The 53,867-nt window shown below is 70.6% G+C and carries 56 protein-coding genes and 1 tRNA gene (2 of these 57 only partly in view); 28 read left to right on the forward strand and 29 right to left on the reverse strand.

The window, feature by feature from the left end:
* The 3 genes from GN153_RS02745 to GN153_RS02755 form a co-directional block, all read right to left on the reverse strand.
* Positions 1–751: the 5' portion of a metal-dependent hydrolase gene (locus GN153_RS02745; RefSeq protein ID WP_159899530.1), read on the reverse strand. It extends 155 nt beyond the left edge of the window; only the first 751 of its 906 coding nucleotides appear in the window; its start codon is at positions 749–751; its stop codon lies off the left edge, out of view.
* A gap of 66 nt (positions 752–817) precedes the next feature.
* Positions 818–1,135, reverse strand: coding sequence for a DUF7116 family protein (locus GN153_RS02750; RefSeq protein ID WP_159899532.1), 318 nt, complete (start codon positions 1,133–1,135; stop codon positions 818–820).
* Positions 1,136–1,207: 72 nt separating this feature from the next.
* Complete coding sequence (locus GN153_RS02755) at positions 1,208–1,447, reverse strand: DUF5816 domain-containing protein (protein WP_159899534.1); 240 nt, start codon at positions 1,445–1,447, stop codon at positions 1,208–1,210.
* 67 nt (positions 1,448–1,514) lie between these two features.
* Here GN153_RS02755 and GN153_RS02760 point away from each other — a divergent pair, with 67 nt between their 5' ends.
* Positions 1,515–1,919 carry a universal stress protein gene (locus GN153_RS02760; protein WP_159899536.1) on the forward strand — a complete coding sequence of 135 codons (405 nt, stop codon included), beginning with the start codon at positions 1,515–1,517 and terminating at the stop codon, positions 1,917–1,919.
* Here the strand turns inward: GN153_RS02760 and GN153_RS02765 are convergent.
* Positions 1,916–2,971 (reverse strand): mechanosensitive ion channel family protein, encoded by a 1,056-nt coding sequence (locus GN153_RS02765; RefSeq protein ID WP_159899538.1) that lies wholly within the window; start codon positions 2,969–2,971, stop codon positions 1,916–1,918. The genes GN153_RS02760 and GN153_RS02765 overlap by 4 nt on opposite strands.
* Before the next feature lie 83 nt (positions 2,972–3,054).
* On the opposite strand from GN153_RS02765, the gene GN153_RS02770 reads away from it, so the two are divergent.
* The 6 genes from GN153_RS02770 to GN153_RS02795 all read left to right on the forward strand — a co-directional run bounded on the left by GN153_RS02770 (position 3,055) and on the right by GN153_RS02795 (position 8,569).
* On the forward strand, positions 3,055–4,542 hold the full coding sequence (locus tag GN153_RS02770) for an RtcB family protein (protein WP_159899540.1): 1,488 nt from the start codon (positions 3,055–3,057) through the stop codon (positions 4,540–4,542).
* A 155-nt stretch (positions 4,543–4,697) separates the two neighbouring features.
* On the forward strand, positions 4,698–5,549 hold the full coding sequence (locus GN153_RS02775) for a translation initiation factor eIF-2B (protein ID WP_159899542.1): 852 nt from the start codon (positions 4,698–4,700) through the stop codon (positions 5,547–5,549).
* Positions 5,550–5,592: 43 nt separating this feature from the next.
* The gene (locus GN153_RS02780) at positions 5,593–6,717 is read left to right on the forward strand and encodes a DUF373 family protein (protein WP_159899544.1); all 1,125 of its coding nucleotides are present in this window, start codon (positions 5,593–5,595) and stop codon (positions 6,715–6,717) included.
* A 32-nt stretch (positions 6,718–6,749) separates the two neighbouring features.
* Positions 6,750–7,178 (forward strand): DUF371 domain-containing protein, encoded by a 429-nt coding sequence (locus GN153_RS02785; RefSeq protein ID WP_159899546.1) that lies wholly within the window; start codon positions 6,750–6,752, stop codon positions 7,176–7,178.
* Between the two features lie 57 nt (positions 7,179–7,235).
* On the forward strand, positions 7,236–8,333 hold the full coding sequence (locus tag GN153_RS02790; RefSeq protein ID WP_159899548.1) for a squalene/phytoene synthase family protein: 1,098 nt from the start codon (positions 7,236–7,238) through the stop codon (positions 8,331–8,333).
* A 38-nt stretch (positions 8,334–8,371) separates the two neighbouring features.
* Positions 8,372–8,569 (forward strand): DUF5800 family protein, encoded by a 198-nt coding sequence (locus GN153_RS02795; protein ID WP_159899550.1) that lies wholly within the window; start codon positions 8,372–8,374, stop codon positions 8,567–8,569.
* 254 nt (positions 8,570–8,823) lie between these two features.
* Here the strand turns inward: GN153_RS02795 and GN153_RS02800 are convergent, their stop codons facing one another.
* Positions 8,824–9,333, reverse strand: a complete 510-nt coding sequence (locus tag GN153_RS02800; protein ID WP_159899551.1) for an Lrp/AsnC family transcriptional regulator — start codon at positions 9,331–9,333, stop codon at positions 8,824–8,826.
* A gap of 336 nt (positions 9,334–9,669) precedes the next feature.
* On the opposite strand from GN153_RS02800, the gene GN153_RS02805 reads away from it, so the two are divergent.
* On the forward strand, positions 9,670–10,092 hold the full coding sequence (locus GN153_RS02805; RefSeq protein WP_159899553.1) for an NAD-binding protein: 423 nt from the start codon (positions 9,670–9,672) through the stop codon (positions 10,090–10,092).
* Positions 10,089–12,266: an amino acid permease gene (locus GN153_RS02810; RefSeq protein WP_159899555.1), complete on the forward strand. Its 2,178-nt coding sequence runs from the start codon at positions 10,089–10,091 to the stop codon at positions 12,264–12,266. The genes GN153_RS02805 and GN153_RS02810 overlap by 4 nt, the downstream gene beginning before the upstream one ends.
* Before the next feature lie 23 nt (positions 12,267–12,289).
* Here the strand turns inward: GN153_RS02810 and GN153_RS02815 are convergent, their stop codons facing one another.
* The 4 genes from GN153_RS02815 to GN153_RS02830 form a co-directional block, all read right to left on the reverse strand.
* Complete coding sequence (locus tag GN153_RS02815) at positions 12,290–13,228, reverse strand: alpha/beta fold hydrolase (RefSeq protein ID WP_159899557.1); 939 nt, start codon at positions 13,226–13,228, stop codon at positions 12,290–12,292.
* A gap of 59 nt (positions 13,229–13,287) precedes the next feature.
* Complete coding sequence (gene meaB, locus GN153_RS02820) at positions 13,288–14,379, reverse strand: methylmalonyl Co-A mutase-associated GTPase MeaB (RefSeq protein ID WP_159899559.1); 1,092 nt, start codon at positions 14,377–14,379, stop codon at positions 13,288–13,290.
* The gene (locus GN153_RS02825) at positions 14,376–14,789 is read right to left on the reverse strand and encodes a cobalamin B12-binding domain-containing protein (protein WP_159899561.1); all 414 of its coding nucleotides are present in this window, start codon (positions 14,787–14,789) and stop codon (positions 14,376–14,378) included. The genes meaB and GN153_RS02825 overlap by 4 nt, the downstream gene beginning before the upstream one ends.
* Positions 14,790–14,875: 86 nt before the next feature.
* Positions 14,876–15,610 (reverse strand): methyltransferase domain-containing protein, encoded by a 735-nt coding sequence (locus GN153_RS02830; RefSeq protein ID WP_159899563.1) that lies wholly within the window; start codon positions 15,608–15,610, stop codon positions 14,876–14,878.
* 87 nt (positions 15,611–15,697) lie between these two features.
* Between GN153_RS02830 and GN153_RS02835 the strand changes: the two genes are divergently transcribed.
* Positions 15,698–16,330: a DUF420 domain-containing protein gene (locus GN153_RS02835; RefSeq protein WP_159899565.1), complete on the forward strand. Its 633-nt coding sequence runs from the start codon at positions 15,698–15,700 to the stop codon at positions 16,328–16,330.
* 107 nt (positions 16,331–16,437) lie between these two features.
* Here the strand turns inward: GN153_RS02835 and GN153_RS02840 are convergent, their stop codons facing one another.
* From GN153_RS02840 to btuC, 8 genes are all read right to left on the reverse strand, one after another.
* Positions 16,438–16,854, reverse strand: a complete 417-nt coding sequence (locus tag GN153_RS02840) for a universal stress protein (protein ID WP_159899567.1) — start codon at positions 16,852–16,854, stop codon at positions 16,438–16,440.
* A 71-nt stretch (positions 16,855–16,925) separates the two neighbouring features.
* On the reverse strand, positions 16,926–17,687 hold the full coding sequence (locus GN153_RS02845; RefSeq protein ID WP_159899569.1) for an ABC transporter permease: 762 nt from the start codon (positions 17,685–17,687) through the stop codon (positions 16,926–16,928).
* Complete coding sequence (locus tag GN153_RS02850) at positions 17,684–18,664, reverse strand: ABC transporter ATP-binding protein (protein ID WP_159899571.1); 981 nt, start codon at positions 18,662–18,664, stop codon at positions 17,684–17,686. Before GN153_RS02850 ends, GN153_RS02845 begins: the two co-directional genes overlap by 4 nt.
* A gap of 239 nt (positions 18,665–18,903) precedes the next feature.
* Positions 18,904–19,134 carry a SelT/SelW/SelH family protein gene (locus tag GN153_RS02855; RefSeq protein WP_159899573.1) on the reverse strand — a complete coding sequence of 77 codons (231 nt, stop codon included), beginning with the start codon at positions 19,132–19,134 and terminating at the stop codon, positions 18,904–18,906.
* A 54-nt stretch (positions 19,135–19,188) separates the two neighbouring features.
* Positions 19,189–19,884, reverse strand: a complete 696-nt coding sequence (locus GN153_RS02860; RefSeq protein ID WP_159899575.1) for a DUF7546 family protein — start codon at positions 19,882–19,884, stop codon at positions 19,189–19,191.
* Positions 19,881–21,281: a heme o synthase gene (locus GN153_RS02865; RefSeq protein WP_159899577.1), complete on the reverse strand. Its 1,401-nt coding sequence runs from the start codon at positions 21,279–21,281 to the stop codon at positions 19,881–19,883. Before GN153_RS02865 ends, GN153_RS02860 begins: the two co-directional genes overlap by 4 nt.
* A 2-nt stretch (positions 21,282–21,283) precedes the next feature.
* Complete coding sequence (locus GN153_RS02870) at positions 21,284–22,495, reverse strand: ATP-binding cassette domain-containing protein (RefSeq protein ID WP_159899580.1); 1,212 nt, start codon at positions 22,493–22,495, stop codon at positions 21,284–21,286.
* Positions 22,492–23,592 (reverse strand): vitamin B12 ABC transporter permease BtuC, encoded by a 1,101-nt coding sequence (gene btuC, locus GN153_RS02875; RefSeq protein WP_159899582.1) that lies wholly within the window; start codon positions 23,590–23,592, stop codon positions 22,492–22,494. Before btuC ends, GN153_RS02870 begins: the two co-directional genes overlap by 4 nt.
* 60 nt (positions 23,593–23,652) lie before the next feature.
* On the opposite strand from btuC, the gene GN153_RS02880 reads away from it, so the two are divergent.
* From GN153_RS02880 to GN153_RS02900, 5 genes are all read left to right on the forward strand, one after another.
* Positions 23,653–24,873: a PGF-CTERM-anchored ABC transporter substrate-binding protein gene (locus tag GN153_RS02880; protein WP_159899584.1), complete on the forward strand. Its 1,221-nt coding sequence runs from the start codon at positions 23,653–23,655 to the stop codon at positions 24,871–24,873.
* A 177-nt stretch (positions 24,874–25,050) separates the two neighbouring features.
* A complete protein-coding gene (coxB, locus tag GN153_RS02885) occupies positions 25,051–25,803 on the forward strand; it encodes a cytochrome c oxidase subunit II (RefSeq protein WP_159899586.1) in 753 nt (250 codons plus the stop codon).
* 170 nt (positions 25,804–25,973) lie between these two features.
* Entirely contained in the window at positions 25,974–26,363 is a 390-nt protein-coding gene (gene sdhC, locus GN153_RS02890; protein WP_159899588.1) for a succinate dehydrogenase, cytochrome b556 subunit, read from the forward strand.
* The gene (locus GN153_RS02895; protein WP_159899590.1) at positions 26,363–26,728 is read left to right on the forward strand and encodes a succinate dehydrogenase hydrophobic membrane anchor subunit; all 366 of its coding nucleotides are present in this window, start codon (positions 26,363–26,365) and stop codon (positions 26,726–26,728) included. The genes sdhC and GN153_RS02895 overlap by 1 nt, the downstream gene beginning before the upstream one ends.
* A 2-nt stretch (positions 26,729–26,730) precedes the next feature.
* A complete protein-coding gene (locus tag GN153_RS02900; protein ID WP_159899592.1) occupies positions 26,731–27,615 on the forward strand; it encodes a succinate dehydrogenase/fumarate reductase iron-sulfur subunit in 885 nt (294 codons plus the stop codon).
* Positions 27,616–27,862: 247 nt separating this feature from the next.
* On the opposite strand, the gene GN153_RS02905 is transcribed toward GN153_RS02900, so the two are convergent.
* Both GN153_RS02905 and GN153_RS02910 read right to left on the reverse strand, forming a co-directional pair.
* Complete coding sequence (locus GN153_RS02905; RefSeq protein ID WP_159899594.1) at positions 27,863–30,040, reverse strand: heavy metal translocating P-type ATPase; 2,178 nt, start codon at positions 30,038–30,040, stop codon at positions 27,863–27,865.
* Between the two features lie 90 nt (positions 30,041–30,130).
* The gene (locus tag GN153_RS02910) at positions 30,131–30,559 is read right to left on the reverse strand and encodes a universal stress protein (RefSeq protein WP_159899596.1); all 429 of its coding nucleotides are present in this window, start codon (positions 30,557–30,559) and stop codon (positions 30,131–30,133) included.
* 76 nt (positions 30,560–30,635) lie between these two features.
* Here GN153_RS02910 and GN153_RS02915 point away from each other — a divergent pair, with 76 nt between their 5' ends.
* Positions 30,636–30,857: a glycosyltransferase gene (locus GN153_RS02915; protein ID WP_159899598.1), complete on the forward strand. Its 222-nt coding sequence runs from the start codon at positions 30,636–30,638 to the stop codon at positions 30,855–30,857.
* Positions 30,858–30,996: 139 nt separating this feature from the next.
* On the opposite strand, the gene GN153_RS02920 is transcribed toward GN153_RS02915, so the two are convergent.
* Both GN153_RS02920 and GN153_RS02925 read right to left on the reverse strand, forming a co-directional pair.
* Positions 30,997–32,922, reverse strand: coding sequence for a glycosyl hydrolase family 28-related protein (locus GN153_RS02920; RefSeq protein WP_159899600.1), 1,926 nt, complete (start codon positions 32,920–32,922; stop codon positions 30,997–30,999).
* 259 nt (positions 32,923–33,181) lie between these two features.
* On the reverse strand, positions 33,182–34,546 hold the full coding sequence (locus GN153_RS02925) for a M20/M25/M40 family metallo-hydrolase (RefSeq protein WP_159899602.1): 1,365 nt from the start codon (positions 34,544–34,546) through the stop codon (positions 33,182–33,184).
* 292 nt (positions 34,547–34,838) lie between these two features.
* Between GN153_RS02925 and GN153_RS02930 the strand changes: the two genes are divergently transcribed.
* Positions 34,839–36,689 carry an FAD-binding protein gene (locus GN153_RS02930; protein ID WP_159899604.1) on the forward strand — a complete coding sequence of 617 codons (1,851 nt, stop codon included), beginning with the start codon at positions 34,839–34,841 and terminating at the stop codon, positions 36,687–36,689.
* A 305-nt stretch (positions 36,690–36,994) separates the two neighbouring features.
* On the opposite strand, the gene GN153_RS02935 is transcribed toward GN153_RS02930, so the two are convergent.
* Positions 36,995–37,079 (reverse strand) — tRNA-Leu (locus tag GN153_RS02935).
* A 157-nt stretch (positions 37,080–37,236) separates the two neighbouring features.
* Between GN153_RS02935 and GN153_RS02940 the strand changes: the two genes are divergently transcribed.
* Both GN153_RS02940 and GN153_RS02945 read left to right on the forward strand, forming a co-directional pair.
* Positions 37,237–37,731, forward strand: a complete 495-nt coding sequence (locus tag GN153_RS02940; RefSeq protein WP_159899606.1) for a helix-turn-helix domain-containing protein — start codon at positions 37,237–37,239, stop codon at positions 37,729–37,731.
* A 41-nt stretch (positions 37,732–37,772) separates the two neighbouring features.
* On the forward strand, positions 37,773–38,321 hold the full coding sequence (locus tag GN153_RS02945; protein ID WP_159899608.1) for an HAD family hydrolase: 549 nt from the start codon (positions 37,773–37,775) through the stop codon (positions 38,319–38,321).
* 60 nt (positions 38,322–38,381) lie between these two features.
* On the opposite strand, the gene GN153_RS02950 is transcribed toward GN153_RS02945, so the two are convergent.
* The gene (locus tag GN153_RS02950; protein WP_159899782.1) at positions 38,382–38,597 is read right to left on the reverse strand and encodes a DUF5822 domain-containing protein; all 216 of its coding nucleotides are present in this window, start codon (positions 38,595–38,597) and stop codon (positions 38,382–38,384) included.
* Between the two features lie 173 nt (positions 38,598–38,770).
* On the opposite strand from GN153_RS02950, the gene panB reads away from it, so the two are divergent.
* The 7 genes from panB (at position 38,771) to GN153_RS02985 (ending at position 46,684) form a co-directional block, all read left to right on the forward strand.
* A complete protein-coding gene (gene panB / locus GN153_RS02955; protein WP_159899610.1) occupies positions 38,771–39,580 on the forward strand; it encodes a 3-methyl-2-oxobutanoate hydroxymethyltransferase in 810 nt (269 codons plus the stop codon).
* A 44-nt stretch (positions 39,581–39,624) separates the two neighbouring features.
* Positions 39,625–40,635: an alcohol dehydrogenase catalytic domain-containing protein gene (locus tag GN153_RS02960; protein WP_159899612.1), complete on the forward strand. Its 1,011-nt coding sequence runs from the start codon at positions 39,625–39,627 to the stop codon at positions 40,633–40,635.
* Positions 40,636–40,856: 221 nt separating this feature from the next.
* Positions 40,857–41,087: a DUF7127 family protein gene (locus GN153_RS02965; protein ID WP_159899614.1), complete on the forward strand. Its 231-nt coding sequence runs from the start codon at positions 40,857–40,859 to the stop codon at positions 41,085–41,087.
* Positions 41,084–43,348: a CDC48 family AAA ATPase gene (locus GN153_RS02970; RefSeq protein ID WP_159899616.1), complete on the forward strand. Its 2,265-nt coding sequence runs from the start codon at positions 41,084–41,086 to the stop codon at positions 43,346–43,348. The genes GN153_RS02965 and GN153_RS02970 overlap by 4 nt, the downstream gene beginning before the upstream one ends.
* Before the next feature lie 207 nt (positions 43,349–43,555).
* The gene (locus GN153_RS02975) at positions 43,556–44,950 is read left to right on the forward strand and encodes a glycosyltransferase family 4 protein (protein ID WP_159899618.1); all 1,395 of its coding nucleotides are present in this window, start codon (positions 43,556–43,558) and stop codon (positions 44,948–44,950) included.
* Complete coding sequence (locus tag GN153_RS02980) at positions 44,937–45,644, forward strand: class I SAM-dependent methyltransferase (RefSeq protein WP_159899620.1); 708 nt, start codon at positions 44,937–44,939, stop codon at positions 45,642–45,644. The genes GN153_RS02975 and GN153_RS02980 overlap by 14 nt, the downstream gene beginning before the upstream one ends.
* Positions 45,641–46,684, forward strand: a complete 1,044-nt coding sequence (locus tag GN153_RS02985) for a prenyltransferase (RefSeq protein WP_159899622.1) — start codon at positions 45,641–45,643, stop codon at positions 46,682–46,684. The genes GN153_RS02980 and GN153_RS02985 overlap by 4 nt, the downstream gene beginning before the upstream one ends.
* Positions 46,685–46,711: 27 nt before the next feature.
* On the opposite strand, the gene GN153_RS02990 is transcribed toward GN153_RS02985, so the two are convergent.
* On the reverse strand, positions 46,712–47,734 hold the full coding sequence (locus tag GN153_RS02990; RefSeq protein ID WP_159899624.1) for an MBL fold metallo-hydrolase: 1,023 nt from the start codon (positions 47,732–47,734) through the stop codon (positions 46,712–46,714).
* Positions 47,735–47,834: 100 nt separating this feature from the next.
* Positions 47,835–48,908 carry a hypothetical protein gene (locus tag GN153_RS02995; protein WP_159899626.1) on the reverse strand — a complete coding sequence of 358 codons (1,074 nt, stop codon included), beginning with the start codon at positions 48,906–48,908 and terminating at the stop codon, positions 47,835–47,837.
* Between the two features lie 152 nt (positions 48,909–49,060).
* Here GN153_RS02995 and GN153_RS03000 point away from each other — a divergent pair, with 152 nt between their 5' ends.
* Together GN153_RS03000 and GN153_RS03005 are read left to right on the forward strand one after the other, a co-directional pair.
* Complete coding sequence (locus GN153_RS03000) at positions 49,061–49,618, forward strand: DUF420 domain-containing protein (protein ID WP_159899628.1); 558 nt, start codon at positions 49,061–49,063, stop codon at positions 49,616–49,618.
* A gap of 78 nt (positions 49,619–49,696) precedes the next feature.
* Entirely contained in the window at positions 49,697–50,911 is a 1,215-nt protein-coding gene (locus GN153_RS03005) for a hypothetical protein (protein WP_159899630.1), read from the forward strand.
* 23 nt (positions 50,912–50,934) lie between these two features.
* Here GN153_RS03005 and purF read toward each other — a convergent pair whose 3' ends face one another.
* The 4 genes from purF to GN153_RS03025 form a co-directional block, all read right to left on the reverse strand.
* Positions 50,935–52,371 carry an amidophosphoribosyltransferase gene (gene purF / locus GN153_RS03010; RefSeq protein WP_159899632.1) on the reverse strand — a complete coding sequence of 479 codons (1,437 nt, stop codon included), beginning with the start codon at positions 52,369–52,371 and terminating at the stop codon, positions 50,935–50,937.
* Entirely contained in the window at positions 52,371–52,538 is a 168-nt protein-coding gene (locus GN153_RS03015) for a 50S ribosomal protein L37e (protein ID WP_159899634.1), read from the reverse strand. The genes purF and GN153_RS03015 overlap by 1 nt, the downstream gene beginning before the upstream one ends.
* On the reverse strand, positions 52,535–52,729 hold the full coding sequence (locus GN153_RS03020) for an LSM domain-containing protein (RefSeq protein ID WP_159899636.1): 195 nt from the start codon (positions 52,727–52,729) through the stop codon (positions 52,535–52,537). Before GN153_RS03020 ends, GN153_RS03015 begins: the two co-directional genes overlap by 4 nt.
* A 99-nt stretch (positions 52,730–52,828) precedes the next feature.
* On the reverse strand, positions 52,829–53,867 hold the 3' portion of the coding sequence (locus tag GN153_RS03025) for a M20/M25/M40 family metallo-hydrolase (protein ID WP_159899638.1). 14 nt of this gene lie beyond the right edge of the window; only the last 1,039 of its 1,053 coding nucleotides appear in the window; the start codon falls outside the window, past its right edge — the gene reads right to left on this strand; its stop codon occupies positions 52,829–52,831.

Genomic DNA, 53,867 nt, shown 5'->3' on the forward strand with positions numbered 1-53,867 from the left:
CGACGGTCGGAGCCGGCACCGCGAGCACGGCCACCGCGTAGGCGACACCCAGCGCCGCCCGGGGTCTCACGACCGACCGGACCCCGCGCCCGCGCAGCCGGAGAAAGACCACCAGCGCCAGCCAGATGACCGCCAGCTCGACGAAGAAGGCGGCCAGCAGGTGGACCGTCGGGTCCGGCGACAGGGCCACCCGCTCGGTCAACAGTTGCCACCCCAGCGGGTACAGCAGGTCGGGCGGCCCGCCAGCCAGCAGGTCACCGAAGGGATGGGAGAGAAAGCCGACCGCGGCGAGCCCGGCGACCGCCCGCGGCCCGAAGCCGAGTCGCTCGGCGACCAGCGCCACGCCCAGGCCGGCGGCGAGAAACACCCCGAGCATCGCCGCGGTGAGCGGCCCGCCGGTCAGCCAGACCGTGCCGACGAGCCCCCCGGCCCCCGCGAGGGCGCCGGCGAGCGCCAGCCGACGGGCGCGAGCGCGCCAGGCGCCGAGCCCGGCGGCCGCGACCGCCCCGACGACCAGCGAGTGAGTCACCGAGCGGTGGAGGGTGTCGGTGGCCGCCCAGAACGACTCCGCGGCACCCGCCGCACTCGCCGCGTCGGCCGCGCCGAGCACCGCAAAGAGCATGTCGACGTCGGGGGCGGTCGCGAACGCGCCCGCCAGCACGCCCGCCAGCAGCGCCCGCTCGCGGGGCAGGCGGCCGGCGGCGAGGCTGGCGACGACCGCAAAGGCCACCAGTCCGTGCCCGACGAACATGCGTACCGTTTGCCTGCCTGATATATAAAGCCGCGTTTCGGCGGCTGGCGGGTGCCGCGATCGCGCTCAGCGACCGCCCGGCGCGTCGGAGGGGCACTGCCGGACGACGTAGCCGTCACCGTCGACGCCGATCAGGGCCCACTCGTAGTCCGGCGCGGCCGCTTCCAGCCGCCGCTCGACCGCCGCGAGGTTCTCGACCCACGTGACGAAACACCGGAGGTCGCCGGAGTCGGGCGGTGCCTCCGGCTCGGGCATCGGTGTCACGTGCACGATCCGCCACTTGCGCTCGGCGCGGAACGTGCGTCCGTCCCCGGAGGTCACGTACCCGAGGTCGGAGAAGACGGTCCTGGCCCGCTGGTGGAGTGTCCCGGTGACGGTGGACATCTGTGATTCGTTACCACGGCACGCGACATAAGGTTATTCCATTGACACTGACACGACGGTCCGCGGCGGCCATCACTCGTGGGCGGCGTCCCACTCCTCGGCTTTCGTGCGGTTCGAGCACTCGTTGCACTGGACCCGCCCCATCGGGTCGACGGCGTTGTCCAGCGTGTGGCAGTTCCCGCAGTAGAAGCCCCAGCGGTTCTCGCGGTCGGCGTCGCTGTAGACGACATAAAACGGCGCCTTCGAGCCGCGGCGTGCCGGCTGCTCGTCGCGGTACAGCGTCGCTCCGTCGGGGCCGACGATCGTCTCCATACCCCCCCTTGCCCGGCCACGGCCAAAGACGTGTCCCCTATGTACCGGTACCCCCTACGCCCCGGCAATGCAGCAGGTCGTCGTCCCCGTCCGGTACCCTCTCAGCGACCGCTCCAGGGCCACGCTGGAGGAGGCTATCGGGATCGCCGAGGAGCGCGAGGCAGCCCTGACCGTCCTCCACGTCAACCTCTACCAGGACAACGGGCGCGTCACCCGCCGCCAGCTCCGCGAGGCCGTCGAGCGCGCCTTCGGAACGATCCCGAACGCGCGCTACGTCGTTCGGCGGGGGCTGCTCGTCGAGGAGACGATCCTCGAGGAGGTCGCCGCCGGCGACGCCGACGTGGTGGTCGTCGGGAAGCGACAGGCGAGCCGGTGGCGGCGGATGATGCGCCGGCTCACCGACGACCCCGACATCGAGGGGTATCTCAAAAACGAGCTCGACGCCGAGGTCGTCACCGCGAGTTCGGACTAACCCTCGTCGCCGGGTTCCTCCGGCACCGAGGGCGGCACCCTGCTCCCCGCGGTCCGTCGGCCGTCCCCGTCGACCGCCGGCCGGTCCACCCCGCCAGTGGCCACGTTGAGCTGGCCGCTGGTCTCGTCGAACATCAGGTGGGTGTGGGGGTAGGCGATCTCGATGTCGGCGTCGGACTCCTCGAGCGCGGTCCAGACCTCTTCCTGGACCCGTGACCTGGTGGTCAGCAGCTTGTACGGCTCCTTGGCCCAGTAGCGGAGACGGAGGTTGACACCGTTGTCGGCGTAGGCCTCGATGTAGCAGGTGGGCGCGGCGGGGTAGCGGGCGGCCCCCACCCGGATCCGCGGGCCGCCCTCGATGACGACGTCGACCTTCCGGGCGGCGCGCTCGATGAGTTCCCGGGCCGCCGGGATGTCGCTCTCGTAGGTCACAAGCACGTCCAGCGCCAGCCTGGTCCGGGTGTCCTCCGCGGAGTAGTTGGTGACGTCGCGCTCGCGGATGGTCCCGTTCGGGATCACGAGGAAGGTGTTGTCGAGCGTGAGCATCTTGGTGTACCGGAGGGTGATGTCGTCGATGAACCCCCTGGTCCCGTCGTCGAGCTCGACCATGTCGCCGATCTCGTAGGGCTGGTCGGCAAGCAGGAAGACGCCACTGATGACGCTGCCGACGATCGGCGCGAGGATGACACCCACGACCGCCGAGAACACCGTCACCGACAGCGCGATGCTTCCGAGGTCGAAGCCGTTGATCCGGAGGATGGTGAAGAACCCGAGCAGGTAGACCACCAGCCGGAGCCCCCGAAGCGCCGTCCGCGTCAGGCTGGGACGCTCGAACCGGCGGGCGATCCGCCGGCCGAACAGCCTGACCACCAGCCGGCCTGCAACCCACGACAGGACGACCACCAGAACCGAGGCGACGAGTGGCAACACCCACTCCGGGATCCACTCCGGGAACCAGGAGGGCTGAGCCAGCCCCTGCAGCGGGAGCAGGAGTTCCGTCACCGGCGCAGCCGCCGGAGAGAGGGCGTCTCCTGTGGCGCCGGCCTGTGGCATGCATCACAGACTTTCCGGCCGGGAAATAAGGGTTGTCCCCGCCGGTCGAACGTTATTTGACCGTCGCTCGTCCACGTTCGGGTATGACCACCTTCGACGCCGGCCCCGTCACGCTCGAGCGCGTCCGGGAGTTCGTCTGGGAGATCCCACAGGAAGGGGAGATGCGCGTGCCCGCTCGCGTGTTCGCCAGCGAGGCACTGCTCGAGGAGATCAAGGAGGACAGGACGCTCCAGCAACTCCGCAACGCGACTCACCTCCCCGGTATCCGGAAGTACGCAGTCTGCATGCCCGACGGTCACCAGGGCTACGGCTTCCCCGTCGGCGGCGTCGCGGGCATCGACGCCGAGGACGGCTGTATCAGTCCCGGCGCGATCGGCTACGACATCAACTGCGGCGTCCGGATGGTGCGGACGGACCTCGATTACGACGACGTCCGGGGCCGCGAGGAGGAGCTGGTCGACCGGCTGTTCGAGGCGGTACCCACCGGGCTCGGCGGCGGCGGCGTCTACGAGGGGAGCATGGCCGACGTCGAAGCCATCCTCGAACGCGGCATGGACTGGGCGCTGGAGGAGGGCTACGCCGTCGAGGCGGACCTGGCCCACTGCGAGGACGAAGGGTACCGGCCAGAGGCCGACGCGGGCGCGGTCTCGCAGAAGGCCAGGGACCGCGGCAAGAACCAGGTCGGTTCGCTGGGATCGGGCAACCACTTCCTGGAGGTCCAGCGGGTCACCGACGTCTTCCTGGAGGACGTCGCCGCGGAGTTCGGCCTCCGGGAGGACCAGGTGGTCGTCCTCATCCACTGCGGGTCCCGCGGGCTCGGACACCAGGTCTGCACCGACTACCTCCGGGACATCGAGCAAACCCACCAGGGGCTGTTGAACCAGCTGCCGGACAAGGAACTGGCCGCGGCGCCGGCGGGCTCGCAGCTGGCCGACGAGTACTACCGGGCGATGTGTGCCGCGATCAACTTCGCGTGGGTCAACCGCCAGCTGATCACCCACCAGACCCGGCAGGTCTTCGCGGACGTGTTCGACGCGGAATGGGAGGAGCTGGGGATGGAGCTGCTGTACGACGTGGCCCACAACATCGCGAAGCGGGAGGTCCACGACGTGGCGGTCGGCCCGGCGGGTGAGGACACCGGCCGCGAGGAGCGGGAGCTGTTCGTCCACCGGAAGGGAGCGACGCGGTCGTTCCCGGCCGGCCGGCCAGAACTCCCGGCGGCCTACCGCGACGTGGGCCAGCCGGTGATCATCCCCGGCAGCATGGGGGCGGGCAGCTACGTCCTCCGCGGGGGCGAGGAGTCGCTCGCGGAGACCTTCGGCTCGACGGCCCACGGTGCCGGCCGGCTGATGAGCCGCACGCAGGCCAAAGACGAGTTCTGGGGCGAGGACGTCCAGCGGGACCTGCAGGACCGCCAGCAGGTCTACGTCAGAGCCCAGAGCGGCGCGACCGTCGCCGAGGAAGCCCCCGGCGTCTACAAGGACGTCGACGAGGTGATCCGCGTCTCCGACGCCCTGGGGATCGGCGACCGCGTCGCCCGCACGTTCCCGGTCTGTAACATCAAGGGATAGGGCGGCGTCGGACCGCCGGATTCGGATCCGACGGCCCGCCGGACCGCCGGGTCCGGATCCGACGGCCCGCCGGACCGCCGGGTCCGGGTTCGGCAGGCCGTCGGTCCGCCCTCGCCGGGAAAACCCATTTAGTCGGGCCGCCCGAGAGGTCGGGTATGATAGACGAGACCGCCGACGAGATCGCCGACATGCAGACCCACTCCTCGTCGGTCGTGGCGGTCAAAGCGGCGCGTGCGCTGGGGGAGCTGGCCGACCGGGAGTTCCCGGCCGTCGAGGAGTACCTGCGCGCGCTGGAGCGCAACAGCAACGCCCTCCGGCGGGCGAACCCCTCACACGCCTCGCTGCACAACACCCAGGGCCGGATCGTCGACCGGGTCACCGGCGCCTCGCCCGACAGCGTCGCGGAGGCACAGCGCCTCACCGAGGAGGCCATCGCCGAGGTCGTCGAGACCGTCGAGGCGGGGAAACGCCGGGCCGCGGAGCGGGGGGCGGAACTGGTCGCCGGCGACGACACGCTGCTGGTCCACGACTACTCGACGACGGTGCTCTCGGCGGTCACCCGGGCCGTCGAGGAGGGTGGCTCGTTCACGGTCTACGTTACGGAGGCCCGGCCGCGGTATCTCGGCCGGAAGATGGCCCGGCGGCTCGCCGAGTTCGAGGCCGTCGACACCCACCTGCTGGTCGACAGCGCCAGCGGCCACTACCTCCCGGAGTGTGACCGCGTGGTCGTGGGGATGGACTGCATCGTCGACGGGACGCTGTACAACCGCGTGGGGACCTACCCGCTGGCCGCGACGGCCGCCGACGCGGGCGTCCCGGTGGCGGTCATCGGCTCGGCGGCCAAGCTCGTCGACGAGGGCTTCGCCTTCGAGAACGAGTTCCGGCCGGCCAGCGAGGTGATGCGCGAGCCCGCCGACGGGTTCGCGGTCGAGAACCCCGCCTACGACGCGACCCCGACCCGGCTGGTCGACACCGTCGTCACCGACGAGGGACGTTTCGAGCCGTGAACCGTCGCAGGGGTTTTTACTCCGCCGTGGCCTCCCCCCGAGTGTGAGCACGCTGGTCGTCTGTCTCTACCGCGGTGGCTCCCTCCCGACCACCCTGCCCGTCGTCGGCGAGGGCGCGGTCGAGGAGCTGGTGACCGAGGCGGGCATCGAGGACCCCGAAGACAGCCGCGTGAACTGCCTGCTCGAGGGGCTACGGGTGGCCCGCGAGACCGGTGAGGGGACCGTGCTGGCGGTCGTCTCCGCGGAGGACTCCGTCAGCGGGACGCGGACGTTCGCCGCCCAGATAGACGACCTCGTCGCCGAGCACGACCCCGACTCGGCGGTGGTGGTCGTGGACAGCGCCGAGGACGAGCGGCTCGTCCCGATCGTCGAGAGCCGGGTCCGCGTGGACGCCGTCGACCGCGTCGTCGTGCGGCAGGCACACGACATCGAGTCGACCTACTACCTGCTCAAGCAGTTTCTCGCCGACGAGCAACTCCGGAAGACCGTGCTGGTCCCCGTCGGCCTCGCGCTGCTCGCCTTTCCGGCGTTGCTGTTCGTCGCCGAGTCCCCCGCCGTCGCCGTCGGGACCATCGCCGCCGCCGTCGGCTTTTATCTGCTGTACAAGGGGCTGGGCGTCGACGGCTACCTCGCCGCCCTTCCCGGTCAGATCCGCGGGGCGCTGTACTCCGGACAGGTCGCGCTGGTCACCTACGTCGTCGCCGCCGGCCTCGCACTCGTCGGCGTGTTCGTCGGCGTCCTGGCGGCGTCAGGGATCGGGAACTCCCCCGCCGACCTGATCGTCGGAATGCGCTTCGTCTACGACGCCATCCCCTGGCTGACCGCGGCGGCACTGGCCGCGAGCGCCGGCCGCCTGCTCGACGAGTTCATCCGCGACGACGACCTCGGGGGCGCGTACGTGAACCTCCCCTTCGTCGCGGTGGCCGTCGGGCTCGCGGTCCGGGGCTTCTCGGCGTACTTCCTCGAACGGTCGGGCGTGTTCGACCCCGTCAGCGTGCCGAGTGCGGACCTCGGGCCCCTCTCAGTCGAGGGGTTCTCGCTCTCGCCGGGGGCCCACCTCGCCCTGTTCATCCTCGCGAGCATCCTCATCAGCCTCGTCGGCGTCCGGGTCGCCGCCTACGTCAGCGGCTCGGACATCGAGGTGGAGTTCGACGAGCCCAGTTCGTAACCCCTGTGTCCCGCCGCACCGGAGGTGCCGGCATGGACCACACCCAGACCGTCAGCGCCCGCGGCCACGAGCACGTCAAGGCAACCCACGGGAGCACGTTCGAGGTGACGACCGACGACTACCTCACCCCGGCCGGTGACTGCATCCTCGCGGTCGGGGCCGACCGCGCGCCCGCCGACTTCGACGACGCCTTCGTCGCCGCCTGCCGCGACCCCGACGCGACGGTCACGGCCACCATCGAGGCGGGCGGGCACCGTGACCGGGTCGTCGGGCGCGGTCACCCCGACCTGAGCTTCGACAGCGACCGCTCGGCGGTGTGTCGCACCAGCGACTACGTCGACGACCGGACGGTGATGGTCGGGGCCGGACGTGCCGCCGCCGGCCTGGACCGGGAGCTCGTCGCCGCGCTGGCCGACGGCGCGTCGTGTACGTTCGCGCTTTCGGTGTCGGTTGCAGTGTAGTGTCCGGTTTGAAGCCGGGCGCAGAACGCTCAAATATCTCGGACCCTTCCCTACCGTGTGTCCCGTTTTCACGAGGACGGTCGGTCGGTCGACCCGGCGAACGGGCGCCGAACGGACGGCGCCGCGGCCGGCGGAGCGGAGGCCGTCGAGTGGTGTTACGACGCCGTCGGTACGGTCTCGCGCACCTTCGCGCTCACCGTCGAGGAACTCGAGGAGCCGATGGCCCGCGAGGTGTGTGTCGGCTACCTCGTCTGTCGCGTCGCCGACACCGTTGAGGACGACCCGCGGGTCCCGCCCGCCGAGAAGGCGGCCCTCCTGCGGACCTACGACCGCGTGCTCGCCCCCGACAGCGACACCGACGGCGCCGACTTTCGCCGCCGCGTCGACCCGTGGCTCCCGCCCGACCCCGGACCGGACTGGACAGTCGTCGCGGACGCGCCGCGCGTCCTGACGGCACTGGACGGGCTCGGCCCGGCCGCCCGCGAGCGCATCGTCCCGCCCGTCCGGGAGATGGTGGACGGGATGGCGACCTTCGTCGAGCGGTACGCCGACGAGCCGGGACTGCGGGTCCAGACCGCGGCGGAGCTCGAGGAGTACTGCCAGTACGCCGCCGGGACCGTCGGGACGCTCGTCACCTCGCTGGTCGCCGCCGAGGCCGACGCCCCGACCACCGAGCGCCTGCGCGAGACGGCTCGCTCCTTCGGCCTCCTGCTCCAGCTGGTCAACGTCGCCAAGGACGCCGGCGGGGACTACACCGAGGAGGGGAACGTCTACCTGCCGGCGGTCTGGCTCGAGGAGGCCGGCGTCACCCCCGCGGACCTGGGCGACCCGGCTGCGGCCGACCGGGTCGCACCCGTCATCGAGCGCGCGACCGCCCACGCGGAGACGTACCTCGACGACGCCCAGGCCTGGCTGGAGGCGATGCCCGAAGACCGCGGGAACCGCCTCTCCGCGTGGGCGACCCCCTACCTGCTGGCTGTCGGTACCATCCGGGAGCTCGCTCGCCGGCCGGCCGACGCTGTCCGGGAGGGTGACGTGAAAGTCGGGCGGGCGGAGGTCGCCGCGGTGGTCTCCGCCTTCGAGCGGGGTGCGACGGCCGCCGACCTCGGCGACCTGCGTGCCCGGGTCCGGGAGCGTCCCCTCCAGGAGTACTGACCTATACGCTTTTGCTCCTGCCCGGTCTAGCGGCGGGCATGACTGTTCTCTCCTTCGACGAGCACGGCGTCGACGTGGTCTACGAGGGCACGGAATTCCGCCTGGAGAAGAAACTGGTCGAGGACGCCATCGGCAAGTCCTACCCCGACGTGACCGACCACGAGGTTCTGCAGATCGTCGAACCCGACCCCGCGCTCTCGGGCGAACCACAGCGGGTCGCCGACATCCTCGCCTGACCTGCCCCTCGCCGACACTCCGAGCGCTCCCGCACCGCCGGATTCCACCCCCAGCTACAGGCCCCTGTCTCCCAGCCGTACACCGCTATCCGCTATATCGAATGCCGGGCCCGTCGACGGACACCGGGACGAACGGTACTGGCGAGTCGGGGACTGCACGCGGGTACGACACGCTGGCCACGGGGCGGGGTCGGGCCGGCGACTCGTGGCCGGCCGACCGACGCTGTCGAGATGCTGTAGGGACCTGACCGCCGCTACGCCGGGCCCCCGTCCTCGTTCTCCTGGCCGTCGGCTCCCTCCTCCTGGTCGAGAAAGCCGTGGTAGGGACAGACGTACTCGTCGCGGATGAGCTGTTCGTCGACGATATCCAGCCCGAGCGCGTCCAGGTCCTGGCTGATCCGGTTGAGGTCGTCGTGGTCTCTCCCGATGGCGTTGACGTAGACGTTGCGCTCGCCGGTCATGATCTCGCGGACGGCCGTGACGCCGCGGATCTCCCGTGCCCGGTCCGCGAGCGTGTCGCGCTCCGGGATGGGGGCCGTACAGATGATCTTCGTGTACAGCGGGTAGCCCGCCAGGTCGTAGTCGATGTCGATGTGGTAGCCGCGGACGATACCGCTTTCCTCCAGCTTGTTGAGCCGGGTCCGGACGGTGCTCGGCGAGAGGTCGAGCTTCTCCGCGATGTCGCTGGAGGAGGTCCCCCGGGCGTCCTGCTGGAGGTAGTAGAGGATGTGCCGGTCGATCGAATCGAGCTCGCCGTCTTTCATCCGTTGCTCCCCCGAACACTGTGGACCGACATCAGTCTTGTTCCGCCGGCATCGCCGGGAACCGACGGTGGCAACCCGACGGGATGACTGCCCCCGCGGCCGGCCAGACTGTGGTCGGGACCGGTGCCTGCCCTGGACGTGACGACCCGACGGAGCTACTGCTGCTATGACGGAACAGGATATATAGAGACAATATTTGACGATACGTCACTAGAATCCGCTAGTTTAAGTCCTTCCGTCATCTAGCGGCCAGTGTACGACGCCAGAGGACACGCGGCCGGCACGGACCCACACACGGCAACCGGCGGACGCGCGGCCGGCACGGACCCACAGCCAATGAACGATGACACACCCACGGCGGACGACCCACCCGACGGAGCGCACGGGAGCGCCCGCTACGTCCTGGGCGGTGGCCCGCTCGGGACGGCCGTCGCCCGACGCCTGCGGGCGGCCGGTCGGGAGGTCCCGGTCGTCGACGTCTCGGCCGACGCGGACGGCGCGTCCGGGTTCCAGGGGAGCCCGGTGGACGCCCGGCTGCTGGACGAAGCCGGCGTGGCGGACGCATCGACGGTCGTCGTCGCGACCCAGTCCGACCGGCGAAACCTCCTCATCGCACAGCTCGTCAGCGCTCGCTTCGACGTCCCCGACGTCGTCGTCCTGGTGAACGCCCCCGACAGACTCGACGCCTTCGCCGACGCCGGGCACGACCCGGTCTGTGCGACGTCCGTCCTGTCCGACGCACTCGCAACCAGCGTATGAAGGAACTGGAACGCGACCTGGGCCTGCCTTCCGTCCTCGCGATCAGCATCGGCGCGATGATCGGCAGCGGCATCTTCATCCTGCCGGCACTCGCACTCGACATCGCCGGTCCCGCCGTGATCGTGGCGTACGCCCTCGCGGGGCTGCTGGTGGTCCCCGCCGCACTCTCGAAGTCGGAGATGGCCACCGCCATGCCCGAGGCCGGTGGGACCTACATCTACATCGAGCGCGGCATGGGGCCGCTGCTCGGGACGGTCGCCGGCGTCGGGACGTGGTTCTCGCTGTCGTTCAAGGGAGCGCTCGCGCTCGTGGGCGGCGTCCCGTACCTGCTGTTGTACCTCGACCTCCCGCTGAAGCCGGTCGCGCTGGCGCTGGCGGCGGTGCTCATCCTGGTGAACGTCGTCGGCGCCAAACAGACCGGGCGGCTCCAGCTGGTCATCGTCGTGGTCATGCTGGCGGCGCTTGGCTGGTTTGCCGCCGCCAGCGCGCCCGGCGTCCAGTCGGCGAACTACGCGGACTTCTTCGCGGACGGTCTGGGCGGGCTGCTCGCCGCGACCGGGCTGGTCTTCGTCTCGTACGCCGGCGTCACCAAGGTCGCCAGCGTCGCCGAGGAGGTCGAGGACCCGGGCCGGAACATCCCGTTGGGCATCCTTGGCTCGCTGGCCTTCACGACGCTGCTGTACGTGGCCATCGTGGCGGTGCTGGTCGGGGTGACCGACCCCGGCAGCGTCGCCGGCTCGCTGACGCCGATGGCGGTCGCCGCCGAGGCGACACTCGGCCAGGCCGGGGTGGTCGCCGTCGTCCTCGCAGCCATCCTCGCGCTCGTCTCGACGGCCAACGCCGGTATCCTCTCCTCCTCCCGGTACCCCTTCGCGATGAGCCGGGACGAGCTCGCGCCGCCGTCGCTGTCGACGGTCAGCGAGCGCTTCGGCACCCCGGTCACCTCGATCACCCTCACCGGGGCGGTCCTGCTCGCGCTCATCGCCTTCGTGGACATCCTCGAGATCGCGAAACTCGCGAGCGCCTTCCAGATCCTGGTGTTCGCGATGATCAACCTCGCGGTCGTCGCCTTCCGCGAGGGGAGCGCGGCGTACGAACCGGAGTTCACGTCGCCGCTGTACCCCTGGATGCAGATTTTCGGTGCCGTCACCGGGGTGCTCCTGCTGACCCAGATGGGGACGGTCGCGCTCGCCGGGGCCGTCGTCATCGCGCTCGGGAGCCTCCTCTGGTATCTCGCCTACGTCCGGCCGCGGGTCAGCCGGGAGGGAGCGGCGACGGACGCGATCCGGCGCCAGGTGGGCCGGGACGCCCTCACGGACGTCGAAACCACGATGGCCGAGGACACCCGCGAGGTGCTCGTCGCGCTCACCAAAGGCGGGGACGAGGCCCGCGAGCGCTCGCTGGTCGCGCTGGCCGCGGACCTGGTCCGACCCGACGACGGCCGCGTCGTCGCGGTCCGGTTCGAGGAGATCCCCGACCAGGTGCCGCTCACCGAGCGCGCGACCGTCCAGTCGGACTCCGACATCTCCTTCGAGACACGGACCGAGGAGCTCTCCGCGGAGCTCGGCGTCGACATCGAGGCCGACGAGGTCGTCAGCCACGACACGAAACACGCGATCGTCAACTTCGCCGACGACCGCGGCGTGGACACGGTCGTCGCCGAACACGAACCCCTCCGGCTCCGGTCGCGACTGGTGGGCGACCCGATCGACTGGGTGGTCCGGCACGCGCCGTGTGACGTGCTGCTGGTAGACAACCTCGGTTACGACCGCCCGGAGCAGGTGGCCCTCTCCGGGCGGAGCGGCCCGTACCCGCCGCTGGCGGTCGACGTCGCAAGCGCCGTCGCCGGGGCGAACGGCGGGGAGATCTCGCTGTGGTATCCGTCCGACCGCGAGGGAACCGACGAGTACAGACAGACGATCGAGGACTACCAGTCCGAACTCTCGGAGTTGCTCTCCGTCCCGGTCCGTGCCGAGTCGGTCAGGACCGACGGCGGCCAGCCCTCCCGACCCGACCTGCTGGTCCGCCCCGGTGCCGACGACAGGCTCCGCGACGCGCTGTTCGACGACCGCCCGACCTTCCCGAGCCCGGGGTGTACGACGGTCACCGCCTACCCCCACGAATCGGGCCGGCCGCCGCTCGCGCGCCGGCTGCTCGAACGGCTCACGTTCTGAGTCGCGCTGGGCCAGGAGTGTCGCTACGCCTCGAACCCGGCCCCGACGTCTCCGCGGGCCACGTCCACGAACTCCCCGGGGTGCTCGACGTGGGGGAGCAGGAGGGCGTCGTCGAAGACGACCAGACGGGCCCCGGCCCGCTCGGCGAGCCGTTCCCCCTCTGAGAGGGGGGTAATGTCGGCGTCCCGGCCCCAGACCAGCGTCGTCTCGGCGTCCAGCTCGGCCAGCGTCTCTCCGAGGTCCGCTTCGGGGTCGAGAAAGCCCGAGATGAACGACGCGGGGGCAAAGCGGGCGCCGGGCTGGTGGCCCGTGGCCCACTCGTAGTCGACCACCTCGTCGGTGAGATTGTCCATGTCGTAGTAGCCGTGGTCCTCGTGGAAGTGGCGCAGCGAGGGCTTGCTGACGATGAGGTTGTAGACTGCCTCGCCCAGCACCGGCGACCGGACCAGCGAGCGCAGCCAGGTCCGCCGGCCACCCATCGAGGTGTCGGTCGGGCAGACGAGCACGAGCCGTTCGACGTCTGCCTCGCGGGCCGCGGTGGCGACGTAGCTGCCGGTCAGCGAGGAGCCGACCACCACGGGTTCGTCGGCCAGGTCCGCGACGGCGTCAGCGACGAAGGTCTCGTACAGCGACGCCGAGTACAGAAGCGGCGGACGGTCCGAGCCGCCGAAGCCGGGCAGGTCCGGCGCGATGACGTGGTACCCCTCGGCCAGGTCGCCGAAGACGCGGTAAAATTCGTGGCTCGACGCGGCTGCGTTGATCCCGTGAAAGAGTAGCAGGTCCGGGTCCTCGGGGTCGCCGGCCTCCGTGTAGGCGACGTCGAAGCCGCGCCAGCGGTAGGTCCCGTGCTCGCCCTCCAGGAACGGGTCGAGCTCCCCGGCGCGGGACGCAAGCAGCCTGTTCGCGGCCGCGGTCGCGCCCGCGGCCCCGACCGCACCGGCGACGAGGTTTCTGAGTTTCATGCGCGCCCGTTGGTGCGCGTGGTGTTTATACCAAGCGGCTGCGGGGGGGCGGTCGGGTCTCAGTCCTCGGGGGTCGGCTCCCGCTCGGGCCTTGCGGCGTCCCCCCGGTCGTCCCCCTCGACGCAGTCGGCGATGGGTGCGAGCAGTTCGTCGGCGACGGTGTAGGGGTCGGTCTCGCCCGCGACGATCTCCTCGACGTAGCCGTCGAGGCCGCCGCGGCGCTCGATCTCGGCGGCGAGCAGGTCGTTGAGGTCCTCGCGAAGCAGCGTCCGGACCTCCTCGGCGTACCGCGTTCTGGTCTGCTCGTCGCCCTCGCCCGACTCCGCCAGGTGGGTGCGGTGCTCGGACAGGGCCGCCAGCAACTCCTCGACGCCCTCGCCGCGGTTGGCGACGGTCTCGACGATCGGCGGCGTCCAGCCGTCCTCGTCGTCCTCGCCATCCCCGGGGCCGAGCCCCTCGACGGTCTCGGCGGTCGCGCCGTGGTGGCCGACGTCGCTGGGGACGCCGCCCTGCTGGTACTCGACCAGCTCCCGGAGCTCCTGAACGGTGCGGTCGGCGCCGTCAAGATCGGCCTTGTTGACCACGAACAGGTCCGCGATCTCGAGGATCCCGGCCTTGAGCATCTGGACGTCGTCGCCCGACCCCGGCGGGACGAGCACCGCCACGGAGTCGGCGGTCCGGACGATGTCGATCTCGTTTTGGCCGGCGCCGACGGTCTCGATGATGACCTTGTCCTTGCCGAAGGCGTCGAGCGCGGTGACGGCGTCGGAGGTGGCCGCCGAGAGCCCGCCCAGCGACCCCCGGGCGGACATCGACCGGAAGAACACGTCCATGTCGCCGACGTTCGACCCCATCCGGATCCGGTCGCCGAGCACCGCACCACCCGAGTACGGCGAGGAGGGGTCGATGGCGATCACGCCGACCGTGAGCCCGCGCTCGCGGTAGGCGGCGGCCATCTTGTCCACGAGGGTGGACTTGCCCGCGCCCGGCGAGCCGGTGATCCCGATGACGTCCGCCCGGCCGGCGTGGGCGTGCAGCGCCGAGACGAGCTCCCGGTACCCCTCCGCGCGGTTCTCGATGGTGGTGATAGCCCGCGCGAGCGCGCGATGCTCGCCGGCGAGGACGCCCTCGACCAGCTCCTCGGTGTTCATCGGTCGGGCGCGTGCTCGCGGACGTACTCGACCATCTCGCCCATCGACGCGCCGGGGCCGAACACCTCGTCGACGCCCTGGGCTTTCAGCTCCGTCTCGTCCTCGTCGGGGATGATCCCGCCGACGATGATCAGTGTGTCCTCGAAGGCACCGTACTCCTCCAGCCCCTCGACGATCTGGGGGACCAGCGTGTCGTGGGCTCCCGAGAGGATGGAGATGCCGAGAACGTTGACGTCCTCCTGGACTGCGGCCTGGACGATCTCCTCGGGCGAGCGGTGCAGCCCGGAGTAGATGACCTCGAAGCCGGCGTCACGGAACGCCCGGGTGATGACGTGAGCCCCGCGGTCGTGTCCGTCCAGTCCCACCTTCGCCACCAGACAGCGGATCGTCTGTTGCTCCTCGACGCTCATACCACCCCTTACACGCCGAACCCGCTTTCACGCTTACGGTGAGACGCCGTCGCATACCTCCCGGCCCGCCGCGCCGCGTCGACGGCTCACGATAGCGTCCCGACGACCCACAGCCACCGCTGCTCGACGGTCCCCGAAAGCGGTTCCAGCAACTCGCGCGCCCGCTCCACACGTTCATCCGGCGGGAGTCTCGGGTAGAGGCGGGCGGCCATCGCCGGGATGGCGTGAAAGCGCCTGACGTCCGCGGCGGTCGTCGCAAAGCGCCAGGTCCCGGTCGCGACGTCGAACTCCCCTTCGAGCGCCGCCCGAACCTCGTCGGCACCCGTCGGGGACCGCGAGTCGCGCTCCAGGCTGGCGAAGACTCCCTCGCCGTCCGCGGTGACCCAGCCGAGCGGCGCCGTGGCGCCGACGACCCCCTCCGACCCCAGGACGCGGGCGGCCTCCCGGGCCGCGACGGCGGGGTCGGGGACCAGAAAGAGCGAGGCGGTGAAGGCGACGGCGTCGGCGGCCCCGTCGACGAGCGGGAGCCGGTCGACGTCTGCCTGGACCGGGTGGCCGTCACCGCGGCCGACGGCCCGGAGCATCTCCCGGCTGACGTCGACGGCCACGACCCGCTCCGTCCGCTCGCCGGCCGCGAAGACGCGGCTGCTCGCGCCCGTCCCGGCACCGGCGTCGACGACCGTCCGCAGACGCGCGTCGGCGCGGGCCCGCAGTTCCGCGTCGAGCAGGCGCGCGAGGGTCTCGAACCGCCCGGTCCGGCGCTCGTAGGCCTCGTAGGCCGAGACGCTGTCGTCGAAGTTCGCCCGGACGACCTCCTTCATGCCTCCGACTGTGGCGGCCGGCTGATAGTGATTTCCCTCCGAACTCGACACCGCAAGGGAGTTTTGCCTCCGCGCCTACCTCCGGGTATGGCAGTCGCCGACCGCATGCAATCGACGCTCCGGGCGCGGCCGGGCGCCGTCACGGCCGTGCTCTCGGTCATCGGATACGTCCTCGTCGGGAGCGCGCTCAACGGCGTCCTCCCGCTGTTTCCCGAGCTCTCCCGGGACACCGTCCTCCTCTTCAGCCACCTCATCGCCGGGATCAACACGCTGGCACTCGCCTCGATCCTCGCCGGCGTCTACTTCATCCGCAATCGCGAGTACCGCAAGCACCGCGCCGCCATGCTCACCGCTTTCGGGCTCATCGTCCTCTTCCTGTTTTTCTACCTCTGGAAGACCGGCGGCGGCTTCGAGAAGTCTATCGTCGCCCCCGAGGCAGTGACGCTGGTCTATCTGGTGATGCTGGGGATCCACATCCTGCTCTCGGTCGTCGCCGTCCCCGTGGTGCTCTATGCCGTGATCCTCGGGCTGACACGCTCCGTCGAGGAGCTGAAGGAGACCCGCCACGCGCAGGTCGGCCGGGTCGCGGCGGCCGCCTGGGCAGTCAGCCTCTTTCTGGGCGTCGTCACCTATCTCCTCCTGAACCACGTCTACTCCTGGGAGGTCCGGGAGGCCACGGCGCTGCTGGTGCTCGTCGCCGCGCCCCGGCTGCGGCGGTAACGGCCCGGCAGTCGGCTCCGGCGGCAGCCGCTCGGCAGGGTTGGGACTACGCCGCCGCTCGTGTGGAACATCCGTCGCGACACGACGCCGTCTGAAACAGATCCGGGTCAGCGAACGACGATGACCGTAACCGGAGAACGCCGGACGACGTTCTCGGCGACGTTCCCGAGCAACACGCGGGAGACGCCCTCCCGGCCGTGACTTCCGACGACGATCTCCGACACGTCGTGTTCCTCCGCGAACGAAACGATCTCCCTGGAGGGCTTGCCGACGACGGTCTCGACCCGGAACTCCACGTCCTCCGTCTCCAGCACCGCTTTGAGGTCCTCGGACAGCTCGGTCGTCTTCTCGTGTTGCATCTCTTTGAGCCGCTCCTGGATCATATCCAGCCCCGCCTCGATCATCCCGTCGGCCGCTTCGATGACCCGCAACAGAACGATCTCCTCCCCGTCAGCGGCTTTGATCGCACGCTTTACCGCTTTCTGTGCCGGGTGGGACCCGTCGTAGGCCACGAGGATCGACATACGACTACTCGACGCCGGGCGAAAATAAACCCCGCCTCTTGCCGGATCGCCGTCCGACTTCGGGGCCCCGTTCAGTCGGTGGTCGGCAGCGCGCGCGCCCCGACCGCCAGCGCCAGCACGGCCAGCACGGCGAGCACCGCCAGCATCGTCGCGGGGTCGCCGACGCCCGTCCCGTCGCCGGTGTAGGTGACCGCGCGCACCCCCCGCGAGAAGTAGGTCAGCGGCGACAGCTCCGTGGGCAGCCACGCGGGCAGGAGACTCCGCGGAACGAACGTCTCGGAGAGAAAGAGCAGCGGGAGCGCGACGGTGTTGCTCGCCGCGATCACGCCGTCCTGGGAGTCGGCGAGCGCGCCCAGCAGTGCCCCCACCCCACAGAACAGCGCGACGCCGAGGACGACGAAGGGCACGAGCAGGGCAAGTGTCGGCGAGAGGGGAAGCGAGACGCCCGTGAGGCCGACAAGCAGCCCCAGAAGCAGGAGGCCGGCCGCGCCGATGACGGCGACGTTGACGAGCGTGCCGGCGAGCAGCCACTCGACCCGCGAGAGCGGCGTCGTCGCCAGCTTCTCGAAGCGGTTGCCCTCGCGGTGGCGGGCTACCTCGCTGCCCACCCGCGAGAGCGGCGTGAACAGCACCACCACGGCCAGATACCCCGGCACGTACCAGCCCGCGGGCTCCGCGAAGAGCCCGCCCGCCGCCTGCGCCTGCACGAGCACGCCGAAGATGAGGACGACCAGGAAGGGAAAGACGAAGGTGAAGAAGACGGCGGTGCGCCGGCGGAGGAAACTCCGCGAGGCGGCGACGAACTCCCCGCGGACCCGTCCGAGCCGGCTCACGCCACCGCCTCCTCGGCGACGGCCTCGCCCTCGACGACCCGCTGGCCGGTCAACTCGAGGTAGACGTCCTCGAGGTCGGGCTCGGTCCAGGTCAGCGAGTCGTAGCGCACCCCGGCGCCCGAGAGCCGGTCGGCGACCGTCCCGACCTCCTCGGGCGGGACCCCCCGAACGGTCAGCCGGCCGTCGCGGCGCTCGACCGGGTAGCCGAGCTCCGGCAGGCCCGGCATCTCGGCCGCGTCGGGCGTCGCGGCCGTGCCGCCCCCATCGCTCCCGGAGCCGCCCCCACCGCCCCCACTGGTCAGCCGGACCCGCAGGAGGCTGTCGCCGCCGTGTTCCGCGACGAGCCGCTCGGGCGTGTCGACCGCGAGCAGGCTGCCGTCGGTCATCAGGCCGACCCGGTCGGCCAGCCGCTGGGCCTCCTCCATGTAGTGGGTGGTCACGAGCACCGTCGCCCCGGCCTCGGCGCGGGCCGAGAGCAGGTCCCAGAGCTGGCGGCGGCCGGCGGGGTCGATGCCAGTCGTCGGCTCGTCGAGCACGAGCAGGTCGGGGTCGTTGACCAGCGCCGTCGCCACGCAGGTCCGGCGCTGTTGCCCACCGGAGAGGTTCTCGTAGTAAGTGTCGGCGTCACCGGCCATCCCCACGTCTTCGAGGACGGCTTCGACCGGCCGGCGGTCGTCGTAGAGGCTGGCGTAGTAGGCGAGCAGTTCGCGAGCGGTCAGCCGCGCCGGCGGGTCGAAGTTCTGCGGGAGGAGGCCGACGCGCTCGCGGGCCACCGCCCGGGGGTCCTCGCCGAACAGCTCGACGCGACCCTCGGCGTCGGTCGTGCCCACGAGCGCCCGGACGAGCGTGGTCTTCCCCGCGCCGTTGGGCCCGACGAGCCCGAACACCTCCCCCTCCTCGACGCTGAGCGAGACGCCGTCGACGGCGACCGTGTCGCCGTAGGCCCGCGAGACGTCCTCGGCGACGATGGCTGTCATGTCCGGTCCTGCGTGTGGGGCGGCAAAATGCCGTTCGGTCAGCGCCCGGCGGTCAGCCTGCGAGCAGCGCAACCACGAACCCGACGACGATCAGCAGGACTACGAGCACGAGTCCGTAGAACATGAACCGGTCCGCGCCCTCCATGCGCTCTGGTTATGCTTCTACCCGCTTGACCGTGACGCCGGAATGATGGGGGTGTCCATCCGCCGGATCCGCCGGTCCCGCGGCCGCGACCCGGCTACAGCGCCGCCCGGACCGCGCGGACGATCCCGTCCACGTCGAAGGCCTCCTCCTGCTTGTCGTAGACCGTCTCGCCGTCGACGCGGACCTCGAACACGCCGCCGTCGCCCATCACCAGCCGGAACTCGTCGATCTCCGCTTCGAGTGCCCCCAGGACTGCCGTCTCCACATCCAGCGCGCGCCGCCGGAACTCACAGGGGACGCAGTACTCCAGTTCGACCGTGGTCATGGTCGCGGATAGGCCGCGGGCGGACTCGAAGCTGTCGACTCCGGCCGGAACGGCTCACCCGTCGCCGCGGACGAGGCTCGGCCGCCAGGTCAGCAGGACCACCGTCACCCCGAACACGGCCGTCGAGAGGAGATAGGAGTTGGCGTAGGTGAAGCCGGCGATGGCGCTCCCGCTCCCCGCCAGGCCGGAGGCCAGGCCGGCGACGACCGGGAAGGTACAGGAGACACAGGAGAAGAGGCCGAGGACGCCGCCGGCGAGCGCGCTCGCGGCGTCCAGCGCGGTGACGTAGACGAGGTAGGCGAGCGCCGCGAACCCGACCAGCTTGTAGGGGAGGACGACGAGGCTGAACAGCGAGCCGCTGTAGAAGAAGGCGGGGTTCCAGCCCGGCGGGAGCTGGAGGACGTTCAGGTAGGAGCTCGTCACGCCGCTGGGGCCGTTGACGATGCCGCCGAAGACCGCGAGCAGCCCGAAGTAGCCGACGGCGACGGCGGCCGCGGTGGCCTTCTTCCGGGAGGGGGCGGCGGGGACCTCCGTGTGCATCACTGCCCAGCCGGAAAGGTTGATCCAGACGAACGGGATGACCGCGAAGAGGGGGTCCCGGAGCGTCACGTCCGTCGCGAGGGTGTAGTAGCCAACCAGGATCAGGAACTCGGCGTTGAGAACCATCGCCCAGTAGACGGCTGTCCGGCGGTCGGGCCGGAGCCCGGCCAGTCGCTCGCGCCAGCCGGCCAGCGTGGCGTCCGCGCTCATAGCACCAGCCCGTCGACCACGATGGCCAGCAGGACGGTCCCGAGGTAGGCGTTCGAGGCGTGGAAGGCCCGGAACGCAGCCGCTTCGGTCTGCTCGCGGTGCAGGCGGACCACGGCCCAGACGAAGACGGCCCCCACTGCCGTGCTGGCGGCGGCGGAGAGCCAGCCAAGCGGCGTCAGCCAGATCAGCGCTGCCGCGGCCACGAGCGTCAGCCCGGCCCACAGAAGGATGTGCTTGCGCGTGGCCGTCTCGCCCCTGACGACGGGCATCATCGGGAAGCCCCCGCGGGCGTAGTCGTCCTTGTACGCGAGCGCGAGGTTGTAGAAGTGGGCGGGGGTCCAGACGAAGATGAGCCCGGCCAGAAGCAGCCCCGGCAGGCCGACCTCGCCGGTGACGGCGGCCCAGCCGATGAGCGCCGGCAGGGCGCCCGCCGCGCCGCCGATGACGGTGTTCTGGACGGTGTTGGGCTTGAGCAGGAGGGTGTAGACGACGCTGTAGAAGAGTATCGCGGTGAGGCCCAGCAGCGCGGCCAGCAGGTTCACCTGCAGGAAGAGCCCGAGCGACAGGGCCACGAGCAGGCCGCCGAAGGCGACGGCGTTGCGGACGGGGATGGCCTGGGTGACCGTCGGTCGGTCGTCGGTCCGGGACATCCGGCGGTCGCGGTCGCGCTCCAGCACGTGGTTGAACGTCCCGCTCGCGCCGATGGCGAGCACGCCGCCACCGAGTGTCAGGACGATGGTCCGGGCCGACAGCCCGTCGGGCCCGGCCGCCAGCGCCATCGCCGCCGCCGCGACGAGCGCGAGCAGCCACATCAGCCGCGGCTTCATCAGCCGGAAGTACGCGTACAGCCGGTCCGAAAGCGAGAGGTCCGGCGCCGCCGACGGCGTGGGCTCCGGAGCCGACTCCGCGCTGCCGAGTCCGGACGGCGGCGCGGACGCGGGGCCGACGGGGTCGTCGTCGCCGCCGGTCTCGGCCTCGAGGCGCCAGGCCAGCGCGAACAGGAAGGCGGCGAAAATACTCATCCCGACGAGGAGGTGGAGGCCGGGAAGCGGCAGCGCGCCGCCCGAGACCGCGACCCAGGCGCCGATGCCGACCTGGACCGGATAGAGCGCGAGGCCGGCCGCGCCCGCCAGGCGGACGCGGCGGCTGTCGTCACGGAGCGCGGTGAGTCCCGCGGCGAGCACGGCGACGCCGACGAGCGCCGCGAGCGCGCGGTGGCCGACGGCGACCAGCACCGTCGGTGCCGAGAGGTCACCGGCACAGAGCGGCCAGGACTGGCAGGCACGGGCGGCGTCCGCGATCCCCGCAGTGGCGCCGGCGACGACCAGCAGGTAGACGCCGGCGACCGCCGCGGCGTACAGCGTCGCCGGACGCGGACGCCATCGGGTGCCCGTCATACCTAGGTCTTTGAGTTGGGATACTTAGTCCCCGCGTTTCCGCCCGTCTCCGGAGCCGGTGTCCCCTCGCCTCCGGCCTCCTCTTCCAGGACGGCCGCGACGGGGTCCTCGCCCTCCCCGACGGTCACGGTGTGGCCCGCCCCCCGGGGCAGCGCTCCCGCCTGGACCCGCTCGCGGGCCACCTCGCTGCCCGGCCCGCCGGTGTCGACACAGACGTCGGCCTCCCCGAGCAGCCGGTCGAGGTCCTCCGTCACCGCGGGGGCCGTCGGGTCGCCGAATGCAGGGACGGTGACGACCGGACAGTCAAGCCCGCGTGCCGCCTCCGCGGCGGCGTCACCCTCGGGGACGGGCCCGAGACTCACGGTACAGCCGGCCCGCCAGAGCGCGCTCACCGCCCGGGCCCCGGCCCGGCCGCCGCCGGCGACGTGGACCCGCAGGCCCCGCTCGGGGCGGTCCCGCAGCGCCGTCACGGTTGGGGCTCCGGTCGCGGGGTCGACCTCCACGGCGGCGGCCGTCCCGAAGACGGCCTCGAGAGCGTCCGCGGTGAGCACCTCCGCGGGCGGCCCGGCGGCACGGATCTCCCCGCCCGAGAGCAGGCAGACCCGGTCACAGAAGCGGGCCGCCAGGTCGAGGTCGTGGATGGCCGCCAGCGCCGTCCGGCCCTCGCTCACCAGGTCGGCGACGAGGCCGAGCATCCGGACCTGGTGGTCGATGTCGAGGCTGGCAGTGGGCTCGTCGAGCAGCAGGGCGGGGGTCTCCTGCGCGAGCGCGCGGGCGAGCAGGACGCGGCGGCGTTCGCCGCCGCTGAGCGAGCCGATGTCGCGGTCGCGAAACCGGGCGACGCCGGTCCGCTCCATCGCTCGCTCGACGGCGTCGCTCCCGTCGGACCAGTCCAGCCGGGAGCGGTGTGGCGTCCGCCCCATCTCGACGACCCGCTCGACGGTGAAGTCGAAGGCGACCGAGCCGTCCTGTGGCACCGTGGCCACCAGCCGGCTGACCGCCTCGGAGGCGGTCTCGGCGACCGGCCGGCCGTCCAGGGTGACGGCTCCACCGTCCGGTTCGAGCACGCCGTTGATACACCGCAGCAGGGTCGTCTTCCCGGCGCCGTTCGGGCCGACGAGGCCGACGAACTCCCCGTCCCCGACGCGGAGAGTCACACCCTCCAGCACCTCGGTCCCTCCGAGCGCGAGTTCGACCCCCTCGGCGCGGATCACAGCGCGTGCACCTCCCGCTTGCGCAGCAGGTAGAGGAAGAAGGGGGCGCCCACCGCGGCGGTGACGATGCCGACGGGCAGTTGTTCGGGGCCGGCGCGGGCGAGCGTGTCCGCGAGCACGAGGAAGGTCGCGCCACCGAGCGCGCTCGCGGGCAGGAGCACGCGGTGGTCCGGCCCGACGAGCAGGCGCATGATATGAGGGACCACGAGGCCGACGAAGCCGATGACGCCCGCGACCGCGACCCCGGCTGCGGTGACGACGCTGGCGGCCGCAAGCAGCAGCCGCTTGGTCCGTTCGACCTCGACGCCCAGCGTGTGGGCGTCCTCCTCGCCGAGCAGGAGCGTGTTCATCTCGCGTGCGTACGTGAGCAGGAGGACGAAGCCGAGCACGGCGACCGGCAGCGTCGCGCCCACCTCCCCCCAGGTGGTGTTGTAGAGGTGCCCCATCAGCCAGAGCACGGCCTGTTCGAGGCTGTCGCCGGACTGCAGGAGGAGATAGGAGATGACCGCACCCAGAAGCGTCTGGACGGCGACGCCGGCCAGTAGGAGGGTGGCGACGGGGGTCCGGCCGCCCTCGCTTGCGATCAGGTAGACCGCGAAGGCGGTGACGAGCGCGCCGACGAAGGCGGCCGTCTGGAGTCCGAACGGGAGGGACAGCGGCAGGGCGATTGTCGCCACCGCACCCACGGCAGCGCCCGAGGAGACGCCGATGATCGAGGGGTCGGCCATCGGGTTCCGGAAGAAGCCCTGCATGACGGTGCCCGCGGCCGCCAGCGAGAAGCCCACCACGGCCGCCAGCGCGATCCGCGGGAGCCGCAGGCTCCGGACGATCGTCTCCGCGCTCCCGTCGACCTGGAAGTCGAAGAGGTAGGTGTACTGCAGGTCGACGGTCGGGAACGGCATACTGAGGGTGCCCACGCCCGCGGCGGCGGTGTTGAGGTCGACACCCGTCGGTATCCCGACCGCGTTCAGGCTGGCCCTGGCGACCGTTCCCGGCGCGAGCGCGACCGGCCCGACCATCGCGCTCCCGACGACCGCGACACACAGCGCGCCGAGCAACCCGGCCGACCAGGCGGCGGCGCGAGCAGTGGTCCGCATCTCTCAGCAACTCCGATTGCTTTAGGCAAATATTTGTTGCATAAGTCCGACCGGGTGGGTATGCGGCGCACACTGGTCGCGGTCGTGGCGCTGGCACTCCTGGTGCCGGCGGCCGCGGGCCCCGCGACGGCGGGCGGAGTCGTACAGGCAGCCGGCGACGCGCCGGTTTCACAGCAGGGCGGCGTGGACTGTTCGTTCCCGGTCTCGGTGACCGACGCGACGGGTCAGACGGTCACCGTCCAGCAGGAACCGGACCGGGCGGTGGCGCTGCAGGCGAGTGCCGCCCAGACGATGTGGGAGGTCGGCGCCCGGGGGAAGGTCGTCGGGATGCCGGTGCGGCCGTACACGGCCTACCTGAACGGCTCGACCGAGCGGACGGGCGTCCTCGCGGAGGACGGCAGCGTCGTCCAGGAGCAGGTCGTCGCGCTCGAGCCGGACCTGGTGCTGGCGCCGAACGCGCTGCTCGCGCCCAACGAGACCGTCGAGAGCCTCCGGCAGTCGGGGCTGACGGTGTACCACTTCCGGCAGGCCAACTCGCTGGAGTACGTCTACGAGAAGACCCGGACGACCGGGCTGCTGGTCGGCGAATACAACAACGCCTCCCGGCGCGCCGCGGAGATGGAGGCGACCGTCGAGGCCGTCCGGGATGCAGTCGCCGACGAAGAGAACCCCCGGGTGCTCTACCTGCTCGGCCCGAGCGGCTTCGCCGCGGGGTCGAACACCTTCATCGGTGAACTGGTCGCGGCCGCGGGCGGGAACAACGTCGCCGGCGAACTCGAGGGCGGGTACAGCGTTGTCAGCGGCGAGACGGTCGTCGCCGAGGACCCCGAGTGGATCGTCGTCCCCGAGGGACGGGAACTGCCCAAGACCGACGCGATAAACGGGACCACGGCGGTCCAGGAGGGGCAGGTCCTGCGGGTCAACGACGACTTCCTGAACCAGCCCGGCCCGCGCAACACGGAGCCGCTGAAGGCGATGGCTCAGGCCTTCCACCCCGAGGCCTACGCGGCGGCGAACGTCGAGAACCCGGAACTGCCGTCGTACCCGACCTGTGAGGCCGACAGCGGGACGCCGACGGACGCCGGCGGTGACGGCGGCACGGGGACGGCCACTGCCACCGCGACGGCGAGCGACGCGACAGCCGGCGACGACACCGGGCCGGATGGCACCGACGAACCCGCGACGACGCCCGGCGCGGGCAGCCCGGGCTACACGGTCGTGACGGCGCTGGTGGCACTGCTCTCTGTGCTCGGGGCGGGCGCGCTCCGCGGGCAGGACTGACTGTCGGCCGACGGGCCGCGGGACCGCCCGCACGTGGCGCCCGCGGACGTGCTCGTTCGGACCGTCCGGCGTCGCTCCTCCTGGGGGCTCACGGGCTCGCTCCTGCCGGTGGTTCACCGGCCGCCGAACGGGAGATGCACCAGTTATTTACGGACCAGTTCCTAAGCCCCGCTCACAATGGAACTTCGCCGCGTCGGACCTGCCGCGCTGGTCGCGGCGGTCGGTCTCGCCGTGCTCGTCGACCCCGTGGCCGCCCAGTCCGGGGCCGACACGACGACGGAGGCCCTCATCAACGACCTCAACAGCCTGTTGCTGTACATCGCGGTTCCGATCGCGGTGCTGGTCGAGGGCATCCTCATCTACACGGTCTGGAAGTACCGGAAGAGCGACGAGCCCCAACCGACAAAGGAGAACCGCCGGCTGGAGATCGCCTGGACGGTCGCCACCGCTGTCATCCTCGTGGCCGTCGGGATCGGCGCGTACACCGTGATGGCCAGCCCCTGGGTCAGCGCCCAGTCCGACCAGGCGCTGGACTCCCAGCAGGAGCCAGTCGAGATCAAGGTCGTCGCCCAGAAGTACTTCTGGAGCTTCGAGTATCCCAACGAGACCGTCCGGGAGATCACCGGTAACGAGTCGGCAACGGGCTTCAGCTCGACGGACAGGCTGGTGATGCCGACCGACAGGCCGGTGGAGCTGAACATCACCTCCCGGGACTGGCTGCACGCGCTGCACGTCCCCGACATGGGACTGAAACAGGACGCCTTCCCCGGCCAGTGGAACACCCTGCTGACCCAGGCCAACAACGAGGGTGAGTACCAGCTCTACTGCGCGGAGTACTGCGGAGCCGGTCACTCCAACATGTTCGCGACCGTCGACGTCCGGAGCCAGCAGGGCTTCCAGGAGTGGGTCGAAGAGGAGTCCGGTAGCTGAGGCCCGCTGACTGACACGCCTCCTGTCGTATCCGTGCTCGCCTCCGGCTTCGTTCCCTGTCCGGAGAGCGGCCGTGCTGCGGGTGAGCGGACATGTTCGGCCAGGAGCGGGTCGCTGGACGGCGCTGCTGTGTAGAAACTTCTAACTACACCCGGTACTTCGCCCGGGGTATGAGCACGCTAGACAGAGGGACCATCGAGGACTTCGGACGGTGGCGGGAGTTCGCGCCCGGGATGTGGGCGTGGATCTTCCACAAGTTCACCGGCTGGGTACTCGTCGGCTACCTGTTCACGCACATCGCCGTGTTGAGCACGGCGACCGGCGGTGCCGAGCTGTACAACAGCACGCTGGTCGGGCTGGAGAGCCTGCTCGTGGTCCGGTTTCTGGAGGTGGGGCTGCTCGCCGTCGCCGTGTTCCACATCCTCAACGGGATCCGGCTGCTCTTCGTCGACCTCGGCGTCGGCCTCACCGCACAGGACAAGAGCTTCTACGCCTCGCTGGTGCTGACGGGCGTGATCGTCGTCGCCAGCATCCCGACGTTCCTCGGGGGTGCGGTCTGATGGCCGAACACTACTCCTCGTTCGAACGCGGCGGCCGGCGGTGGCTGCTCCAGCGGATTACCGCGGTGTTCCTGATCGGCGTGCTCGCCTTCCACTTCGTCCTGCTTCACTTCGTCAATCACGCCGCCGACATCCGCTTTGCCGGCACGCAGATGCGGATGAGTCAGCTCGGCTACTTCGTCACCATGTGGCTCTTCCTGGCCACCGCCACGTTCCACGGCGTCAACGGCGTCTACAACGCGCTCGTGAACATGGGGATCGAGGGGACACAGAAGCGCGTCGTCGCGGGCGTACTGGCCGTGGCCGGCCTCCTGCTGGTCGCGCAGGGCACCCGCGTCGCGCTCGCAATGACCAACATCGTCTAACAATGAGTACACTCGAACACGAGGAGCCCGAGACGGAGACCGAGACCGAGACCGAACCGGAGTTCGACCAGGAGGGGGCCGTCGGGGCCGCCCGGGCCCTGGAGGAGTCCTACGGCGAGGAGCGCGCCCGCCGGGTCGACGAGGACCTGGAGGACGCCGACGAGATAGTCGAGCTGAAGGTGTTCCGCTACGACCCCGAGGTCGCGGGCAAGGAGGAGCCCCGCTTCGACTCCTTCCTCGTCCCCTTCCACAAGGGGATGACGGTGCTCGACGCGCTGATCTACGCCCGGGACTACTACGACTCCTCGCTCACGTTCAGACACTCCTGCCAGCAGGCCGTCTGTGGCTCGGACGCGCTGTTCGTCAACGGGCGCCAGCGGCTGGGCTGTAAGACCCAGCTCGCGGACCTCGAGGACCCGGTGCGGATCGAACCGCTCCCCCACCAGGAGGTCGTCAAGGACCTCGTGGTCGACATGGAGCACTTCTACGAGCAGATGCATGCGGTCGAGCCGTTCTTCGACCCCGACGACCTGCCCGAGGGCGAACTCGAGGAGCAACGGCAGTCACCCGAGAACCGCGAGAAGGTCAAACTCTCGACGCGGTGTATCTGGTGTGGCGCCTGCATGTCCTCCTGTAACATCGCCGCCGGCGACAACCAGTATCTCGGCCCCGCGGCGATCAACAAGGCCTACCGCTTCGCGATGGACGAACGCGAGGGCGAAGACCGCAAGCAGGAACGCCTTCGGATCATCGAGCAGGAACACGGCGTCTGGCGGTGCCAGACCCAGTTCTCCTGCACCGAGGTCTGCCCGAAGGACATCCCGCTGACCGAGCACATCCAGGAGCTCAAGCGGGAGTCGGTGAAGAACAACCTCAAATTCTGGTGATTTCGGGTTCGCGTGCGTCGGTCGGGCGACAGTACGTGCGGGATACGACACGTGGCGGTCCGACGCATGAGGGTCTGCCAGCGCAGCCGTTTCCCGGCAGCGAGCGGATAACTCTCGTCTTCGGTGACCGTCTCGGCTTGCGGTGGCGCTATCACGGATCCGGGACCGGACCCGAGGCTGCACCTTCCTGTTCGAGCTTATCCGCGACGGCTTACTGACCGAAGCAGTGGAGTCGCGCCCCGCGTGCCTAGCCACGGAAGCCGAGCAACCGGAGGCCGTTCAGGGACACGAGAACCGTCGAGCCTTCGTGGCCGACGACGGCGAGGGGGAGCGGGATCCCCTGGAGCAGGATCGTGCCGACCATGAGCGCGATCGCACCGAACGCGATGGCGAGATTGACGGTGAGCGTCCGCCGGGTCTTGCGCCCGAGACCGAGGACGTAGGGGATCTTGCTGAGGTCGTCGCCCATCAGTACCACGTCGGCAGTGTCGAGCGCGACGTCGGTGCCCGCCCCGCCCATCGCCACACCCAGCGTCGCGGTCGCGAGTGCCGGTGCGTCGTTGACGCCGTCGCCGACCATTGCCACGTTCTCGTGTCGGTCGACCAGGTCTTCGATAGTCGCCACTTTCTCCTCCGGCAGCAGCTCCGCCTGGACTTCGTCGATGCCGACTTCGTCGGCGATCCGCTCGGCGACGCGCTCGTTGTCGCCGGTCAGCATGACGATGTGTTCCACGCCGAGCGAGCGGAGGTCTGCGATCATCTCGGCAGCCCCAGGGCGAACGGTGTCGGTGAACGCGAGCCACCCCGACACGGTGACTTCGTCCCGACCCTCCCGGACGACGATGACGCCCGTTTTGCCCTCCGATTCCAGCGCTTGCAGTCGGTCGAGGCCGGGTTCGATCCCCTCGATAGCGGTGTCTTCAAGCACGGTTCGAAAGTAACTCCGGTTTCCGATGTGGACGGTGCTGTCTTCGACTTCAGCCCGGACTCCCTTCCCGGCGACTGACTGAAACCGCTGTGCCTCGGGGACGTCGAGTGACCGCTCTTCGGCCGCCGCCACCGTCGCACGAGCGAGGTGATGCTCCGAGCGGGCCTGCACCGCGGCCGCGAGCGAGAGCAGGCCGTCGTCGGTCAGTGCTCCGTCTGCCTTCTCGCGGACGAGGACATCGGTCAACCGCGTATCGCCCCGGGTGAGCGTCCCCGTCTTGTCGAACGCGACCGCGTCGATATTCGCTGCCGCCTCGACGTGTTCGCCGCCCTTGAACAGGACGCCCTGCCTGCCGCCGGAGGCGATCGCCGACAGGACAGCCGCGGGCGTCGAGATGATGACCGCACACGGCGACGCCGCGACCATCAGCGTCATCGCACGGTAAAACGCGCTCGTGAACTCGCTCCCGAGCGCCAGCGGAACAGCGATAGCCGCGACCGTGAGCGCGAACACGCCCAGGACGTACGGCTGTTCGAGGCGGTCGATGAGCCGCTGTGTCGGCGCCTTCTCGCTCTGGGCGCGCTCGACCATGTGGATGAGGCGGCTGATCGCCGACTCGTGAGCCTGCCGCGTGACTTCGATTTCGAGGCTTCCGCTTTCGTTGATCGTCCCGCCGAACACCTCGTCGCCGGGCGCTTTCGGGACGGGCACGGACTCGCCGGTGAGCGAGGCCTGGTCGACCGTGCCCTCGCCGGACGTGACCACGCCGTCGAGCGGGATCTTGTCGCCGGGGCGGACGACGAACACGTCGCCGACGGCGACCTCGTCGATGGGGACGGTGACTTCCTCCCCAGCGCGCAGCACCTGCGCTTCGTCCGGCCGCATCTCGACGAGGGACTTGATCGCCCGGCGCGAGCGGCCGATCGCGTAGTGCTGGAGCGTGTTCGACAGCGAGAACAGGAACAGGAGCATCGCACCCTCGAACGGCGCCCCGATCGAGAGGGCCCCCAGCGCGGCGACGATCATCAAGAGGTCGATATCGACCGCGCCCGTGCGGAGCGTCTCGACCGCGCCTTTGAGACCGTACCAGCCGCCGAAGGCGTACGCGACGCCGTAACCGGCCCACACGAGCGGGAGCGGGCCGTCGAACAATCCTGTGACCAGGCCAGTCACCATCCCGAACAGCGTCAGACCGACGAACACCGCCTCCCGCCTGAGTTCCGAGCGGGAACTCACGCTATCGGTGTCCGCCTCGGGGTCGTCCCGGACCGAGACACCCCGGTCGCGGACTGCGTCCCGGATCGTTTCTTCGGTTGTGACTTCACCGTCGTAGGTGACCCGGACACTCCCCGTCCGGAAGGAGACGTCGACGTCGTGGACGCCCGGGACCCTCTCGAGGTGTCGCTCGAGTGCCCGCCTGCCCGCCTCGCCACGGCCACCCCGCCGTTCGATGCGGACAGTACACGTCGACAGCGCGGGGGACTCAGTAACGGCCACGTTCTCTACCCCACTGAGTTGCCAGGGCTTGGCGTGTCGGAGACGCCAACGGGTCCGCCACCGATACGGACTCCGTCCGGTCTGACCGAGTCATCCGATTATCGTCACCGGGATCCGTGCTCGACGAGTGACCGTCTCGGCAACGCTTCCGAGGAGCGTCCGGTCGATCCCCGAGCGACCGTGACTCCCCATGACGATCTGATCGATGCCGTGTTCGTCAGCGTATTCGAGGATCGCTCGTGCCGGTCTGCCGACTTCTGTGGCAGTACCGAGGTCGATACCGTGTTCTGCCGCGAGATCCGTGGCCGTCGCGTGGATGCTGGATGCGCGCTCTCTGGCGTTATCGTACCAGTCCCTGGCGACTGGCAAGCCGCCAGCCTCCACATCGATCACCGAGTCGACCGGATCGATGACGTAAATCGCAGTGAGGGTTGCATCCGGGAAGTTCTCGATAGCGTACGCGAGCGCACGCTCGGAGAGCGGCGACCCGTCGAAGGCGACGAGAACGTTGTCAGGCATACGAAACGATTCGGTGCGGGCCGGGAAGAGTGTGCTGCCCAGAACACCGCGGCGCTCGACCGGATAGTACGCGACCGTGATACCGGGACTGGTCAGCGCCTACGCCCACCGCGAACGGGCGCTGCTGATGGGCGCGCTCAGCGACCCCGGCGACGCGACGGCACTCGCGGAGGGGATCCGGACCCTGGTCGATTCCCCGGGACTGAGAACCGAGACCGCGGAGAGCGGACACGAGCGAGCAGCGGACTTCTCTCTCGGAAGCATAACTGACGCATATCTCCGGTTGTACAACCGATAACGGTCCGGGCGGCGAGGGCGGTCGACCTCCGTTTCCGGAGATGCCGGCCCAGTCTCCGCGCGCCGGGGTCCTGGTTTGCGATACCCGCTGGGCTACTCGCCGGTCCGAAACCTGTCGTCTGGCCGCGGGTCCTGACCCGTTATCCCTTCTGTCCGATGTCTACAGTGAGCGCAAACGTCACGTCCCGCGTCGGGTCGGCGTCGGTGTTGATGCTCAGGCTCTCGCTGGTGAGGTCCGAGACCCACCAGTGACTCGCTGCACCGAGCGGTCCCGTCGGCGTCACTGTCACGTCGACCGGATCCGGGGCCGCGAACAGCGGTACCGGATAGCTCCAGGACGTGGAGGTCGACCCGCTCGGTACCGTCGCCGTCCCCTCGGCGTAGGTCCGGGCCAGCCGGCTGCCGTCGGGGCTGGTGCCGTCGAAGAGGTAGTTGTCCTCGATAACCCAGTCGCGCGTGAACGCGGTGTCGAGTTCCTCAGGGTCGCCGACGTCGAACCCGACGTTTCCACGGACGACCGCGGGGTTCGTGCCGGATTTCATCTCGTATCCGATGTTGGCGCCCCTGACGGTGTTCCCTTCGACCAGCAGCCCTGTCCGGGTTCCGTCGAGTAACACGCCCCTGACGAGCCGTTCGCTTCCGCCGACCACCGTGTTGCTCGAGACCTCCGTCGCGTCCTCGGCTTTTATTCCGTTTGCAGGCCAGTCCGCTACGGTGTTGTTCCGGATCCCGACCCCCGTCCCTGCACTGTCTCGTACCTGGATGGCACCGGGGCCGGCCCCCGGGGAACTGTGCCCGAGACAGATGTTGGACTCGACCGCACACGCGACAGTCTCCCTGCCGTCGGCAGACTGTGTGTTGTCTACCGAAACGTGCCGGGAGGTCGGTGCCCGGGAAACGTTCCAGAAGACGCCGCAGGCATCGCAGGCACCGTCCAGAACGAGATTCCACTCGCAGCCTTCGACGATGTTCCCGGCTATCAACCCGTCGGTGCAGTTTTGCGCGCCCGTCACGTCGTTCCCCCAGAACTGGACGCCCGAGTCCGCTCCACCCCTGACGTAGTTGCCGACGAGACGCAGTCGCTCCCCTCCGAACGAGGCGATACCGGCCGCATCCTCCCCGTTTACGTCGACGCCGAGACTCCGACAGATGGACTCGTTTTGTTCCCTGTCGTAGGTGACTGCTGTCGCGATATCGCTGCCGCCCGACCCCCACGGACCGCCGCCCGACTCCGCCTTGAGCACTGACTGGAACGGCGTCTTGCCGACGAACGCCCGCCCCTTCCGGTCGACCGATTCGGACACGAGGTACGTCCCGGACGGGAAGAACACCACGTCACCGACGCCGACGGCATCGCGGGCCGCGCGGACCGCCGACGTGTCGTCGGTCTCGCCATCACCCGCGGCTCCGTGGGCCGTCACGTCGGCGTGAGGGCGGCGTCCGGTACGCTGCTCGCCGGCGCGGAGCGCGCCACCGACCGCCGCACTGTCGGGCGTGTACAGGCCGAGGCTGTCGGACGAGCCCGCGACACCCTTGACGCCCGCCCCGCCGGGGGCGTCGGTGTAGCCCTCGACGCCGGCTGCCGCGCCCGAGGTCGCGGTGGCCCGGCCGAACACACCCGCCCCGTCCGGGGAGTCCACTTCACCGTGTACCCCGCGTGTCCACCCCGAGCCAGCGCGCGCGTATCCGTACAGCCCGCGCCCACGCTCGGAGTCGCTGACGCCTTTGACACCGATCGTCGGCCCGGAGTCGGCGGGCGTGTACCCGAACACCCCCTTGCCCTGTGAGGAGTTGGCGATCCCCTGGATAGCCTTCGTCCAGCCGTCGGCGGACGAAGCGCGGGCGAACAGGGCCGTCGCGCCGTCGGCCTGGGACACCGCACGCAGTGCGTGTGTGGTGTCCCCCGTGACGTTGATCTCGAGGCCGAAGTCGGCGGCGGGGTCGCCCTTCCAGGTTTCCCCGAGGTGGTCGCCGTCCGCGGCCGCGGTCTGAGCGCTCGCACCGGTGACCAGGCCCAGCAGACCTATCGACTGCAGGAGCCGGCGTCGCGAAGGAGAGCCTCCCATCGGTGTAGTCACCCTCAGAAAATGTCACGAATATCTTCTAACTATTTGGCACTTACATCGCGGTTTCCGTGACCTGGCGGTTCGTCGGGAATCCCCTCGTGTGGCGTCATAAGTGACGGTTACCGGGCCGCAGTCGACAACTGTCCGGTCACGGCGGCCGTTCGGTACGGAGCGGTCTCCGACGGACTACCCGGGTCCGCCGGCTTCCGGCGGCCCTCCGACAGCACGACGGCGAGAGGGACGGTGACGGAGCGCCGACTCACTCGCCCGGTTCCGGCCCACTCCCGCCTTCGTAGCCCTCCAGTACTTCGAACAGCCGGTCGGCTCCGAACTCGACGGCCTCGACGGGTACCCGCTCGTCGGCCGCGTGGATCGTCTCCATGAACGAGAAGTCCTCGGGCAGTTGCAGCGGCGTGTACCCGTAGGACTGGACGCCGACCCGCGAGAGGTGGCGGCCGTCGGTCCCGCCGGCCATGACGTACGGGACGGCGGTGGCCGTCGGGTCCGCGCGTTCGAGGGTGTCCGCGAGCAGGTCGAACAGACCCGCGTCGGTCTCGGAGGGGAACGCCTCGTAGCGGAGCGTCTCGAACGCGAACTCCACGTCGTCGGGGACCAGTTCGCGCAGTTCGCGCTCCAAGTCCTCGGCGGTCTGGCCGGGCAGCAGCCGGCAGTCGAGCGTCACCTCGACCTCGCCTGGGATGACGTTCTCCTTGTCGCCCCCGCGGACGACCGTCGGCGCGGCGGTGTTGTGGAGGATCGCGTCGAAGATCTCCCCCTCCGGGCCCAGCGCGTCGAGCGCCTCGTCCGTGCGCTCGGGGTCGAGCAGGTCCCGCACCAGCGCTTCGGTCTCCCCGTCGAGTTCGGCCGCGACGGCCTCGACCATCTCCTCGACGGGCGGGATGACGTGGACGGGCAGCCGGGAGCCGGCGATGGCGTCGACCGCGCGGGCCATGTCGGCCATCGCGCCGCCGTCGCCGGGCATCGAGGCGTGGCCCGCGGGCCCGGAGAAGGTGAGCTTCGACCAGCAGATCGCCTTCTCGTTCATCTGGACGGGGTAGAACCGCTCGCCGGCGATGGTCATCGGGAAGCCGCCGAACTCCCCGAGGGCGTACTCGACGTCCGCGAACAGTTCGGGATGCTGCTCGACCATGTACGCGGCGCCCTCGTCGCCGCCGGCTTCCTCGTCGGAGAGGACCATCACCATCAGGTCGCCGGCGAGGTCGACGTCCTCGCGTGCGGCCCGCAGCGCAGCGGCCAGCAGCATCGCCACGCCGCCTTTCATGTCCAGCGTCCCGCGGCCCCAGACGAAGCCGTCCTCCACCACGGCGTCGAAGGGCGGGTAGGTCCAGTCCTGTCCCTCCGTCGGGACGACGTCGACGTGGCCGTACAGCAAAAGCGGCGGGGCGGGACCGTCGCCGGGCAGCCGGGCGACGAGGTTCGGGCGGTCCGGGTCGCTGGCGTAGGTCTCGGTCTCGAAGCCGGCGGCGTCGAGCAGCCGTTCGGTCCACTCGACGCAGGCGCGCTCGTTGCCCGGGGGGTTGGTGGTGTCGAAGCGGACGAGCCCCTGGAGCAGCGTCACGGGGTCGTCGGCGAGGCCGGGGTCAGGGTCCGGAATCTCTCCCATGGCTTTTCCCGGCCCGAGAGTTCCAAAAGCGTTCGGGTGGGTCCGCAGCGACGACCCGGCGACGCCGTCAGCCGCGGCGCCGACAGCGTGGTGAAGGCCCTCGATATCGGGGGCCGGTGGCCGGGAAGACGCCGGAAGCATTTACTTTCCGTAGACCGGAGACGGAGGTACGACCGAGCGCGGGCACGCGAGCGCGAGGGGGTTCGAGGCGTCGTCGGGGCGCCGACGGGTCCCGCAGTGCCGCCGGGCCCGCAACCGGAACCATTAGAACACTCCAGTCAACCCTTCAACTATGTACGAACACGACGTCATCGTGGTCGGCGCGGGCGGCGCCGGGCTGCGCGCGGCGATCGCGGCACACGAAGAGGGAGCGGACGTCGCGCTTGTGACCAAGCTCCACCCGGTGCGCAGCCACACCGGGGCTGCCGAGGGCGGGATCAACGCCGCCCTCCACGAGGAGGACTCCTGGGAACTGCACGCCTACGACACGATGAAGGGGTCGGACTACCTCGGCGACGCCCCCGCCATCGACACCTTCGCCCAGGACGCCCCCGACGAGGTCATCCAGCTCGAACACTGGGGGATGCCCTTCTCCCGCGAGGAGGACGGCAAGGTCTCCCAGCGCCCCTTCGGCGGCCTCTCCTTCCCGCGGACGACCTACGCCGGCGCCGAGACCGGCCACCACCTCCTCCACACGATGTACGAGCAGGTGGTCAAGCGGGGGATCGAGGTCTACGACGAGTGGTACGTCACGGACCTGGCGGTCACCGACCACGACGACCCCGAGGACAGGGTCTGTTACGGCTGTGCCGCCTACGACATCAAGACCGGCGAGGTCGCTGGCTTCCACGCACGGGACGGGGTCATCCTGGCCACCGGCGGCCCGGGACAGGTCTACGACCACACGACCAACGCCATCGCCAACACCGGCGACGGGCCGGCGATGGCCTACCGGGCAGGTGTCCCGCTGGAGGACATGGAGTTCGTCCAGTTCCACCCCACCACGCTGCCCTCGACGGGCGTCCTGATCAGCGAGGGCGTCCGCGGCGAGGGCGGGATCCTCTACAACGGCGAGGAGGAGCGGTTCATGTTCGAGCACGGCTACGCCAACAACGAGGGCGAACTCGCCTCGCGTGACGTGGTCTCCCGCGCGGAGCTGACGGAGGTCAACGAGGGGCGGGGCATCGAGGACGAGTACGTCCACCTCGACATGCGCCACCTCGGCGAGGAGCGGATCATCGACCGCCTCGAGAACATCCTCCACCTCGCGGAGGACTTCGAGGGGGTCGACGGGCTGGACGAGCCGATGCCGGTCAAGCCCGGCCAGCACTACGAGATGGGTGGCATCGAGACCGACGAGAACGGCGAGACCTGCATCGAGGGGCTGTACGCCGCCGGGGAGTGCGCCTGCGTCTCGCTGCACGGCTCGAACCGGCTGGGGGGCAACGCCCTGCCCGAGCTGCTGGTCTTCGGCGCCCGCGCGGGCCACCACGCCGCCGGCGGCGACATGGCCGAGGCGGAGATCCCGACCGGCCCCTCCGCGAGAAGCGAGGACGGCGCCGTCGACACGCCCGTCGAGCCCGGGGCAGTCGAGCCCGCGACCGGCGACACCGTCGCGGACGGCGGGGAGGTCCGGTCCGATGGGGGAGCTGTCGCAGCGGCCGAGGAGGTCGTCGAGCAGACCGTCACCCGGGAGCGCGAGCGCGTGGAGACCCTGCTCGAGGAGGACGGCATCAACCACGCCGAGGTCCGGGACGACATCCAGGAGACGATGACCGAGAACGTGAACGTCTTCCGGGAGGAGGACAACCTGAAGTCGGCCCTGGAGGACATCCGGCAGGCCCGCGAGGCCTACCAGGACGTCGCGGTCTCTGACCCCTCGCGGACGTTCAACACCGACCTCATCCACACCATCGAGACCCGCAACGTCATCGACCTCGCGGAGGCGATCACGCTGGGTGCGCTGGCCCGCGAGGAGTTCCGCGGGGCCCACTGGCGCAAGCAGTACCAGGAGCGCCGGGACGACGAGTGGCTCAAGCACACGATGCTCGAGTGGAACGGCGGCGACCCCGACCTCTACTACAAGCCGGTCATCCTCGAGGGCGAGGAGAAGACCTACGAGCCGAAGGAACGCTCGTACTGAGCGCCTCGCCGGTGCGTCTCCGATTTTCGGAACTGGATCCGGACGCACAGCCGGCGCTTTCGTGGGTGTGAAACGCAGATAAGGGGTGGGGGGTGGGGGTGGATGCTGGCACCGTGAGGTGCCACACCGGAGGTTTGGAGTTCGTGGTAATAAATATTCCGCCAAGATATCAGTACTGATATCTGGGTGCCGGGACGGACCGGGGGCTGGCGGGTCGTCCTTGAGAGGAAGTTTGCGTGGGTGCTGATTCCCGGTGGGGAACGCACCTCGCACGTGGCCCGCTCGCGTTCGCTCGCGGCCAGTAGTGCGTGGGACCGGATTTGAACCGGCGGACCCCTACGGGACAGCGCCCTCAACGCTGCGCCGTTGGCCTGGCTTGGCTACCCACGCACTGATGCACTCGGCAGCCAAGACTTCCAGTCGGGCCATAAAATGGCTTTCCATTCCAGTACGGCGGGGCCATCCGTCGGCTGGGGGGACGAGCGAGCGGGCGCCTCCCCGGCGGGAAAGCGGACGTTTCAAGGTGTCAAACACGGTAGAGTGAGACATGGCCAAGTACTCGACCGGGAGCGGGGGCGGCGGCTCCGGCGGGAGCTGCGAGCTCTGTGGCGCCTCCGACGTGGAGTTGCGGACGGCGACGGTCGCGGGCGCGCGGCTGGAGGTCTGTGACGACTGTGCCGAGCACGACGACGCCGGTCCGGCCGACGCCGGCGGTGACGGCGGCGACCGCGACCGCGCAAAGCGGGCCGCGCGCAACACCGCGAAGGTCCACGACGCCGCGGCTGCCGACCCCGAGCACTGGGAGGACGGCGCCGACTACGACGACGACCAGCTGCCCTACCTCGTTCCCGACTACGCCGACCGGCTCACCGACGCCCGCCAGGACGCCGGCTACCAGCTCGGGGAGCTGGCCGAGGAACTCGACGTCGACGAGGCCGACCTGCTCGCACTGGAACAGGGTCGGGCCACCCAGGCCGGCGTCGGGGGCTCGACGGTCGGCGCCCTCGAGCGGTTCCTCGACGTCGACCTGGCCGACGAGTGAGGAGCGAAGTCCCTTTGCTGGGTGCCCTCCTACGACCGACCGTGACTGACCAGCAGGCACAGAGCGAGTACGACGCTCTCGTCTACGACCTCGACGGGACGCTCGTCCGCCTGGACGTGGACTGGGGGGCCGTCACCGAGGAAGTCGCGGCGGTGCTGCGGGCCCGCGGGCTGGAGACCGAGGGGTCGCTGTGGGACCTCCTCCAGCGCGCCGAGGAGGCGGGCGAGCGCTACCGGCGGGCCGTCGAGGACGTCATTGCCGACCACGAGCGAGCGGGCGCCCGCAGCGCCGACCGGCTCCCGCTTGCCGACGAGCTTCCCGCGGGCGTGCCGACCGGCGTCTGCTCAATGAACTGCGAGGCCGCCTGCCGGATCGCCCTGGAGCTACACGGGCTCGACGGCCACGTCGACGCCGTCGTCGGCCGGGACACCGTCACGGCGCACAAGCCCGACCCCGAACCCCTGCTGGCGACGGTCGACGCGCTCGGGGCCGGCCCGCAGGCGACACTCTTCGTCGGCGACTCCGACAGCGACCGCGTCACCGCCGAGCGCGCGGGCGTCGACTTCCAGCCTGTCGCCGACCGGCGGTGACTGCCGGTGTCTGCCGGCGCTCGTCAGCGTCCGGAGACGCGAGCCAGCACTCGCCGGCGGTCAGTCGCTTTCTCGTCCGTCGTCGGCGCCCTCGGCGGGCTCGCGGTACCGCCGTGCGTAGGCGTAGGTAGCGACCGCGGTGACGAACCAGACGACCGCCCCCACGCGGACCGCGAAGGCCGCCCGCGAACCCCAGTCCGGCAGCCGGACTCCGAGCGAGAGCGCGGCCACGAGCGGGGCGCCGACGACGATCGTCAGGACGAACGTCACCTGCATGACCCACCCGAAGTCGACGCCGTCGGGGTCCGTCCGTTCGACCTCTGGAGTCACGGGTGGGCTTGGCCGGCCAGCGACAAGCCCCTGCCGGTTCGTGAGTCGGTCGGCCGCCCCGCCCCAGCCCCTCGCCGGCTTCCCGGAAGGCCTTAAGGGTCGGGCGTCTACCGCCGCGCATGACGACCGTTCGGGACCTCCGGGCGAAGGCTGGCGAGGAACCTATCACGATGCTCACCGCCTACGACGCGGTGACGGCGTCGCTGGTCGACGCCGCGGGCGTGGATATCGTTCTCGTCGGCGACAGCATGGGCAACGCGGTGATGGGTTACGACTCGACGCTTCCGGTCACGGTCGACGAGGTGGCCTCGCGCACCGGCGCGGTCGCGCGCGGCACCGAGGACGCGCTCGTGGTCGCCGACATGCCCTTCCTCTCGGTGGGCGTCGACCGCGCGGACGCCGTCGAACACTGCGGCCGGATGCTCAAAGAGGAGAACGCCCACGCCGTCAAGGTCGAGTCCGGTCCCCACACGGTCTCCCTGACCGAGCGGCTGACCGACCTGGGGGTCCCCGTCATGGCCCACGTCGGCCTCACCCCCCAGCAGGTCCACCAGACGGGCTACGCCCGCCAGGGCGTCGAGAAAGAGCGCGCCCGGGAGATCGCCGAGCTGGCCCGCGAGCACGAGGAGGCCGGGGCCTTCGCCTGCGTGCTCGAACACATCCCCGCGAACCTGGCTGCGGGGATCACCGAGAAGCTGTCGATCCCCACGATCGGCATCGGCGCCGGGCCCGAGTGTGACGGTCAGGTGCTCGTTTTCACCGACGCCGTCGGGCTCTCGGAGGGGTCGCCGCCCTTCGCCGAGGCCTTCGGGGACGTGCGCGGGGAGATGGAAGCCGCACTCGACTCCTACGTCGAGGCTGTCGAGGACGGCGAGTTCCCGGGTCCCGAGCACAGCCGGACCGTCGACGAACTGGACGAGCTGTACTGACGGCCTCCCGAACCGTCTTTACGCTCGGGGTGGATGGGTGGGCCATGCGCGTCGCAGCATTCACCGAGCTGACCGGGCCCGAGGGCGTGAGCGTCATCGAGCGGGAGACACCCGAGCCGGGCGCGAGCGAGGCAGTCATCGACGTCGAAGCCTGCTCGATCAACCGCCACGACCTCTGGATCCTCGACGGCGACACGCCGCGCGTGACCGACGACGACCTGCCCTTCGTCTCCGGGCTGGACGTCGCCGGCACAGTACGAGAGGTCGGCCCGGACGTCCGCGGCGTCGACCCCGGCGACCGCGTCGTCCTCTGCCCGAACGAGACCTGCGGGAGCTGCCGGTACTGCCGGGAGGGCCCCGAGAACCTCTGTGAGCGGTTCTCGCTGTTTCACGGCGGGCTGGCCGAGGCCGCCCGCGTTCCGGCCGACCGGCTGCTCGCGCTCCCCGGGGGAGTCACGCCCGTCGAGGCCGCCGCGGTCCCGACGGCCTACATGACGGCCTACCACATGTTCCGGCGGGCAGACGTCGAGGCCGGCGACCGCGCCTTCGTCCCCGGCGCGACCGGCGGCGTGGGGGTCGCAGCCGTCCAGATCGCCGACGCGCTCGGGTTGGAGGCGGTCGGCACCTCCTCCTCGGGCCGGAAACTCGACCGCGTGCGCGAGCTGGGCCTGGACCGCGGGATCGAGTCCGCGGACGTCGACGAGATCCGCGAGGCAGTCGACGGCCCTTTCGAGGTCGTGATCAACCACCTCGGCGGGGAGTACACCGGTCTGGGGCAGGCGGTGCTCCGGCGGGGCGGGACCATGGCGGTCTGTGGCCGGACGGCCGGCGGCGAGTCGACCGTGGGGGTCACCGACCTCTTCCTCCAGCACAAGCGCGTCGTCGGATCCACGATGGGGACCCAGGGCGACCTCCGCCGGCTCCTGGGGCTCGTGGCCGACGGGGAGATCGACCCGGTCGTCGACGAGACCTACCCGCTCGAGGAGACGGGCGCGGCCTTCGCCGCGATGCGGGACCGCGACCAGGTCGGCAAGCTCGTCGTCCGGCCCCAGTAGGGCCGGCCGGGTTCGCCGTCCCGGACACAGCCCGCTCCCCGGTACGTGTGTTACCCCCGTTCTGCTGTCCGTCCACAGACCACGTCTGCAGCGAACCCTGCGCTCCCGCTCGCGCCGCGGGTCGTCCCCGAACCGCAAACAAGTGACTCTTCAGTAGCCCGGTCACGTCTTGCGCTGTCAGAACAAGATTTATATATTACTGTTACTTACCTGTAGTTAGCATGACTGTGTTACAGCAGTTCGAGGAGGAGGGCATCGACGCCCGTCGCTTCGAGTACGAGGACGGGTTCGTGTTGGCTGCGGACTTCGGTCGTGGCACGGACGCGGCCGTCGACGTCGTCGACGGGACGGTCATCGTCGTCGCCGGCGACGACCACCACGAGTTCGAGGTTGACGACGACGCGCGAGTGTTTATGAACAACGGCGTCCTCACTATCGAGGTGAATGCATGAGACTCACTATCAAACCCCTCAAGCAGAAGGACGCCGGCCGCGGCCTGGCGGCCATCGACCGGGCGGCCATGTCCGAGATGGACCTGGAGAACGGCGACTACGTGGTCATCGAGGGTGAGGGGCGCGCTGTCGCGCGCGTCTGGCCCGGCTACCCCGAGGACCAGGGCAAGGGCGTCGTCCGGATCGACGGCCAGCTGCGCCAGGAGACCGGCGCGGGCATCGACGACTCCGTCGCCGTCGAGAAGGCAGACGTCAAGCCGGCCACCAGCGTGACCGTCGCGCTCCCCCAGAACCTCCGGGTGCGTGGCAACGTCGGCCCGATGATCCGCTCGAACCTCTCGGGGCAGGCGGTGACCGAGGGCCAGACGGTCCCCGTCTCCTTCGGGCTGGGGCCGCTGTCCTCGATGTCCGGACAGAAGATCCCGCTGAAGATCGCGAGCACCGACCCCCAGGGAACCGTCGTCGTCACTGACTCGACGGAGGTCGAGGTGACCGACCAGCCCGCCGAGCAGATCACCGGCGAGCCCGCGGGCAGGGAGACGACCGCCCCCGACGTCAGCTACGAGGACATCGGCGGGCTCGACGACGAGCTCGAGCAGGTCCGCGAGATGATCGAGTTGCCGATGCGCCACCCCGAGCTGTTCCAGCAGCTCGGCATCGAGCCCCCGAAGGGCGTCCTGCTGCACGGCCCGCCGGGCACCGGGAAGACGCTGATGGCCAAGGCCGTGGCCAACGAGATCGACGCCTACTTCACCAACATCTCGGGGCCGGAGATCATGTCGAAGTACTACGGCGAGAGCGAGGAGCAGCTCCGGGAGGTCTTCGAGGAGGCCGAGGAGAACGCCCCCGCGGTGGTGTTCATCGACGAGATCGACTCCATCGCCCCCGAGCGCGGCGAGACCAGCGGTGACGTGGAACGCCGCGTGGTCGCCCAACTGCTCTCGCTGATGGACGGCCTCGACGAGCGCGGCGAGGTGATCGTGATCGGCGCCACGAACAGGGTCGACGCACTGGACCCCGCGCTCCGCCGTGGCGGCCGGTTCGACCGCGAGATCGAGGTCGGCGTTCCGGACAAGGGTGGCCGGATGGAGATCCTCCAGGTCCACACCCGCGGGATGCCTCTCTCGGAGGCGGTCGACCTCGAGGAGTACGCCGAGAACACCCACGGCTTCGTGGGCGCTGACATCGAGCAACTCGCCAAGGAGGCCGCGATGGGTGCCCTGCGGCGCATCCGGCCGGAACTCGACCTCGAAGAGGACGAGATCCCCGCCGAGACGCTCGAGAAACTCGAAGTCACCGAGAGCGACTTCAAGCAGGCGCTGCGGGGCGTCGAGCCCTCCGCGCTGCGTGAGGTCTTCGTCGAGGTTCCCGACGTCACCTGGGAATCGGTCGGCGGCCTCGAAGGGACCAAAGAGCGGCTCCGGGAGACCATCCAGTGGCCCCTCGAATACCCGGAGGTCTTCGAGCAGATGGACATGCAGGCCGCCAAGGGCGTCCTGCTCTACGGCCCGCCGGGCACCGGCAAGACCCTGCTGGCGAAGGCCATCGCCAACGAGGCCCAGAGCAACTTCATCTCCATCAAGGGGCCGGAGCTGCTCAACAAGTACGTCGGCGAATCGGAGAAGGGCGTCCGGGAGGTCTTCGAGAAGGCCCGGTCGAACGCGCCCACGGTGGTGTTCTTCGACGAGATCGACTCCATCGCGGGCGAGCGGGGCCGCCACGCCGGCGACTCCGGCGTCGGCGAGCGGGTCGTCTCCCAGCTTTTGACCGAGCTCGACGGGCTCGAGGAGCTGGAGGACGTGGTCGTCATCGCGACCACTAACCGCCCCGACCTCATCGACGCCGCGCTGGTCCGTCCCGGCCGGCTGGACAGGCACGTCCACGTGCCAGTCCCCGACGAGGAGGCCCGCCGGAAGATCTTCGAGGTCCACACCCGCGGCAAGCCGCTCGCCGAGGGCGTCGACCTCGACGACCTGGCCGCCCGGACCGACGGTTACGTCGGCGCGGACATCGAGGCGGTCTGCCGGGAGGCGTCGATGGCTGCGACCCGGGAGTTCATCAACAGCGTCGACCCCGAGGAGGTCGACGACACCGTCGGGAACGTCCGGGTGACGGCCGAGCACTTCGAGGAGGCTCTCGGGGAGGTCGGCCCCAGCGTCGACGACGACACCCGCGAGCGCTACGAGGAGATCGAAGAGCAGTTCCAGACCCGCGAGCCCGACCAGGCCGAGGAAGGGCAGGTCAGCCGCACCTTCCAGTAACGCCGTCCCCGGTACGGGGCGGCGCCGAGTTCGCGTCCTTCCCGTCTCTGCTGTCCTCTCCCCGCCGAGCACGTAGCTTTTTGCCGCTGGCCGCTCTGGCCCCGGCTGTGAGACCCCTCTCGCGCGTGGAACCGCCTCTCCCGCCGGCACCGAGCCGCTCGAAAGCGAAACCACTATGATTCCGTTTTTTGTTTCTTGGGGCAACCGATGGTGAGAGGCGCGCTTCGACGGCTGCTGTCGGGGACGCTCGGCGCCAGCGTCTCCTCGGAGGCCTCGCGGCCGTCGGGGGTCGGACCGGCGGCGACCGGCCGGACGGACGCTGCCGACGCGACGACCGTCGACGGCGACGACCCCCTCGAAGTCTGTCTGCTGAGTTACCGCAGCGACCCCTACTCCGGCGGCCAGGGCGTCTACGTGAAGTACCTCAGCCGGGCGCTGACCGACCTGGGTCACTCGGTCGACGTCGTCTCCGGGAAGCCGTACCCGGACCTGGACGAGGACGTCCGGCTGGTGAAACTCCCCGGGGAGAACGTCGTCGACGAGCTCGACCGCCTCGGGCAGTTCGAGCCCGCGTACCTGGCCGACCCGACGGCCCTCTACGAGTGGCTCAGCGCGCTCACCGGCGGGTTCCCCGACCCGTACGCCTTCGGACGGCGCGTGCTCGAGCACTTCGAGGCCCGCGAACCCGACTACGACGTGGTCCACGACAACCAGTCGCTGTGTTACGCCCTGCCAGAACTCGAAAAGCGGGGCTACCCGGTCGTCGCGACGGTCCACCACCCGATCACGGTCGACCGGGAGGTCACCCTCGCGGAGGCCGACGGGCTCCGCGAGCGCCTGCTCGTCCGGCGGTGGTACCGCTTTCTCCGGATGCAGCAGGCGGTCGTCCCGCGGCTCTCACACGTCGTGACCGTCTCCGAGGCGGCGCGCCGCCGGACCGTGACGGACTTCGGCGCCGACCCCGACGCCGTCCGGGTCGTCCACAACGGCATCGACACCGACGTCTTCGAGCCCCGGGACCGCGGGGACGAGGCTGGCGGCCCCGCCGACGCGGCCGAGTACCGCCTGATGACGACCGTCAGCGCCGACGCCCCGATCAAGGGGGTGCGCTACCTCCTCCGGGCGTTCGCGCGGGTCCGCGAGGCCGTCGACGCCGAACTGGTCGTCGTCGGGGAGTTCGACGAGGGTGGCGACGCGGAAGGTCTGGTCGAGGACCTCGGGGTCGGCGACGCCATCGCCACTCACTCCGGGATCAGCACCGACCGGCTGGTCGACCTCTACGCGAGTGCCGACGTCGCCGCGGTCCCCTCGGTCTACGAGGGCTTCGGCCTCCCGGCGGGGGAGGCGATGGCCTGCGGCGTCCCGGTGGTGGCGACCGACGGCGGCGCCCTGCCCGAGGTCGTCGGCGACGCGGGCGTGCAGGTCCCCGCCAGGGACGCCGGGGCGCTGGCGACCGCTATTCTGGACCTGCTCGAGGACCCGGACCGCCGGCGCCGGCTGGGACGGCGGGGCCGCGAGCGCGTGGTCGAACAGTTCGACTGGGAGCGGGCCGCACGCGAGACGGCGCGGACCTACCGGCAGGCCATCCATGGAGACGGTTGAGTTCGACCGGCTCCCGCTGGGGCCGGGGACGCGCGTGCTCGACGTCGGCTGTGGCGAGGGCCGCCACGCCGTCGCCGCCGCCCGCGACGCCGGCGAGGTGGTCGGCGTCGACCTCGACCCCGAGCGGCTCGCGGCCGCCTGGGAGGACTACGACGCGTATGCGGACGGAACGCCCGGAACCTTCCTCCGGGGTGACGCGCTCTCCTTGCCCTTCGCTGACGACGCCTTCGACGTCGTGGTCTGCTCCGAAGTGCTGGAACACATCCCCGACCACGAGGCCGCCATCGCGGAACTCCGACGGGTCTGCCGGTCCGGCGGGGCGCTCGCGGTCAGCGTGCCCCGCGAGGGTCCCGAGCGGGTCTGCTGGCTGCTCTCCGAGGAGTACCACCAGGTCGAGGGCGGCCACGTTCGGGTCTTCGACCGCGACGAGCTGCGCGAGGCCGTCGAGGCGCAGGGCTTTCGGCACCTCGGGAGCCACTTCGCACACGCGCTGCACGCCCCCTACTGGTGGCTGAAGTGTCTCTGGTGGGGCCGTCACGAGGACCCCGACGAGCAGCCGCTCCCGCTGCGGGCCTACGAGCGCTTTCTGGAGTGGGACGTGCTGAACGACCCCCGCCCGGTCCGGGTGCTGGAGGGCGCCCTGGACCCGCTGCTGGGAAAGAGCGTCGTCCTCTACTTCGAGGCAAACGGATGAGCGAGCCCGACCTGCTGGACCCGCGACTCGAACCCAGCGCGGCCTACATCGCCGAGACCCAGCGCGAGGACGGGCTGATCCCCTGGTATCCCGACGGCCCCGCGGACCCCTGGGACCACGTCGAGAGCGCGATGGGGCTGTCGGTCGCGGGCCGGACGGACGCCGCGGAGCGCGCCTACGCCTGGCTCGCCGACGCCCAGCACGACGACGGCGGCTGGTGGGCGGCCTACGGCGGCGAGGAGTCGAGTCCGAACGGGCACGAGGGCGAGGAGCCACGCAAGGAGACCCACCGGGCGGCCTACGCCGCGGTCGGAGTGTGGACCCACTACCGCGTGACCGGCGACCGCTCGTTCCTCGCGGAGTACTGGCCGACCGTCCGGGACGCGCTCGACTTCGCCCTCGCCCAGCAGACGCCCACGGGGGAGGTGTACTGGACCGTCGACGCCGAGGGCGAGCCCCACCGCGACGCGCTTGTCAGCGGCTGTGCCTCGGTCTACAAGAGCCTGGAGTGTGGGGCGGCCGTCGCGGGGGCGCTGGACCGCGAGGACGCCCGTGGGCGCTGGCTCGACGCGCGGGCTCGCCTGGGTGAGGCGCTGCGGGAGCACCCCGACCGCTTCGACCGCACCTGGGAGAGCAAGTCCCGCTACGCGATGGACTGGTACTATCCCGTACTCTGTGGCGTTCTCGACGGCGACCGGGCCCGCGAGCGCCTCGACTCGGGGTGGGACCGCTTCGTCGAACCGGAGCAGGGCTGTCGGTGCGTGGCCGACGAGCCCTGGGTGACCGTCGCCGAGTCCTGCGAACTCGCGCTCTCCCTCGCAGCGGTCGGCCGGCGCGAGCGCGCCCGCGAGCTCGTCGAGTGGCTGTTCGAGTGGACCGACGAGGAGGGTGTCTTCTGGACGGGCTACCAGCTCGAGGACGGGGAGTTCTGGCCGGGCGAGCGGCCCACCTGGACCGGCGGGGCCGCCCTGCTCGCCGACGACGCGCTCGCCGACCGGACACCGGCCAGCGACGTCTTTACCGACCACCGCCCGGAGTGAGCCTGATGCCGGCCTCGGGCGGGCCGCCTACCGGACCGTGTGCGCCCCTGCCCGGTCGGACACCGACAGCGACCACGTGTCCACTTCCTCGCCGAACTCCTCCTGGACTTCGTCGACGAGGCGGTAGGCCCCGTCGACGCGCTCGACGTCACCCTGGCGCTCGAGGTGAGCGAGGTGGGCGAAGGCCTCCCCCGCGCCGACGAGGATGTGGAACCGCTCGAGTTCGCCGAACAGTTCGGTGCAGACCTCCCAGACGTCCGCGGGACCGGTCCGCTCCAGGATCGCGAGGATCTGCCCGGCACGTTGCTCGTGGTGGGCGACGATCTCGTGGGCTCGCCCGGTCGGGTCCCCTACCGGCTCGCGGTGGCCCGGCCAGCCACGCTCGTACTCGGCGGCGGCCAGGGCGTGCAGCGACGAGAGGTAGCTGTCCAGCGGGTGTTCCATCCGGGTGTCCGTCCCGCCGACGTTCGGCGTGTAGTTCGGCAGAACGGTGTCGCCGGTGACGACCTCCCGGCCGCCGTCACTGCTGGCTTCGAAGGCAAAACAGACCGACCCCGCGGTGTGGCCGGGCGTCTCGAGGACCTCGAGTTCCCGGTCTCCGATTGTGAAGGTCTCCCCGCCGGTGAACGTCGCCACCGAGGAGAGAGTCGAATCCGGACCGCCGTCGCGCTTCTGTTCGGCGAACAGCTCCTCGCGTTTGGCCTCGGGGACCCCCCACTCCTCGAGGCGGGCGTGCTGGTTTCCGAGAAAGTCGCGCCAGGCGTCCTCGTCGCGGGTCGCGAGCGGTGCGTCCCGTTCGTGGATCCGGACCGTCGCGTCGCCGGCTCGCTTGACTGTGGCGGCCAGCCCCGAGTGGTCCGGGTGCCAGTGCGTGAGGAGGACGTCGTCGACCTCGGCGAACGTGAGCCCCTCGGCGGACAGCGCCTCCCGGAGCCGTCCCTCGCGGCCGCGCTCGCCGGTGTCAACGAGCACCGTCCGCGCGCCGCTGTCGAACAGGTAGACGTTGTTTGCCCCCTCCAGCTCGTCGTTCTCCAGGGAGATCCGCTTCATGACACACGCCACCGCCCCGCTCCGTTTAGGGTTTCCCCTCCCCGGCCGGCGCGGGCGGAGGAGACGGTGCCAGGCGAGGGACCGACGGCCCGCCTCCCGGCTACCGGTACCCGAGGTCGGCGAGCCGTTCGTTCACCTCGTCGGCGGAGCCGTCCGGCGGGTCCCTCCCGGTGCTCTCGCCGGCGACCGCCTCGGGCAGGCCCGGGTCGGGGTCGCGCTCGCCGGTGCCCCGGCGGCTGACCCAGGGGACCTTCCGCAGCGCGGGGACGGGGACGCCCGGCGGGTGCGACCAGACGCCCCACTCGCCGGCGGCGTTGCCGTGGTCGCTCGTGAGCGCGACCCGGGCCGTCGTGCCCTCCAGGAGGCGGGCGACGTCGTCGAGCACCCACCGGAGGTTGTCCCGGTAGGCCGCCCAGAACTCCCCCCTGTCGAGTTCGCCGTCCCGGAGCCGGGTCCAGGGGTCCTTGATCCCGTCGGTCTCGGCCTCCGAGAGCCGCTCCAGCTCCGCCAGTTCCTCCGCGGAGAGGTCGGTCAGCGCCGCCGTCTCCGCCGCCTGGCTCCCGCCGTCGCCGCCCTCCTCCGAACCGCGTACCTGCCCCCACGCCTCGATGTCGGCGGTGCCGAGAAACCACTCCGGCCGGGACCGGAACGGGGCGTGCGGTTGCATGTAGTGGACGAGCACCCGGTCGACTCCCAGCTCGTCGCGCCGGTTCCAGACCGCGAGCGCGGCGTCTGTCAGCGGCTCCGGCGGGATCGTCGAGATCTCGCCGTCCACCCACTCCTCGCGCCAGGCCTCGTACAGGAGGCCCCAGTCGCCGGGGGAAAGCGGCAGCGTCTCCCCGGAGGTGACGAGCACGTGCTCGGCCGACTGCGCCGAGAAGGGGTTGCCCGTGACGTAGGCGGTGCGGGCCATCTCCTCGCGGTGGGTCGACCCGAAGGTCTCGTCCATCCACTCGGCGGACTGGGAGCCGACCGACCAGACCGACTCGACGCCACCATCCGGAACGGCCCGGTGCTCGCCGGCTACCTCACGCATCAGGTCCACGCGGCAGCCGTCGAGCACACAGCAGATGTCCCACTCCCGCTCCCAGACCGATTCGCCCGGGCACAGCCGCGAGACGACCTGACCCAGGCGGCTGGTGACGACCCGGCCGAGCAGTCCCCGTCCACTCATTCGCGTTCGGTGGGACGCACTCGACACATATCAATCCCGACGACCTGGCGGTTTCCCGTCGACTGTCTCACCCGCGACCGCAAAGCGACGGGCCCGGTACCGCCCGGACCAGGAACGCAACCCATAGAGCCTTGGGCGCCCTACCTGTGACCATGCAACTGGACGCCCGCCACCGAGTCCGGGAGCTGACGGCGGCGCTCACCGTCGTCTCGCTCGCGCTGGTCTTCGGCGCGGTCCGCGGGGTCATCCCCGCCGGAGCGCTCCCGCGGGTCGACGCCGTCGTCGCCGCGGCGCCACACGTCAACGTCCTCGTCAGCCTCACCGCGCTGGGAACCATCGCCTACGGCGTCCGCGCCATCCGCCGAGGGCGGGTCGCGGCCCACCGCCGTGCGATGGTGGCCACGACGGTCCTCTTTCTGGCCTTTCTCGGGCTCTACCTCTACCGGATCGTCCTCGCCGGCACCAAACCCTTCCCCGGGCCGGAGGCCGTCTACCAGTTCGTCTACCTGCCGGTGCTCGGAGTCCACATGCTGCTCGCCGTCGTCTCGATCCCCCTGGTCTACTACGTACTCCTGGTCGCGACGACGCGCCCGGTCGCCGCCATCCGGGAGTCGCCCCACCCCCGGGTCGGTCGCGTGGCCGCGTCGCTGTGGTTCGTCTCCTTCGCGCTCGGAGTCGTCGTCTACGTGCTGCTGTACGTGGTCTACTGAGGAGCGCGACAGTCCGGCAGGCACGCCGCGGGTCGCATCCTGGCGGGGGCTTATTCCGCTGGCGTCCGGAGTAGGGGTGTGCCCGTCGACCGCTCGCACTTTCGCGCGCTCTGCCGGTCGCGGCCGCGCGCGGACCTCGTGGCGTTCGTGGCCGCCCTCGAGGAGGCCCGCGGCCGGCGAGTCGACCGGCTGGGCGACGGCCGCCTGCGCGTCCACGCCCCCGCCGGCCTCCGCGAGGTCGCCGTCCGTTTGCCCGGCGAGTACGGCGCCGACGGCCGCGATGGGAAGGACGCGGTCGTACTCGGAGTGCTCGACACGGACGACCCGCGGGTCCGGGACCTGGACGACCTCCACCGGGAGCTGTGCTACGCCGTCGACCGGCCCGACGCCCGCCGGCTGGTCGCAACCCACCTCGACCGCGACCCGGGGACGCTTCCGGACCCGACGCCACCCCGCGACCGGGACGCGGCCGACCGCCGGCTTCCGTCGCCCGGCTGGCCGGGAGTCCGGTCGGGTGTCGCGCTCGCGGTACTCGGGGTCTGTGTACTCGTCGCCGGGGTCGCGGCCGCCGTCGGCGTTCCCGGGGTACTGGGCTCGCCCGCCGCGGACGCCAGTTCAGACCCGGTGGAGCCGGTCGGGGTGGACGGGAGCCGGCTCACACCGGTCCCCGGCGGCGGGGCCGCGCAGGCGCCGGCCGACGACTACCCCTCCGGGATTTCGGCGGACGGGGCGGTGGACCCGCGCGTGGTCTCGCGGGTCCACCGCGTCACCCTCGACGACCGCTCCTATACCGCCCGGCTGCGCTACCGGGAGTACGAGAACGGGACCCTCGCGGGCCGGTACACCGAGCGGATCCGGGTGGAAAACGAGAGCCACTACGCGAGCCGGGTCACGTCGACCGGAACCCTGGAGGGCTCGCCGATGCGCATCGCCACTGCCGACACCTACGCCGACGGCTCGAGACAGTACGTCCGGGCCAACGGCGACCGGTGGTCCCTGACCGTCCGTGACGGCGACCCATTCCTGCCGCGGGTCCGCAACTACCTGGCCTGGAAGTTCTCGGTGAACGACACGGCGGTCGAGCGAACGCCGGCCGGCGTCCGGGTGCGCTTCGCCGGCGAGGCGTACGGGACGGACGCACCCGTCACCGGGAGCGCGGTGGTCACCGACGGGGGGGTGGTCCGGTCGCTACGCAGGAGCTACAGGCTGGAGAGCGGAACCCGCGTGGTCGTCACCCTCAACACGACGAACGTGGACGAGACGACCGTCGAGAAACCGGCGTGGGTGTCCTGACCCCGAGCGGAGCCTCGGGGCGGTCAGTCGTCCGCGCTCGCGGGTTCGCTGCCCGGACGCTCGATTTCGCGGTCCCGTTTCTCGCCCTCGATGTCGTAGGGATACGCGCCGGTGACACAGCCGAGGCAGAGGTCCTCCCGGTCGGAGTCGAGCGCTTCCGTGACCGCCTCCACGGGGAGGTAGGAAAGCGAGTCGGCGCCGATCCGCTCGCCGATCTCCTCGACGGACCTGCCGGCCGCGATGAGTTCCTCACGGCTGGCCATGTCGATCCCCAGATAGCAGGGGGCGACGATCGGCGGCGAGCCGATCCGGAGGTGGACCTCCTCGGCCCCGGCCTCCCGGAGAAGCTCGATGAGCTGTGTGGAGGTGGTCCCGCGGACGACCGAGTCGTCGATGAGCGTGACGGTCCGGCCCTCGACGGTGTCGCGGATGGGGTTGAGCTTCAGCCTGACCGCGCGCTCGCGCTCGTCCTGGGTGGGCATGATGAACGTCCGGCCGACGTAGCGGTTTTTCATCAGCCCCTCGGCGAACTCGGTGTCGGCGCCGTCCTCGCCCGCAGCTTCGGCGTAGCCCGAGGCGAAGGAGCGCCCGGAGTCCGGCACCGGCATCACGACGTCGGTCTCGATGCCGGACTCCGCCCAGAGCTGTCGGCCGAGTTCGCGGCGCACCTCGTAGACGAGGTCGCCGTCCATCTGCGAGTCCGGCCGGGCGAAGTAGACGTGTTCGAAAAAGCAGTGCGCGGAGTGCTCGCGGTCGAACAGCTGGTAGCTGTCGAACCCGGAGCCGTCGGGGTGAAGCACGACCAGCTCCCCGGGTTCCACGTCCCGAACGAGGTCGCCGTCGAGCGTGTCGATGGCCGCCGACTCCGAGGCGATGACGTAGCCGTCCTCGAGTTCGCCCAGACAGAGCGGGCGGTTGCCCTGCGGGTCCCGAACGCCGAGGACGGTCTCATCGTGCATGATCGTCAGCGAGTAGGAGCCGTGCAGGCGCCCCATCGTCGACTTGACCGCCCGCACCAGGTCCTGCTCCAGGAGGTTGCGGGCGAGCTCGTGGGCGATCACTTCGGTGTCGCCGTCGGAGGTGAATGCGTGGCCCAGCGTGGCGAGCTCCTCGCGCAGCGAGTCCGTGTTGACGAGGTTGCCGTTGTGCGCCAGCCCGAGCGAGCCGCTCTTGAACGAGACCGAGAAGGGCTGGGCACAGCTGGCGCCCAGGCCGCCCTCCGTCGGGTAGCGGACGTGACCGATCCCGTTCGTTCCCTTGAGCGCGTCGATGTCCTCGGGGTCGAAGACGTCGCCCACCAGGCCCGTCTCGACGTGGTCGTGTTGCTGGAAGCCGTCGTGGGTGACGACCCCGGCGGCCTCCTGGCCGCGGTGCTGGAGGGCGTACAGCGAGTAATAGAGGGGGCGGGCGGCGTCGCGGTCGGCCAGGGAGATGCCGACCACGCCGCACTTCTCGTGCATTACTCTTTGCTCTGCCACGCGTAGCCGCGCCGCTTCGCCGACTTGCCGAAGCCACACGACGAACAGACTCCCTTCTTGCTGTGGTAGGATTTCTCGCCACACCGTCGACACTTGACGTGTGTGGTGACGTTCTTCTTGCCCTGGCTCGGAGTGCCTGCGCCAGTCATGGGTTGATGGAAACGACGTTGTCGCCGCGTATAATCGTTGTGTTGTCCCCGTCCTCGACGACGAGGTTCATGTGCTGGTCGTACCCCGAGAGGACCCCCTCGTACACCTCGCCGCCCTTCAGGTGGACGGTCACTGCCCCCCCGACCGACGCCTCCAGCACGTCCAGCGGCCGACTCCCGTTCTCGGTCATGCGTCTACAGGGCGCCGGTTCACACTTGAACGTACCGGCTCGGGCTGTGCGGGCCGCCCACGGGGGGCGTCGGGCTCGGGCGCGAGCCGGGCAGCAGGCTCAGAGCTCGACCCCGAACTCCCCCTCCGCCCGGGCCGCGAAGGCCGCAAGCAGGTCCGCGGTCCGGTCCAGGTCCGCGAGGTCGAGCACCTCCACCGGCGTGTGCATGTAGCGGTTGGGCACCCCCAGATTCAGCGACGGGATCCCGCCCCGCGAGGTGTAGAAGGCGTCGGCGTCGGTGCCGGTCCGCGAGCCCGCGGCCGACAGCTGGACGTCGATCTCTTCGGCCTCGGCGGCCTCCCTGACGGCCGCCACGACTGCGGGGTGATTGGCGGCCCCGCGGCCGACGACCGGCCCCTCGCCGAGCTCGACCCCGCTGCCCTTGTCGGCGGGCGCGCCGGGGGTGTCGGTGGCGTGGGTGACGTCGGTCGCCACGACGGCGTCGGGCGCGAGGTCGAACCCGACCATCTTCGCGCCCTGCAGCCCGAGTTCCTCCTGCACCGTCGAGACTGCGTAGACCGTCGCGTCCGGGTCCTGCCGTGCGGCACGGCGCAGCCCCTCGGCGGCCGCCCACGTCCCGACCCGGTTGTCGAGCCCGCGGGCCGCGACCCGGCCGTTCTCCAGGTCGGCGACGGTCTGGCGGAAAGTGACGGGGTCCCCGCGCTCGACCAGCTCCTCGGCCTCCTCGGCGTCGGTCGCGCCGACGTCGACGTACTGTTCGCCGATATCGTCGACGGACTCGTCCTCGGGGTCCCGGAGGTGGATCGCGGTCTGGCCGACGACGCCGGCCACGGGGCCGCCCTCGGCGTGGACCTGGACGTGCTGGCCCTTCGTGACGGTGCGGTCCGAGCCCCCGACCGCGGTCAGCTTGAGCATGCCGTCCTCGGTGACGTCGCGGACGAGAAAGCCGATCTCGTCGCCGTGACCCGCCAGCGCTACCTCGGTGTCGCCGCCCTCCAGCACCGCGACGGCGTTGCCGTAGTCGTCGGTCCGGACCTCGTCGGCGAAGCTCTCGACGTAGTCGACCCAGACCCGCTGGCCGGCGGTCTCGAAGCCGGACGGGGTAGCGGTGTCGAGCAGGTCCTCCAGGAACGCGCGT

This window comes from Salinirussus salinus (genome assembly GCF_009831455.1).
Lineage (GTDB): Archaea > Halobacteriota > Halobacteria > Halobacteriales > Haloarculaceae > Salinirussus > Salinirussus salinus.

Excerpts from the sequence above, each read along its gene's own strand:
- GN153_RS02750 (WP_159899532.1), bottom strand. The coding sequence starts at position 1,135 with ATGTCCACCGTCACCGGGACACTCCACCAGCGGGCCAGGACCGTCTTC.
- GN153_RS02755 (WP_159899534.1), bottom strand. The coding sequence starts at position 1,447 with ATGGAGACGATCGTCGGCCCCGACGGAGCGACGCTGTACCGCGACGAG.
- GN153_RS02760 (WP_159899536.1), top strand. The coding sequence starts at position 1,515 with ATGCAGCAGGTCGTCGTCCCCGTCCGGTACCCTCTCAGCGACCGCTCC.
- GN153_RS02765 (WP_159899538.1), bottom strand. The coding sequence starts at position 2,971 with ATGCCACAGGCCGGCGCCACAGGAGACGCCCTCTCTCCGGCGGCTGCG.
- GN153_RS02770 (WP_159899540.1), top strand. The coding sequence starts at position 3,055 with ATGACCACCTTCGACGCCGGCCCCGTCACGCTCGAGCGCGTCCGGGAG.
- GN153_RS02775 (WP_159899542.1), top strand. The coding sequence starts at position 4,698 with ATGATAGACGAGACCGCCGACGAGATCGCCGACATGCAGACCCACTCC.
- GN153_RS02785 (WP_159899546.1), top strand. The coding sequence starts at position 6,750 with ATGGACCACACCCAGACCGTCAGCGCCCGCGGCCACGAGCACGTCAAG.
- GN153_RS02795 (WP_159899550.1), top strand. The coding sequence starts at position 8,372 with ATGACTGTTCTCTCCTTCGACGAGCACGGCGTCGACGTGGTCTACGAG.
- GN153_RS02800 (WP_159899551.1), bottom strand. The coding sequence starts at position 9,333 with ATGAAAGACGGCGAGCTCGATTCGATCGACCGGCACATCCTCTACTAC.
- GN153_RS02805 (WP_159899553.1), top strand. The coding sequence starts at position 9,670 with ATGAACGATGACACACCCACGGCGGACGACCCACCCGACGGAGCGCAC.
- GN153_RS02810 (WP_159899555.1), top strand. The coding sequence starts at position 10,089 with ATGAAGGAACTGGAACGCGACCTGGGCCTGCCTTCCGTCCTCGCGATC.
- GN153_RS02815 (WP_159899557.1), bottom strand. The coding sequence starts at position 13,228 with ATGAAACTCAGAAACCTCGTCGCCGGTGCGGTCGGGGCCGCGGGCGCG.
- meaB (WP_159899559.1), bottom strand. The coding sequence starts at position 14,379 with ATGAACACCGAGGAGCTGGTCGAGGGCGTCCTCGCCGGCGAGCATCGC.
- GN153_RS02825 (WP_159899561.1), bottom strand. The coding sequence starts at position 14,789 with ATGAGCGTCGAGGAGCAACAGACGATCCGCTGTCTGGTGGCGAAGGTG.
- GN153_RS02830 (WP_159899563.1), bottom strand. The coding sequence starts at position 15,610 with ATGAAGGAGGTCGTCCGGGCGAACTTCGACGACAGCGTCTCGGCCTAC.
- GN153_RS02835 (WP_159899565.1), top strand. The coding sequence starts at position 15,698 with ATGGCAGTCGCCGACCGCATGCAATCGACGCTCCGGGCGCGGCCGGGC.
- GN153_RS02840 (WP_159899567.1), bottom strand. The coding sequence starts at position 16,854 with ATGTCGATCCTCGTGGCCTACGACGGGTCCCACCCGGCACAGAAAGCG.
- GN153_RS02850 (WP_159899571.1), bottom strand. The coding sequence starts at position 18,664 with ATGACAGCCATCGTCGCCGAGGACGTCTCGCGGGCCTACGGCGACACG.
- GN153_RS02855 (WP_159899573.1), bottom strand. The coding sequence starts at position 19,134 with ATGACCACGGTCGAACTGGAGTACTGCGTCCCCTGTGAGTTCCGGCGG.
- GN153_RS02860 (WP_159899575.1), bottom strand. The coding sequence starts at position 19,884 with ATGAGCGCGGACGCCACGCTGGCCGGCTGGCGCGAGCGACTGGCCGGG.
- GN153_RS02865 (WP_159899577.1), bottom strand. The coding sequence starts at position 21,281 with ATGACGGGCACCCGATGGCGTCCGCGTCCGGCGACGCTGTACGCCGCG.
- btuC (WP_159899582.1), bottom strand. The coding sequence starts at position 23,592 with ATGCGGACCACTGCTCGCGCCGCCGCCTGGTCGGCCGGGTTGCTCGGC.
- GN153_RS02880 (WP_159899584.1), top strand. The coding sequence starts at position 23,653 with ATGCGGCGCACACTGGTCGCGGTCGTGGCGCTGGCACTCCTGGTGCCG.
- coxB (WP_159899586.1), top strand. The coding sequence starts at position 25,051 with ATGGAACTTCGCCGCGTCGGACCTGCCGCGCTGGTCGCGGCGGTCGGT.
- sdhC (WP_159899588.1), top strand. The coding sequence starts at position 25,974 with ATGAGCACGCTAGACAGAGGGACCATCGAGGACTTCGGACGGTGGCGG.
- GN153_RS02895 (WP_159899590.1), top strand. The coding sequence starts at position 26,363 with ATGGCCGAACACTACTCCTCGTTCGAACGCGGCGGCCGGCGGTGGCTG.
- GN153_RS02900 (WP_159899592.1), top strand. The coding sequence starts at position 26,731 with ATGAGTACACTCGAACACGAGGAGCCCGAGACGGAGACCGAGACCGAG.
- GN153_RS02910 (WP_159899596.1), bottom strand. The coding sequence starts at position 30,559 with ATGCCTGACAACGTTCTCGTCGCCTTCGACGGGTCGCCGCTCTCCGAG.
- GN153_RS02920 (WP_159899600.1), bottom strand. The coding sequence starts at position 32,922 with ATGGGAGGCTCTCCTTCGCGACGCCGGCTCCTGCAGTCGATAGGTCTG.
- GN153_RS02925 (WP_159899602.1), bottom strand. The coding sequence starts at position 34,546 with ATGGGAGAGATTCCGGACCCTGACCCCGGCCTCGCCGACGACCCCGTG.
- GN153_RS02930 (WP_159899604.1), top strand. The coding sequence starts at position 34,839 with ATGTACGAACACGACGTCATCGTGGTCGGCGCGGGCGGCGCCGGGCTG.
- GN153_RS02940 (WP_159899606.1), top strand. The coding sequence starts at position 37,237 with ATGGCCAAGTACTCGACCGGGAGCGGGGGCGGCGGCTCCGGCGGGAGC.
- GN153_RS02950 (WP_159899782.1), bottom strand. The coding sequence starts at position 38,597 with ATGCAGGTGACGTTCGTCCTGACGATCGTCGTCGGCGCCCCGCTCGTG.
- panB (WP_159899610.1), top strand. The coding sequence starts at position 38,771 with ATGACGACCGTTCGGGACCTCCGGGCGAAGGCTGGCGAGGAACCTATC.
- GN153_RS02960 (WP_159899612.1), top strand. The coding sequence starts at position 39,625 with ATGCGCGTCGCAGCATTCACCGAGCTGACCGGGCCCGAGGGCGTGAGC.
- GN153_RS02965 (WP_159899614.1), top strand. The coding sequence starts at position 40,857 with ATGACTGTGTTACAGCAGTTCGAGGAGGAGGGCATCGACGCCCGTCGC.
- GN153_RS02970 (WP_159899616.1), top strand. The coding sequence starts at position 41,084 with ATGAGACTCACTATCAAACCCCTCAAGCAGAAGGACGCCGGCCGCGGC.
- GN153_RS02975 (WP_159899618.1), top strand. The coding sequence starts at position 43,556 with ATGGTGAGAGGCGCGCTTCGACGGCTGCTGTCGGGGACGCTCGGCGCC.
- GN153_RS02980 (WP_159899620.1), top strand. The coding sequence starts at position 44,937 with ATGGAGACGGTTGAGTTCGACCGGCTCCCGCTGGGGCCGGGGACGCGC.
- GN153_RS02985 (WP_159899622.1), top strand. The coding sequence starts at position 45,641 with ATGAGCGAGCCCGACCTGCTGGACCCGCGACTCGAACCCAGCGCGGCC.
- GN153_RS02990 (WP_159899624.1), bottom strand. The coding sequence starts at position 47,734 with ATGAAGCGGATCTCCCTGGAGAACGACGAGCTGGAGGGGGCAAACAAC.
- GN153_RS02995 (WP_159899626.1), bottom strand. The coding sequence starts at position 48,908 with ATGAGTGGACGGGGACTGCTCGGCCGGGTCGTCACCAGCCGCCTGGGT.
- GN153_RS03000 (WP_159899628.1), top strand. The coding sequence starts at position 49,061 with ATGCAACTGGACGCCCGCCACCGAGTCCGGGAGCTGACGGCGGCGCTC.
- purF (WP_159899632.1), bottom strand. The coding sequence starts at position 52,371 with ATGCACGAGAAGTGCGGCGTGGTCGGCATCTCCCTGGCCGACCGCGAC.
- GN153_RS03015 (WP_159899634.1), bottom strand. The coding sequence starts at position 52,538 with ATGACTGGCGCAGGCACTCCGAGCCAGGGCAAGAAGAACGTCACCACA.
- GN153_RS03020 (WP_159899636.1), bottom strand. The coding sequence starts at position 52,729 with ATGACCGAGAACGGGAGTCGGCCGCTGGACGTGCTGGAGGCGTCGGTC.